The organism is Paenisporosarcina indica, from assembly GCF_001939075.1.
GTDB lineage: Bacteria > Bacillota > Bacilli > Bacillales_A > Planococcaceae > Paenisporosarcina > Paenisporosarcina indica.
On record NZ_MPTA01000002.1, the window covers coordinates 692,060 to 749,730 of the forward strand.

The 57,671-nt window shown below is 37.3% G+C and carries 44 protein-coding genes and 1 pseudogene (2 of these 45 running past the window's edge); 10 read left to right on the plus strand and 35 right to left on the minus strand.

Annotation, left to right across the window (positions count from 1 at the left end):
• Both GY23_RS08880 and GY23_RS08885 read right to left on the minus strand, forming a co-directional pair.
• Nucleotides 1-166 carry the beginning of a DoxX family protein gene (locus GY23_RS08880; RefSeq protein WP_075618836.1) on the minus strand. Its footprint begins 230 nt before the window's first position, so only the first 166 of its 396 coding nucleotides appear in the window; it begins with the start codon at nt 164-166; its stop codon lies beyond the left edge, outside the window.
• Between the two features lie 477 nt (nt 167-643).
• Nucleotides 644-1,165 carry a GNAT family N-acetyltransferase gene (locus GY23_RS08885; protein ID WP_075618837.1) on the minus strand — a complete coding sequence of 174 codons (522 nt, stop codon included), beginning with the start codon at nt 1,163-1,165 and terminating at the stop codon, nt 644-646.
• Nucleotides 1,166-1,892: 727 nt separating this feature from the next.
• Here GY23_RS08885 and GY23_RS08890 point away from each other — a divergent pair.
• Together GY23_RS08890 and GY23_RS08895 are read left to right on the plus strand one after the other, a co-directional pair.
• Nucleotides 1,893-3,281: an MFS transporter gene (locus GY23_RS08890; RefSeq protein ID WP_075618838.1), complete on the plus strand. Its 1,389-nt coding sequence runs from the start codon at nt 1,893-1,895 to the stop codon at nt 3,279-3,281.
• Nucleotides 3,282-3,295: 14 nt separating this feature from the next.
• Complete coding sequence (locus GY23_RS08895) at nt 3,296-4,477, plus strand: amidohydrolase (RefSeq protein ID WP_075618839.1); 1,182 nt, start codon at nt 3,296-3,298, stop codon at nt 4,475-4,477.
• A 104-nt stretch (nt 4,478-4,581) separates the two neighbouring features.
• On the opposite strand, the gene GY23_RS08900 is transcribed toward GY23_RS08895, so the two are convergent.
• A complete protein-coding gene (locus tag GY23_RS08900; RefSeq protein ID WP_075618840.1) occupies nt 4,582-4,911 on the minus strand; it encodes a low molecular weight protein tyrosine phosphatase family protein in 330 nt (109 codons plus the stop codon).
• Nucleotides 4,912-5,359: 448 nt separating this feature from the next.
• On the opposite strand from GY23_RS08900, the gene GY23_RS08905 reads away from it, so the two are divergent.
• Entirely contained in the window at nt 5,360-6,538 is a 1,179-nt protein-coding gene (locus GY23_RS08905) for a M20 metallopeptidase family protein (protein WP_084544075.1), read from the plus strand.
• A 236-nt stretch (nt 6,539-6,774) separates the two neighbouring features.
• Here the strand turns inward: GY23_RS08905 and GY23_RS08910 are convergent, their stop codons facing one another.
• Entirely contained in the window at nt 6,775-7,152 is a 378-nt protein-coding gene (locus GY23_RS08910) for a PH domain-containing protein (protein ID WP_075618967.1), read from the minus strand.
• Between the two features lie 183 nt (nt 7,153-7,335).
• Nucleotides 7,336-7,764, minus strand: coding sequence for a MarR family winged helix-turn-helix transcriptional regulator (locus GY23_RS08915; RefSeq protein ID WP_075618841.1), 429 nt, complete (start codon nt 7,762-7,764; stop codon nt 7,336-7,338).
• A gap of 145 nt (nt 7,765-7,909) precedes the next feature.
• On the opposite strand from GY23_RS08915, the gene GY23_RS08920 reads away from it, so the two are divergent.
• Nucleotides 7,910-8,461 (plus strand): CarD family transcriptional regulator, encoded by a 552-nt coding sequence (locus GY23_RS08920; protein ID WP_075618842.1) that lies wholly within the window; start codon nt 7,910-7,912, stop codon nt 8,459-8,461.
• Nucleotides 8,462-8,751: 290 nt separating this feature from the next.
• On the opposite strand, the gene GY23_RS08925 is transcribed toward GY23_RS08920, so the two are convergent.
• The 7 genes from GY23_RS08925 to GY23_RS08955 form a co-directional block, all read right to left on the minus strand.
• Entirely contained in the window at nt 8,752-9,945 is a 1,194-nt protein-coding gene (locus tag GY23_RS08925; protein ID WP_211270656.1) for a thiolase family protein, read from the minus strand.
• A gap of 4 nt (nt 9,946-9,949) precedes the next feature.
• A complete protein-coding gene (locus GY23_RS08930) occupies nt 9,950-11,068 on the minus strand; it encodes a muconate cycloisomerase family protein (protein WP_075618844.1) in 1,119 nt (372 codons plus the stop codon).
• A 20-nt stretch (nt 11,069-11,088) separates the two neighbouring features.
• Nucleotides 11,089-11,727, minus strand: a complete 639-nt coding sequence (locus GY23_RS08935) for a 3-oxoacid CoA-transferase subunit B (protein ID WP_075618845.1) — start codon at nt 11,725-11,727, stop codon at nt 11,089-11,091.
• A complete protein-coding gene (locus tag GY23_RS08940; RefSeq protein ID WP_075618846.1) occupies nt 11,724-12,410 on the minus strand; it encodes a CoA transferase subunit A in 687 nt (228 codons plus the stop codon). Before GY23_RS08940 ends, GY23_RS08935 begins: the two co-directional genes overlap by 4 nt.
• A 12-nt stretch (nt 12,411-12,422) precedes the next feature.
• The gene (locus GY23_RS08945; RefSeq protein ID WP_075618847.1) at nt 12,423-13,145 is read right to left on the minus strand and encodes a carboxymuconolactone decarboxylase family protein; all 723 of its coding nucleotides are present in this window, start codon (nt 13,143-13,145) and stop codon (nt 12,423-12,425) included.
• A complete protein-coding gene (locus GY23_RS08950; protein WP_075618848.1) occupies nt 13,146-13,982 on the minus strand; it encodes an alpha/beta fold hydrolase in 837 nt (278 codons plus the stop codon).
• Between the two features lie 250 nt (nt 13,983-14,232).
• Nucleotides 14,233-15,060, minus strand: coding sequence for a dioxygenase family protein (locus GY23_RS08955; protein WP_245827617.1), 828 nt, complete (start codon nt 15,058-15,060; stop codon nt 14,233-14,235).
• Between the two features lie 143 nt (nt 15,061-15,203).
• Here GY23_RS08955 and GY23_RS08960 point away from each other — a divergent pair, with 143 nt between their 5' ends.
• Nucleotides 15,204-15,998 (plus strand): IclR family transcriptional regulator domain-containing protein, encoded by a 795-nt coding sequence (locus GY23_RS08960; protein WP_084544076.1) that lies wholly within the window; start codon nt 15,204-15,206, stop codon nt 15,996-15,998.
• Between the two features lie 420 nt (nt 15,999-16,418).
• A complete protein-coding gene (locus tag GY23_RS08970) occupies nt 16,419-17,033 on the plus strand; it encodes a PH domain-containing protein (protein ID WP_075618850.1) in 615 nt (204 codons plus the stop codon).
• 678 nt (nt 17,034-17,711) lie between these two features.
• Here the strand turns inward: GY23_RS08970 and GY23_RS08975 are convergent.
• The 18 genes and pseudogenes from GY23_RS08975 to GY23_RS09065 form a co-directional block, all read right to left on the minus strand.
• Entirely contained in the window at nt 17,712-18,677 is a 966-nt protein-coding gene (locus GY23_RS08975; RefSeq protein ID WP_075618851.1) for a 2-hydroxyacid dehydrogenase, read from the minus strand.
• Between the two features lie 13 nt (nt 18,678-18,690).
• Complete coding sequence (locus GY23_RS08980; RefSeq protein WP_075618852.1) at nt 18,691-19,836, minus strand: glycerate kinase; 1,146 nt, start codon at nt 19,834-19,836, stop codon at nt 18,691-18,693.
• Between the two features lie 36 nt (nt 19,837-19,872).
• Nucleotides 19,873-21,165, minus strand: a complete 1,293-nt coding sequence (locus GY23_RS08985) for a TRAP transporter large permease (protein WP_075618853.1) — start codon at nt 21,163-21,165, stop codon at nt 19,873-19,875.
• The gene (locus GY23_RS08990; RefSeq protein ID WP_075618854.1) at nt 21,146-21,658 is read right to left on the minus strand and encodes a TRAP transporter small permease; all 513 of its coding nucleotides are present in this window, start codon (nt 21,656-21,658) and stop codon (nt 21,146-21,148) included. The genes GY23_RS08985 and GY23_RS08990 overlap by 20 nt, the downstream gene beginning before the upstream one ends.
• Before the next feature lie 134 nt (nt 21,659-21,792).
• Entirely contained in the window at nt 21,793-22,815 is a 1,023-nt protein-coding gene (locus GY23_RS08995) for a TRAP transporter substrate-binding protein (protein WP_075618855.1), read from the minus strand.
• Between the two features lie 143 nt (nt 22,816-22,958).
• Nucleotides 22,959-24,458, minus strand: a complete 1,500-nt coding sequence (locus GY23_RS09000) for an aldehyde dehydrogenase family protein (protein WP_245827618.1) — start codon at nt 24,456-24,458, stop codon at nt 22,959-22,961.
• Nucleotides 24,459-24,491: 33 nt separating this feature from the next.
• Nucleotides 24,492-25,679 (minus strand): iron-containing alcohol dehydrogenase, encoded by a 1,188-nt coding sequence (locus GY23_RS09005; protein ID WP_075618856.1) that lies wholly within the window; start codon nt 25,677-25,679, stop codon nt 24,492-24,494.
• Nucleotides 25,676-26,770: an Ldh family oxidoreductase gene (locus GY23_RS09010; RefSeq protein WP_075618857.1), complete on the minus strand. Its 1,095-nt coding sequence runs from the start codon at nt 26,768-26,770 to the stop codon at nt 25,676-25,678. Before GY23_RS09010 ends, GY23_RS09005 begins: the two co-directional genes overlap by 4 nt.
• Nucleotides 26,767-27,444: an RraA family protein gene (locus GY23_RS09015; RefSeq protein ID WP_075618858.1), complete on the minus strand. Its 678-nt coding sequence runs from the start codon at nt 27,442-27,444 to the stop codon at nt 26,767-26,769. The genes GY23_RS09010 and GY23_RS09015 overlap by 4 nt, the downstream gene beginning before the upstream one ends.
• Nucleotides 27,441-28,481, minus strand: coding sequence for a LacI family DNA-binding transcriptional regulator (locus GY23_RS09020; protein WP_075618859.1), 1,041 nt, complete (start codon nt 28,479-28,481; stop codon nt 27,441-27,443). Before GY23_RS09020 ends, GY23_RS09015 begins: the two co-directional genes overlap by 4 nt.
• Before the next feature lie 165 nt (nt 28,482-28,646).
• Nucleotides 28,647-30,152 carry a xylulokinase gene (locus GY23_RS09025; RefSeq protein ID WP_075618860.1) on the minus strand — a complete coding sequence of 502 codons (1,506 nt, stop codon included), beginning with the start codon at nt 30,150-30,152 and terminating at the stop codon, nt 28,647-28,649.
• Nucleotides 30,153-30,166: 14 nt separating this feature from the next.
• Entirely contained in the window at nt 30,167-31,216 is a 1,050-nt protein-coding gene (locus GY23_RS09030; RefSeq protein WP_084544078.1) for an alcohol dehydrogenase catalytic domain-containing protein, read from the minus strand.
• A 3-nt stretch (nt 31,217-31,219) separates the two neighbouring features.
• Nucleotides 31,220-31,843: a class II aldolase/adducin family protein gene (locus tag GY23_RS09035; protein ID WP_075618861.1), complete on the minus strand. Its 624-nt coding sequence runs from the start codon at nt 31,841-31,843 to the stop codon at nt 31,220-31,222.
• Nucleotides 31,840-32,625 carry a DeoR/GlpR family DNA-binding transcription regulator gene (locus tag GY23_RS09040; protein WP_075618862.1) on the minus strand — a complete coding sequence of 262 codons (786 nt, stop codon included), beginning with the start codon at nt 32,623-32,625 and terminating at the stop codon, nt 31,840-31,842. The genes GY23_RS09035 and GY23_RS09040 overlap by 4 nt, the downstream gene beginning before the upstream one ends.
• 606 nt (nt 32,626-33,231) lie before the next feature.
• Nucleotides 33,232-33,566 (minus strand): annotated as a pseudogene (locus GY23_RS09045) (YnfA family protein).
• A gap of 80 nt (nt 33,567-33,646) precedes the next feature.
• On the minus strand, nt 33,647-34,066 hold the full coding sequence (locus GY23_RS09050; protein ID WP_075618863.1) for a RidA family protein: 420 nt from the start codon (nt 34,064-34,066) through the stop codon (nt 33,647-33,649).
• 136 nt (nt 34,067-34,202) lie between these two features.
• A complete protein-coding gene (locus GY23_RS09055; protein WP_075618864.1) occupies nt 34,203-34,769 on the minus strand; it encodes a GNAT family N-acetyltransferase in 567 nt (188 codons plus the stop codon).
• Between the two features lie 862 nt (nt 34,770-35,631).
• Nucleotides 35,632-35,901: a hypothetical protein gene (locus GY23_RS09065; protein WP_075618866.1), complete on the minus strand. Its 270-nt coding sequence runs from the start codon at nt 35,899-35,901 to the stop codon at nt 35,632-35,634.
• A gap of 774 nt (nt 35,902-36,675) precedes the next feature.
• Here GY23_RS09065 and GY23_RS09070 point away from each other — a divergent pair.
• On the plus strand, nt 36,676-41,670 hold the full coding sequence (locus tag GY23_RS09070; RefSeq protein WP_075618867.1) for an AAA domain-containing protein: 4,995 nt from the start codon (nt 36,676-36,678) through the stop codon (nt 41,668-41,670).
• A 261-nt stretch (nt 41,671-41,931) separates the two neighbouring features.
• On the opposite strand, the gene GY23_RS09075 is transcribed toward GY23_RS09070, so the two are convergent.
• Nucleotides 41,932-43,797, minus strand: coding sequence for a DUF2075 domain-containing protein (locus GY23_RS09075; RefSeq protein ID WP_075618868.1), 1,866 nt, complete (start codon nt 43,795-43,797; stop codon nt 41,932-41,934).
• Nucleotides 43,798-43,936: 139 nt separating this feature from the next.
• Between GY23_RS09075 and GY23_RS09080 the strand changes: the two genes are divergently transcribed.
• From GY23_RS09080 to GY23_RS09090, 3 genes are all read left to right on the plus strand, one after another.
• Nucleotides 43,937-44,263, plus strand: a complete 327-nt coding sequence (locus tag GY23_RS09080; RefSeq protein ID WP_075618869.1) for a nucleoside triphosphate pyrophosphohydrolase — start codon at nt 43,937-43,939, stop codon at nt 44,261-44,263.
• Entirely contained in the window at nt 44,256-46,688 is a 2,433-nt protein-coding gene (locus GY23_RS09085; RefSeq protein ID WP_075618870.1) for a DEAD/DEAH box helicase family protein, read from the plus strand. Before GY23_RS09080 ends, GY23_RS09085 begins: the two co-directional genes overlap by 8 nt.
• Nucleotides 46,689-47,016: 328 nt before the next feature.
• On the plus strand, nt 47,017-50,175 hold the full coding sequence (locus tag GY23_RS09090; RefSeq protein ID WP_075618871.1) for a DUF3427 domain-containing protein: 3,159 nt from the start codon (nt 47,017-47,019) through the stop codon (nt 50,173-50,175).
• Here GY23_RS09090 and GY23_RS09095 read toward each other — a convergent pair.
• The 4 genes from GY23_RS09095 to dptG all read right to left on the minus strand — a co-directional run.
• Nucleotides 50,152-50,547 carry a (deoxy)nucleoside triphosphate pyrophosphohydrolase gene (locus GY23_RS09095; protein WP_075618872.1) on the minus strand — a complete coding sequence of 132 codons (396 nt, stop codon included), beginning with the start codon at nt 50,545-50,547 and terminating at the stop codon, nt 50,152-50,154. The two genes, GY23_RS09090 and GY23_RS09095, sit on opposite strands and share 24 nt — an antisense overlap.
• Nucleotides 50,548-50,591: 44 nt before the next feature.
• The gene (locus tag GY23_RS09100; RefSeq protein ID WP_075618873.1) at nt 50,592-51,029 is read right to left on the minus strand and encodes a hypothetical protein; all 438 of its coding nucleotides are present in this window, start codon (nt 51,027-51,029) and stop codon (nt 50,592-50,594) included.
• A gap of 192 nt (nt 51,030-51,221) precedes the next feature.
• Nucleotides 51,222-56,489 (minus strand): DNA phosphorothioation-dependent restriction protein DptH, encoded by a 5,268-nt coding sequence (gene dptH, locus GY23_RS09105; protein WP_075618874.1) that lies wholly within the window; start codon nt 56,487-56,489, stop codon nt 51,222-51,224.
• Nucleotides 56,470-57,671: the 3' portion of a DNA phosphorothioation-dependent restriction protein DptG gene (dptG, locus tag GY23_RS09110; protein ID WP_075618875.1), read on the minus strand. 184 nt of this gene lie beyond the right edge of the window; 1,202 of the gene's 1,386 nt are visible here — the last part of the coding sequence; its start codon lies off the right edge, out of view; its stop codon occupies nt 56,470-56,472. The genes dptH and dptG overlap by 20 nt, the downstream gene beginning before the upstream one ends.

Consider the following 57,671-nt stretch of genomic DNA (forward strand, 5'->3'; position numbering starts at 1 on the left):
ATTCAACAATTGCAACTACAAAAGCAAATCCTCCAATTAATCCAAGTGATTCAAAGTAACCAGCTGTATTGCTAATTCCTCCTTGAAATTTCACTAGCCCATGCATAAAGAACATGAAACCGAATACGACGCGTACAAGTAATGTCATATATTGTTGTTTCGTCATTGTCTATTCCTCCTTTAGTTATGTTTAGAAAGTAAATTACTAATAGTAAGCTAAATGCAAAAAAAAAAGAACTCCATAAACAAAGAGTTTCACTGTTTTCACAATTCCACAGATTACATTTAGTAACTTAGTTTATCTAAGTAACTAAATATATCTTTGAAACTATTAATTGTCCACTTATTTATACTAAACTTAAGATATTTTTTTACAAATTGATGACTTTTTCTAATTTCCCTCATCACAATCAATAGCAGTGGATCATCTTGAAATGATCCACTGCTATTGATCAGAGAAATAATAAGAAGTCTTGATTGATAGAAAAATAGACGAAGCTTGTACATTGAAAGCTATTTGCTCTATTCGCTTACCGCCAGGAATGACAGAATCAACATCCTCTTGTACTAAAAGAAAAGCTAACGCTAAAAGAAAGTGGGCCGTATAAAATAAATGAAATAATAGGAATGAAATTTATCGTTTTCATAAATACTTCTCCATTCGAATATCAGTCCACATTTTATCTTGCCAAAATGTGAAACTGTCGATACTACCGATTTCCTTATATCCCATCTTTTGATAAAGCTTCTGTGCCTGTTCGTTAAATTCAAACACGCCTAGTTCAATACGTTTAAGCCCCTGCTTCTTAATCTGTTCTTCCAAATATTGAATTGCTACATAACCAATACCTCTTCCCCGTCCTATAGATTCACCAATTGTGATTCCTATCCAGGCGGTCCCAGGCTCTTTTTTGTAGAGATGGCTCGGATCGATCATATAATTCATTTCACCTATCAACTGGTCATTCAGATATATTAGGTAGATGTGATGGTTTTCCAGACGTTTTATTAAACCATCCAGGGTCACTTTATAACGACTTTCCAATTCTGATTTATTTCGGTTAGGGCGAGTCAACGGAATTAAAGTTGGGTCGTTTTCCCAACGATTAATCACCTTTATAAGGCTTGAGGTGGGTTCAGTTAATTTTATAAAATGAGTAGTCATTGCGCTCTCCTCTCCAATACATAACATTAAAGTCTCGATTAGTTGGATTCCCCTTTATTTGAACACGGAAATAACAACAAAATCATTCTATTGAAATTTCTGCGAATTTAGGTTGTGCATTGTATTCCTTCTAAACTGCTTTTGTTTGATATATATTTTATAGTACCTTAAATCGGAAAAATTCGAAAACTTTCATTTACTATCATCCGTAAACCCTTCTTGAATCTACGCACTTCTTTATAGCTCTTGCCCCCTGGTTTTAGAACACTGAGTTACAATTTTGATACTTATGAAGGCGTACCCTCCTATGTTTCTTGATCTAATTAACTCCATGTACAATTTGTTTAATTGATGGTCACCTTCCGAGCATATGGTCAAATTTATTATTAGACAAAAAAGCGTGAAAACCCTTTAATATCAAGGTTTCACACGCTTTTTTTGTTGCGGAAACAGTCACTTTTCATAAACTGGGTATTGAACAAGCCTTCCCAAATACATTTATCTCGAAAATGTAATAAAGTAAACATTAACTGGTTCAATACCTTTCCTCGAAGCCATGAGTTAACCTGCCCTCGATGATACTGACCATTCCCTTAATTCCTATTTGGTTACTGATTCTATTAAACGATAGAACTTTGACGCTTACCAAGAAAATTAGCTCAAGTGTATTTATGCATAGAATGAGTAGTTCTGTAAAGAATGAAGGAATAAAAAGAAGGGAGAGCAAATTATGACAACTGCCTATAAAGGTACAAATAAAATGATTACAGGAATTGTATTTGGGGTATTAACATTTTGGCTCTTTACTCAAGCAATCGTCAACGTAGTTCCCGTAGTTCAAAAGGATTTGGGAGTTTCATCCGGGACATTAAACATTGCAATTAGTTTATCAGCACTATTCTCCGGTATTTTCATCGTAGCAGCTGGTGGACTTGCTGATAAAATTGGACGAAAGAAAATGACGAATATCGGACTCATTTTAAGTATCATTGGTTCACTTTGTTTAGTTTTAGCAAATGGTTCAATATTACTCATCATTGGGCGGATCATTCAAGGTTTATCGGCTGCTTGTATTATGCCTGCAACGATTGGCTTGATGAAAGCCTATTTTGAAGGGGCTGATCGACAACGCGCACTTAGCTTCTGGTCAATTGGTTCTTGGGGTGGTTCAGGTGTTTGTTCGTTATTCGGCGGAGCAATTGCTACATATATGGGGTGGAGATGGATTTTCATCTTCTCAATTATCATCGCAATTCTTGCATTGTGGTTATTAAAAGATACGCCTGAAAGTAAAGCAAGACAAACCGACAATTCTAAATTTGATGTTGGTGGTCTGATTATTTTCATTATAACCATGTTAGCATTGAATATTTTCATCACACAAGGTGCTGAAATTGGTTGGACAAACTGGATTACGATTGTACTGTTAGCTGTCGCAGTAATTGGTGCAATCATCTTTATAAAATTTGAAAATGGTAAATCAAATGCGCTAATCGATTTTGGGTTATTTAAAAACTTGCCATACACGGGTGCAACCATTTCAAACTTCTTGCTCAATGCTGTTGCCGGAACGCTTGTTGTTGCGAATACGTATGTACAAGAAGGAAGAGGATTTACTTCTTTCCAATCGGGTATGCTTTCCATCGGTTATCTAATTGCCGTACTTGGTATGATCCGTGTTGGAGAAAAGATTCTTCAAAAAATCGGGGCAAAAAAACCGATGCTTTGGGGTACAATTTTGACGCTTATCGGTGTTGGTATAATGGGCTTAACATTCTTACCAGATGTTGCTTACACAGTAGTTGTATTTATCGGATTTGCTTTGTTTGGATTAGGTTTAGGGCTCTATGCAACACCATCAACAGACACTGCCGTATCGAACGCACCTGATGATAAAATTGGGGCTGCTTCGGGTATATATAAAATGGCGAGCTCCCTTGGTTCTGCTTTCGGGGTTGCGATTTCAGCAACAGTTTATGCAATGATTGCAGCCAATAGTGGTGTAGATGCAGCGGCAACTGGAGGTATTATTGCCAATGTGATTTTCACAGTCATCGCTTTGTTATCAATTATTTTCTTGGTTCCAAATCATGCTGGTAAAAGTGAAGTAAAATAAGGAGTGTTTTAGTTATGAAAGAAAAATTAATGGACATGTTGGATGAACGTAAAGATGAAATGATTCAAATCCGCCGTTTTTTACATGAACATCCTGAATTATCATTTAAAGAAGAAAAAACAGCTCAATACATTGCGGACTTTTATAAAGGAAAAAACGTCGATATACAAACAAATGTCGGAAATGGTTACGGAATTATTGTAACAATAGTAGGCGAAAAACCTGGAAAAACAATTGGATTACGCGCAGATTTTGACGCGCTTCCAATTGTCGAAGAAACACCCGTACCTTTCAAATCGAAAAATGAGGGCGTCATGCATGCATGCGGACATGATGGTCATACAGCTTACTTGTTAGTTCTTGCAGATTGTTTAATTCAACTGAAATCAGAACTATCCGGAACCATTAAAATCATTCATCAGCATGCTGAAGAGGCTCCACCAGGTGGAGCAAAAAGTATTGTAGAATCTGGACTGTTGGATGATTTAGATGAAGTGTATGGAATTCACTTATTACCAATTGCCCCTGCTGGAATGGTCGGTTACAATAAAGGCTTTGCTTTCAATGGACGGGCCTACATGAAATTGAAAATACAAGGCCGAGGTGGGCATGGATCATCACCTCACTTAGCAAATGATGCAATTGTTGCGGGTGCTCATTTTGTAACCGCAGTACAAACCATTATAAGTCGCCGATTAAGCCCATTTGACATAGGAGTAATTACAATTGGATCGTTTGATGGAGCAGGTACCTTTAATGTGATAAAAGATAGCGTAGAGCTTGAAGGTGATATCCGTTACATGACTGTTGAAACGAAAGAAACGATTGAACGAGAAGTAAAACGTCTTGTCAAAGGACTTGAGGAAGAGTTCGATGTAACTTGTGATCTTACGTATACACCAGACTATCCGCCATTGTACAATAATCCTGAACTTACAGAAAAAGTGGCAGAAGCACTTAAAAATGCGAATATAAAAGAAATCACAGAAGTAAAAGAAGTCCCTGCAATGGCACCTTCGGAAGACTTTGCTTACTATGCAGAAAAGTTCCCTGCTTGTTTCTTTTATATTGGATGCACACCAAAAGGCGTAGAAAAACCATATTTCAACCACCATCCACAATTTGATATCGACGAAGATTCACTCCTAGTTGCAGCAAAAGCCGTTGGACAAGTTGTTTGTAGTTTGCAGGAATAAAACTTAGAGTCGTTCAAAGTATACTTCTTTGAACGACTTCTTCGTGGTTTCAGCTTTCATGATTATTTCCCCTGTGCGGGAAATAATCATGAATATATGAGGTTTCACTCTGGAACTTCTATATATTCTCCAACTCTAACTTTTAGTATTTCAATTAATTCTTCGTTCATATAACCGTAATCATCTGGAATGTCTAAATTCAACATCTTCTTATTATCAAGCATTGATCCGAACTTGCCTTTTAGCCGTCTTATATGCTTTTTTTCCATTACAAAAATATAGTCAGCCCAACCTATGTGCCCGTTAGTAACCTTAACCTTTGCACCAACCTCTGTTCCTGCTGATCTTACATCATAGCCGTTAAAATTATGAAATACCTTTTCCGCAGTCGGGCTTCGCCATTTGTTCTTACTACATATAAACAGAATCTTAATTTTACTTCACCCCATACAATAAATTTTTTAGTTAGTTTTATTTTTAAGTCATCCATAATATTCGCTAGTCTAGAGTTATCCTATCTTTTGTTTTTCGCTTTAAACCTCGAACGTTTTATTGCACATATTTTCTCCTATCGATGTGGATCATCCACGAAATCAATATTCCTCTTCCAGTTCTTGAGTTATCCAGAACCGTGACATAATAATAATAATAATACAATGAAAGTATTAGTCCCACCAATGTCGAGAATGTTGCTACGAGCATTAATCCTCAATATCGATACCGCCTCTCTCCCCTACGAAAGGGAGCGAGCAATTCTATGACTCACCATTTATTCTCAAACAAAAAGCTAGCGAATAAATAATTCAGTATAATGATTAGACAGTGCTGAAAATAATTAGTCACCAATTAGGGATTTCCCTAATAAATACAGGAGGTTTTAATATGTTAAAGGACACAATATTTACTAGTATTTCTGAAAATATGACTGAAATGAGGAAAATAAGACGGCATTTACATATGCACCCTGAACTCTCTCATCAAGAAGTAAATACGCCCGAATACATTGCAACCTACTTGGAAGAACTCGGCATTGAAGTGAAGAGAGGCGTTGGTGGCAGAGGGGTTGTTGGGACAATTCGTGGTGGAAAGCCTGGGAAAACCATCGCTTTTAGAGCTGATTTTGATGCTTTACCGATTCAGGACGCTAAAAATGTGCCCTATAAATCCACTGTTCCAGGTGTGATGCATGCTTGCGGGCACGACGGCCATACCGCTTCACTTCTCGGCTTTGCAAAAGTGATGAATGCTGTAAAAGCTGAACTCAAGGGTAATATTGTATTAATTCATCAATTTGGCGAGGAGTTATCACCAGGCGGAGCCAGAGCGATGATTGAGGATGGATGCCTTGATGGTGTGAATTTCGTTTACGGTGCCCATCTTCAATCGAAGCTGAATGCAGGTTACATTTATGGTAGAGACGGTTATTTACAGGCAGCGGAAGACGCGATTAAAATTATCGTAAATGGATCGGGAACGCATGGTGCAGAACCTCACACCGGTGTTGATCCGATTTTAGGTGCCAGTCATATAATGGTTGCTTTACAGTCCATCGTTAGCCGTAACGCTGATCCTTTGAAAGAGCTTGTCGTGTCAATTGGTAAATTCCATGCCGGAGATGCGGATAATGTGATACCTGAAAAGGCAGTATTGGAGGGTACGATTCGAGTATTTGATAAGGACTTGCGACAACTTGCAAGTCGACGCGTAAAAGAGATTGCTGAATCTGTCGGTGGTGCTTTAGGCTGTGTTGTTGAAGTCCAAGTTGAAAAAGGGTATGACTCTGTATGGAATCACCCAGAGCAGATGGACGTTGTGCGTCGTGCCACAACCAACACATTTGGTCCAGAATCGTACGTTGATATTGATCCCGTTATGCCGGTGGAAGATTTCTCATATTACTTACAAAAAGTACCCGGGGCGTTTTTCTTTGTGGGTGCAAAGATGGATGATGAAAGTGTCGTATTCCCTCATCATCATGAGAAGTTCGATTTCCATGAACCTGCGATGGAAACGACAGCTAAAACTTTTGCTGCTATTTATCTGGAAGCTCAAAATAGCTGACAAGTCCCTATGGACAGAGAAACTGTCGCCCAAATTCTATATAAAAAAGGAGCCAAGTGACGTGATCACTTAGCTCCTCTATGTGTACTTACTTCAAGATTCCTTACTTCACCATGTTTTCTTGTTTTAGCTTCTATTTTCGCAGACTTTATTGACGGCAAATCCAGTGTCTTCTGATGATAAGCTTGAGTTTGGGCAAATCGTTGCTCAGGTACCTGTCACTCCTCTTCGATCTATTACTTCATGACGTACGCTGCTAACACACTTTGAACCTTGTATATATTTAAGGATTTATTGAACTTTTTCAGGATGGGTGCAGCACTTCCCGATAGCCAAATTTTTAATTCTGCATCCAGATCAAAAGTGCCCGCCGTTTCAATCGAGAAATGCACTACACTTTTATATGGAATCGAATGATATTCTACCTTTTTCCCCGTCATACCTTGTTTATCAATAAGTAATAATCGTTTATCCGTAAAAACAATTAGATCCCGAATAAGCTTATACGCATGCTCCACCTTTTCAGTAGGAGCTAGCAAATCCTTCAGTTCACTCTCTACTTTGTCATTTTCTATCTCCGATGCATTACCCATTAAACCATCTAAAATCCCCATCCAAATTCCTCCTGAAATCCATTTTGGTACTAATTCGAGAAGTGTGTTCTGAACTCCTGCTAGTTGTGCGAGAAAATAGGGAAGTTCATTGTCTTGAATAAACATTAACAAGCCACTCCCCTAACTTTTGGCATGAGAGAGTGAATAATCCGATTTGTTTACCTTTGGACGCGAGGTTTTAGGTTATAAACCCCAATCTAGTTTCAAAATATCGTTAAGAACTTGAAACTTTTCATATCCAATTTTATCAATGACTTTTTTTTCGAGATTTGCCTTTAAGGATTTGTTTTCCTCATAACATTCTTCACCTAGTTTAGTTAACTGTATACACCTATCCTTTTTGTTATTTTCTAAGCTGCTAATTATAACTAATCCCTTTGATTCAAGACTTTTAATGAATTTATGCGTTGCTTGCCGAGAAATGTCAACATGTTTGGTAACGTATGAAATCGTTGGCCGCTTTTTATAAACTCTTGCCATAATATACCATTCTGAAATCGATATATATATATCGCTAGTATCATTCCACAATTTCTCAATAATGCTTCGAAGTTGAACATGTCGCTCGCTTATTAAGTCAATAAAATCTAATTCTTGTAATTCACAATTCAAACCTCTCACCCCGACCTTTTCTTTGCTTATTACTATATGAAAATCTTTCTAAATTGTCAACAAAGTTGACAATTATTGAAAAATACAATAAAATAAAGTATATTGTAAACTAAGTTGACGATTTTAAAGATAGGTGGTAATTATTATGTTTAACATTGGAGATGTAATTATCTATTCAATACATGGCTTGTGCCAAATTGATAATATATGTGAAAAAACTTTTTCTGATGGAACCAGAACCTATTATGATTTGCATCCTGTTGGACAGTCAAATTTAACAATTAGTATCCCTGTCGATAATGATAAAGTGGTTATGCTTAAGTTGTTGAATCGTGAAGAGGCTGAAGAAATTTTACAATCCTTTAGACTTCCAGGTACGAGTTGGATAGAAGACTTAAGACTGCGTAATAAGAAATATCGCATTACGGTAAAAACAGGAAACCGAACAGAGATTGCTCTAGTAATTAATACGTTGATGCGGAAAAAACTTGAACTTAGCATGCAAAATATGAAACTTCCTGATCAAGATCTTACACTTTTAAATACCATACAAACTTTATTGTTTACAGAGATAGCCCATGCTTTGGATTGCTCGATCGAAGAAATAATCAAAAAGGTTAATAACATGGTAAGTGAGAATTCTACATCTCCCGATGATACCTATGCCGCGGTGTCCAACACAATCCTGAAAGTATAAACAATCACGTTGGTTTTAATTAATGTGATTGTTTTTGACACAAGGGAGAAACACTAATTTTAATCAGGTTTCTGTAGTATGTTCGTGCGTAATCTCTGTTACTATAACCTTAAAAAAACTTACCGATGACCATTCCTTGGCATGAATAAATATAAATAAGCCACTTTTATCAGCTTTAGCATGATGGAAGTGGCTTTTAATGATATTCATTTGTAGTGGATAGATTTTATGCATTTAAGCACAGGTATCTGTCAAAAAAGGAGGAAGCAAGAGAACCGTCCCCTTGCTTCCTAAGCTTGCATATTTTCCACAATTGTTGCGATCCCTAATCCACCTGCGATACATAAGGTCACCGCGCCATATTTCTTACCAGTACGCTCTAGTTCATGTATCAATTTCGTCAGTAAAATGGCACCTGTTGCACCAATTGGATGACCCATTGCAATGGCTCCTCCATTCGGATTTACTTTTCCAACATCTATTCCTAACTCATTTACGCATGCAACAGCTTGTGCTGCGAAAGCTTCGTTAAGCTCTACAACATCTAAATCGGCCATTGTTAAATTCGTTTGTTTCAATGCTTTCAACATTGAATAGACAGGGCCCATCCCCATCAATTCTGGTGAGCAACCAACAGAAGCTTGAGCTAGAATACGCGCTTTTGGCTTATATCCACGTTTCAATGCTTCGTCTTCAGACATTACTAACAATGCAGCTGCTCCATCGTTTCGGCCACTCGCATTTCCGGCAGTTACTGTACCACCTTCTTTAAAAACAGGCTTCAATCCTGCCAACTTCTCCAATGTTGTTTCGCGTGGATGCTCATCCACTTTAAACTCAATAATTCCTTTACGTGTTTTCACAGGATAAGGAGCAATTTCTTTCTCAAAATACCCTTTTTCTATCGCATTTTTCGCTTTTTCTTGACTAATCAATGCGAATTCATCCTGAGCTCCACGAGATATCCCATACTTCTCTGCAACATTTTCTGCAGTAATCCCCATATTCAAATCCCCGTAAACTTCTCTTGGTTGTGATCCAGGTTGACTTGCAGTATTCGGATCTTTCAACGAGACATCTCCAGACTTTGTGCCGAATCGAACCCCATTCACATAATAGGGTGCTGTACTCATCGACTCTGCCCCGCCTGCAATAATAATGTCACTTAGCCCTGTTTGAATTTGTTGGGCTGCTGAATTCACGGCTTGTACACCAGATCCACACTGACGATGAACCGTGTAGCCAGGCACTTCTACTGGAATTCCAGCACGAAGCATCGCAACCCTTGCTAAGTTTGATGCATCTGCACTTTGTTTGGCTTGTCCTAAAATAACTTCTTCAACTGCACTTTTATCCAACTCTGTACGGCGTACCAACTCTGAAATGACATGAGACCCAAGGAAATCCACTGTTTCATTTCCTATGCTGCCTCCAAGCTTCCCAATAGCTGTACGCACCGCATCTACGATTACTACATTTTTCAAGATTTCATCCCTCGCTTCTCGCATAATGCATCACTTTTTCGCGGTCGATTTCCATACCAAAACCAGGTCCTGTTGGAATGATCACTTCAAAGTTTTCATATTGCATGTCATTCACCGTAATATTGTCCTTGAACAATAAAGGACCGAAAATCTCTGTGCCAAATTTCATTTCTGGAATAGTTGCGTATAACTGTGCACAAATAGCCGTACCTAAACTAGATTCGATCATCGTACCTCCATACAAACCAAGTCCGGCAGCTTCCGCAATGCCAGCTACTTTCTTCGTCTGAGTTAATCCACCTGCTTTACAAGGCTTAAGCGCGATACAATTTCCTGCACGGTGTTTCGCAATTTGGAATACATCCTGCACACTGTTTGCCGCTTCATCTGCCATAATAGGCACTTTAAATCTAGTAGTGAGTCTTGCCATGCCTTCATAATTCCACGTAGGAAGTGGCTGCTCAACCATTGAAACACCACCGTCTTCTAATGCAGCGATACAATAATTTGCCGTATCCTCATCCCAAGCTTGATTGACATCGACGGTAATTCGTGCCCGATCTCCAACAGCTGCCTTAATCTTTCGAACATGTTCCACATTTTTAAACGGATCGCCCTTACCTATTTTCAACTTAAAAATATTGTGGCGTTTTTGATTCAAGAATTCTTGTGCTTCTTCAATATCTGTTTCTGTTTTCCCACTTGCTAGCGTCCAAGCGATTGGCAATGAAGTATGGATTTGACCTCCAAATAATTCGAATGCTGGTACCCCTTTACTTCTCGCTGCTAAGTCGATAATAGCTGTTTCTACAACCGTTTTGGCAAAATTATTCCCTCGCACTAACTTCGAGACTTCAAACATAATCTTATCGAAGTGAACTGGATCTTTTCCAATCACTAAAGGAGCAATATACGTATCAATATTTGCTTTAATCGCTTCGGGTGTTGACTCCCCATAAGAAGCACCACCAATCGTCGCTACCTCTGACCATCCTTCTTGACCTTCCTCATCCGTCACACGCCCAACGACAATCGCTTGTGACACGATTGTATGCATCGCCAATTGATGTGGACGAATTGTCGGTAAATCCAGGATATATACATCGAACGAACGTATCTTCATCTTCAACCAACTCTCCTCATTTACTCAGCGAAATTAGCTTCTGTTTTCTCTCGTACTTCTTCTATTGTTACTCCTGGCATTAACTCTACTAGCTTCAATTGCTTATCCACCACTTCAAACACAGCTAATTCTGTGAAAATCATATCCACACTTCGGGTGGACGTAATCGGATATGTGCATTCTTTTAATAGTTTGCTACTCCCGTCCTTCGACGTATGACTCATCGTCACAAAGACTTTTTTCGCACCAACTAACAAATCCATCGCACCGCCGACGCCCATAATATTCTTGCCAGGAACAGCCCAATTGGCTATCACACCGGTTTGATCCACTTGCAGGGCACCTAAAATGGCGACATCCACATGTCCACCACGAATCATCGCAAACGAATCCGAACTATTGAAATACGATGCACCAATGGCTTCTCCAACTGGTAACTTTCCAGCGTTCACAAGATTAGGATCGATTTCCTCTGCTTCCACATCTGTGACTCCAAGTAATCCGTTTTCCGTATGTAGGTAAATATCCTCCGCATCCAAATACTCTGCAACTAAAGTGGGAATACCGATCCCCAAGTTAACAACGCAAGGACCTTCCAGCTCTTGAGCTACACGCTTTGCAATTACATGCTGCATATCTGTTTTACTCGTCTTAGTCATCTATTCACAACTCCTTCCTTCGTTAATACTTGTTGTGCTTCGATTATCACGTCCACATATAAAAATGGAGTAACAATTTCTTCTGGATTTAACTCACCAGGCTGAACAATTTCATCCACTTCTACAATTACTTTTTTTGCGGCCGTTGCCATCAATGGATTAAAATTACGAGCCGTTTTGTAGTAAACCAAATTCCCAAGTGTATCCGCTTTATGTGCACGTATTAAAGCTACATCTGCACGAATTGCTTTTTCGAAAATATACGTCACGCCATCTATTTCCCGTTCTTCTTTTCCTTTTCCAAGGTCGGTTCCAGCACCAGTAGTCGTATAATAGCCCCCGAGGCCTGCCCCACCTGCACGTAATGATTCCGCTAATGTACCTTGAGGAAGTAATTCCAACTCTATTTCCCCTTTCTGATACTTGTCACCCACATCACGATTACTTGTAAAATAAGAGCCTATACCTTTTTTAATCTTGTTTTGATTTAACAAAATACCTAAACCTTTACCTGATTCTCCGAGATTATTACTGACAATTGTTAAATCTTTTACATCCTTTTCCGTTAAACCCTCTATCAATGAAAGCGGTGCTCCTACTAATCCGAAACCACCAACTAATACCGTATTTCCAGATTCCACACAGGATAGAGCATCCTGAATACTATTTGTAATTTTAGACATACATGCCCCTCCTTATCTTTCAGTTATTTTTAATGAATCACTAAGCTCGAACCACGATGGAATGCCTGCTGTTAAAATACAAATATAGCCGACATCTGCTAAATCAGCTTCTGAAGCTCCTGCTTTCCGCGCTTTTTCCATCCACGCTGCCGCCTCTGCTCCGCGAAGTTGTGTCGTATAATTTCCAACCATGCTCAAATGCTTCAAACGAGTCGATACTTGCCCATTACTCATCAGCTTTTCTTCAATCTTCGTTTCGTCCCCACCTTGAATTACTGAAAGAGACTCTTTTAAGAAGGTTGTATCTTCGTTTCCTAACCACGTAATCATTGTGTCAAACAACTCTTCTACTGTTTTAGGATCCTTCGCTGGTTGCGCCACTTGAACACCTTTTAGCTCAAGTGCATATGCAAGTGCCTCCAGGGAAACCTTAAGAGCTTCGTTACCGCCATACAAATATGCAACTAAAAAGTATTCCACAATTTCAGGAATCGTCGAACCAAAATCGATCGCCCCTTTCGTATGGTAAAGCATACTTCTTGGATACAATCTTGCCGCATTCATAGTCGCGATTAGTACATCTTTCTCCTTACGAGTAAGCGACCCATCTTGCATGATTTCACCACGAATTGCTGTATAATGATCCAGCACAACTGGACTATAATCATGCATTTTTTGGACCCATCCTGGAACCTCATCGTATACTTGTTTAAAATACTCCAAGCCTTTACTCATCTAGTTCACCCCATTCAAGAATTTTTCAATATAGCCATTGATGTCCTCACGCTCTTCAAACACCATTGTGTAGTGATTGCAATCGGATATAACCGTTTCCAAACTAGTTGCATATTGCTGTGTTTCTTCATAATCTTCTAAGAAAAACAGTGGTCCCATCGAACCAATACTGCCCTTTGCATACACTAGAAGTACCGGACAGTCGATTTTCGGAAAATTCTCTTTCGGACTAAATGTATAGAAACTATCAAAATCTGCCACAATACGAGATTCTGTTGATTTGTTCTCCCAATGATCACCTGTATCTCCAACTTCATATTCCACCGTGTCTTGTAACGTATCATTCCAAGAAATACCTAGGTTTGCATAGATTTTTTTAATTTCTTCTGCATAATGAGCTTTGGAAGTAAACTCTCTACTGATTCTTCCTAAAGAAGGCTGAACAATTCCCCGCTGATGTTCCGTTGCTTTCGCAGCCCCATCCAATAAAACCAAAGCCTGCACTGACTCTAACTTGCTTGCAACGATCGAGGAGATAAAAGCACCCATCGAATATCCTAATAGAATTGGATTTTCTATCTCTAACTCAGCGATCAAGCCTAAAATATCATCTGCATGCTTGAAAATAGAAGTTTCTGCATCAGTCTCTGCACTATTTCCACGACCTCTTAAATCTACCGATATAAAACGGTAATCTCCTTTAAACTTCTCAGCATAGTAGTGCATGTTCTTATGAGTACCTGTAAGCCCATGAATGGCAATAATCGGTCCTTTTTCACCCGGATAATCCGCTACTTGTATGTCATTCCCGTTCACATTCACTTTATATAACTCCATAATGCCCCTCCATTTCTACCTTTTGTATGTAAAACAATCCCATTCCTATTAAGAAATGCGCAAAGCGCCACTCTAGCCCGACGCCGGCGCTGGAAGGGTCGATTCGAAAGCTTGCTTTCGCATGAGAGCCTGAAGCTTAGGTGCGGGCTGGCGCTTGGAGCTAGACATAATATCACCGGAAACTATTTACTTTCTTGTCTATTATCAAAAATAGCTGTCAAGATTGCTCGACAGCTATGGAATGCACGAATTATTCAGTTCGCATGATGAAGTTCAACGAAGCTTCTTTATAGTCACCTTTGTCAACTAGTTTTGTAGTAAGGGATGAGCGAACACCACTTGCAACATCTGTTTCTAACCATTTATCTCCTTCAAAGAAAACTTGCGTGATCAAAGTTTCATGACCTTCGTGATCGAATTTGATATGGATATGAGCTGGACGATAAGCATGGTAGCCAGCTGCAAAAGTGAATTCACCAGTAGGACCAGTCGTTGGAATTTGATAAGGAATAGGTACAATAGACTCTACTTCAAAATCTCCATTTTCATCCGTAAAGAATTGACCTCTTAAATTGAATTCCGGTGCAGTTGAATCATAGTTTGAATACAATCCATCTGCATCATCTTGCCACCACTCAACTTTTGTTTTTCCAATAGGACCATTTACTGAACTGACATTACCGGAGAATTTTAATTTATCTCCTGGCTCATCTGCTCTTTGTGGAATAACAACTTTAGAGCCCTCTAGTAAAGGTGAATTCTCTTCGTAGTAAGGTCCTAATAATGAAGGCTCAGTACCTGGAGAGTTTTTATATTTTGCTTCTAATACGTATGTTTCAACGAACACATCTAGGAACAACGGAATCTCTCCACTTCTACCCAATCGATCCGCCCATTTTACAAAGTTCGTATACTCTTCATGATTGAATTGTTGCTCATCCAAGAAAGCTTTCATATGTTTTACAAAACCTTCGTATGCCTCTAATACACGTGCGTTCTTTACAGCTGTTTCCATCATCATCATTTCCCCCTTGATTTTGTTTGTTTTCTCGTCCCCAAGTTGTATCAATTCACCCATGTAAACGCATTCATATTTCCGCAAAAAAATTTTAATCTTTACTTATTGAAATAGTACTTGAAAAGTAACTATTAATAATGTACGGTATACGTACATCACTTCTTTATTCGTACAAGTTCATTTTAACATAGGGGGCTATATCTTTGTCAACAGAACAATTAGATAATTTTAAAGAATCAGGTGACTTCATCCAATCATTAGATCGAGGACTACAGGTAATTCAAGCGTTTTCCCAAAATAACAAAGCTTTAAAGATTAGCGATGTTTCTAAAATTACAGGCCTTAGTAGACCCACTGCTCGCAGAATCTTACTGACACTGGAGCATCTCGGCTTTGCAGAATCAAGTAATGGAGTATTCTCCCTTACTGCTCGCACACTTTCACTCGGCTATACCTATTTATCATCTAATAACAAATGGAACATCGCCCACTCGTTCATGCGTGATTTTGTCAATAAAACCGGAGAATCCTGTTCTATTTCTATATTAGATGGAACAGATATTATCTACGTCGCACGTGTCTCTACTAAGCGCATTATGTCCATCAACTTAGACGTCGGATCTAAGTTACCAGCATACGCAACATCCATGGGCCATGTATTACTGGCAAACTTACCTAAAGAAGAGCTAGAAAAATACCTAACCAGTTTAAACCTCGAAAAATTTACTGATAAAACGATACTCGATAAAGACCAATTGCGTATCACATTGGAAGACGTTCTTGAAAAAAACTGGGGAGGCGTCGACCAACAGTTTGAAGAAGGACTACGGTCCATCGCAGTTCCACTACGAGATGCGAATGGGAAAGTAATCGCGGCCATCAACTGCTCCGTCCATGCAGGCAGAATCTCTAAAGAAGTAATTACAAATGAGTTCCTACCACTTCTCCAAGAATATGCTGAAAGAATTAGTGAAGCGATGGCAATCACAAATAGATAAGAAGCAGAGGGACGGTTCTCTTGCTTCTTTTTGGCAGTGAAACTCGTATTTTTATTCCTTTTTTTGGATGGATGGGCAAGATAGAATCTAGGTTACCAGGTTTTATCTTAAATGATTCATTGTGCTTCTGATAGCTAAGTATGGGAATGGGAAGGTTAGACGATCGAGATATAGATTGAGGGACTATTTGGGGACTTGTGTTCATTTCCATTGTTTCTTCACCCATAAATTCGTCTAATAACGAAAATTTCAATGTTTGGTCATTTTCACCTTTATCAGCACAGTTCATTTCAGTCTTGATCAGGATGGATTACACCTTACTTATAGGAAAAGGAAGAATGAAGCAAGAGAACCGTCCCTTGCTTCTAAATGCGTTATCCTGTTACAATATTTAACATAAAAAGAAAGGTTGGGAAAAGAATGTTTAAAAAAATTGCAGCAGACGCTTTAGGTTTATCTGATATTGGGAAAATTATCGACCCCGTAGATTATGACAAAACAGACGCAGATGACTATGTCTTTACTGAAGACGATGAAAAAATCTATTTTTTAATCAAAACCAAGGCTGATGAATATTGCTTTACCAATCTTGCGCTTATTCACGTTGATGGGAAAAGCGCTACATCTTCAAAGCGAACTTTGAAGCGTTATTTGTACTCTGAAAATAAAATTGAAGACGTGGAACTTGAGACTGCAGGCAAGATTGACCTCGATATTGAAATCAAGTTCCGTCTTGGGAATGAACATTACAGCATCGATGTGCAAAAAGACCAAATCGAAAAGCTAAAAGATTTATATAAAGCGCTTCTTCGTATATCAGAAGACATGCGTGAAAATCGTATATTAGTTGAGTTAGCAGATCAAAGCCTAGAAAAAGCGGTTACGATTCTTCAAAACACACGCCCTATAGATACGAATCTCGAAAAACAATACAATGAATTGACGAACTTTGGGTACACTTGGCTCACCTCGGTCCGTCAACAATATCGCGTCAAAGACTTCGGTAAAGTGTTCGAGAAGTATATCAATAACTAAATAACAAAAAAAAAGCAGGGGACGGTTCTCTTGCTTCTTTTGTTGGTGAAATTCGTATTACTGTTCCCTTTTGTAAGGGTAGACAAAATAGAAATTTGGATACCTGAATCTAACTTGAACGTAACTTTTGATAGCTAGGTGCGGAAATGGGAAGAGGTCTTATGTTCACGAAATAAATTAAGAGGCTTTTTGGGGCTAGTGTAAATATCTATTGTTTCTTCACCCAGTTGGATTGTCTAAATTAGATAGGCTGACACAGTGTCCAAAGAAGCTCCTTTTAAAGTGAGTGGGTAATTGGAAGTTCTGTGATTGGCACTTTTTCTTTACCCAAAAAACGATGGTTTTTCACTTTGCCAACTATCCATTTTATATATTAGGGCAAACACTAAATTTTATACATTTTATGGATTCTACGCAACGCTTGTGGGTACCTGTATTTGTTATTTGTTCATTAGTTTCATTGGTCATTTGGATAATATTATCTATTGTTTTAGGCATCTTTAGGGCAAGAATTAGCGATCCATATTATTAATAATTTTTATTAAAGAGTAGCGTTTAAAATGAATGCTACTCTTTTTGTTTAATTTCGTCCCAGGGGAAAGATTTAAACAGACTAATCGGTCCCTTTCATGACGATATGAAATTTTTAGCTTCTTGAACAGATCTGTTTAAAAATTATTAGCTATTAACTAAATGTTTCGGTATTCTACCTAAAATTCCTTCAATCAAGTTAGATGCCGCAAGACTAGCCATTTTTATTCTAGTGTTAATACCAGCACTTCCTATATGAGGTAAAGCTACCACATTCGGTAGTTTTAACAATGGATGGTCTGATGGGACAGGTTCTACTTCAAAGACATCTAATCCTGCCGCCCAAATCTCGTTGTTTATTAAAGCTTTGTAGAGGGCATCTTCATTTACTACGCCTCCACGAGCTGTATTTATTAAAACAGAGGATGGTTTCATTAAAGCTAACTCGTTTTGATCAATTGTATTTTTCGTTTCCGGTGTAAAGGGAACTAAAACACATACAAAATCAGACTCTTTTAGTAAGGTTTCCTTGTCCACGTAATGAATGCCTAATTGTTCTTCTGCTACAAATTTTCTTGACCGATTGTAATAAAGAACATTCATGTCAAAACCTTTTGCCCTTTTCGCCAATGCCTCTCCAATTCTACCGAGGCCAATAATGCCAAGGGTTGCACCGTAGATGTCTTGTCCTGTAAGTTGCATAGGAGACCACGTTTCCCATTTTCCTTCATGCAAATAATCGGAGGCTTCTATCAACCGTCGTGCTGTTGCCATTAGGAGAGCAAATGTCAAATCAGCAGTAGTCTCAGTTAATACGCCAGGGGTATTTGTAACCATGATACCTTTTTCAGTTGCTGCCTCAATATCAATATTGTTGTATCCTACAGCCATATTACTAATTATTTTCAGTTGTGATGACTGACTAATAAGGGATTTATCAATATTATCTGTCAGCAAACAAAAGAGTCCATTTACTTGCTGCATTTCTTTCTCAAGAACCTCTCTCGGTACAGGCTCTTCTTCATTTTCCCACATACTCACTTCACAAACTTCACTAAGCTGTGCGATTATAGCGTCTGGTAACTTACGTGTAATATAAATTTTTGGTTTCATCGTAACTCTCCCATCACGTTAGTTTTTTTTGGAAACATGACATGATATTCATGACTTGAATGGTACGCTCTTCTATCCAAACCGGTGCATTTTCAAGAGCCATTTTCAGAGTACAAGGTCCTGGCACAACTGAAAAACCGGCCTGTAATCCCAGTTGTTTTAACTGTGAGTCATTCAATTCCACCCCTCCACACAACGCAATAGTCGGAATTCCATACTTCCTTGTTATTTTTGTGACACCTGCGATGACTTTCCCCGAAAGTGTTTGGGCATCTAGTTTCCCTTCACCGGTTATGACTAAATTCGCATCCAAAATTTGTTTCTCAAATTCTAGAGCTTCCATAATAACATCTATACCCGGTAGGAATTTTGCATGTAAGAAGGTCATAAGAGCTGCACCTACACCACCAGCGGCACCACCACCCACTTTACTTCGCATATCTGTGTTCTTTTGTTTCATTACTATCTCACTAAAATGATGCAAAGCTTCATCTAATTGCTTCACCATTCCAGGAGTAGCACCTTTTTGGGGACCAAATATATAAGATGCGCCATTAATACCGCATAACGTATTTTCGACATCACTTGCAATCGTAAATGTACACTCAGACAATTCAGGAAGTAAGCTACTTTCATCAATGTGGTGCAGATTAATTAAATCTGCACCACCGTCTTTTAATTCTTCATCTTCTACATTGTAAAATCTCATTCCTAACGCTTTTAGAACGCCAACTCCGCCATCATTAGTTGCGCTTCCTCCTAAACCAATAATGAACTTTCGGTATCCTTTTTCAACTGCATCTTTAATTAGTTCTCCAGTGCCGTAACTAGTTGTTTTGAGTGGAAGTTTTTCATGTTCTTTTACTAACGGTAACCCAGAAGCCTGAGCCATTTCCACGATAACTGTCTCACCGTCACCCAATATTCCATATGAAGCTTTGATTTTTCTACCAAGAGGGTCGTGTACATCAATTGTTTTGATTGTTCCAATAGAAGAATAAACTAAGTTTTCCATTGTCCCTTCACCACCATCTGCTAACGGAACCTCAATGACCTCAGCTTCAGGGAAAACTTTCACTATTCCTCTTTTTATGATCCTGCACATCTCAGATGCTGATACCGATCCTTTAAAAGAATCAGGCGCAATGATGACCTTCACTTGAATCCCTCCTACTGAAAGACTCTATTAAATTTTTTATTTTAAAACATTTGGTAGCCATAAAGAGATTTCCGGTATATACGAAATTAATAAAATATCGATTAATAATACAACGTAAAATGGTATAAGCGGCTTTAGGAGATGTTCAATCCTAAGTCCCGCTATCGAACTTGCTACAAACAGATTGACACCAACCGGTGGTGTCAGCATTCCGACCGCTAAATTGACAATCATAATAATTCCAAAATGAATAGGGTCGATGCCAAAAGACATGGCAACTGGTGTTAATATTGGAGCTAAAATGACAATTGCTGCACCTGTTTCTAAAAACATCCCTACAAGTAATAGCAATACATTTACTAATATTAGATAGACGATTGGGCTATCGGAAATTCCTAAGAAGAACTCTGCTACTTTATCTGGAATTTTTTCAGCAGTTAACACCCAACCAAACAATCCTGCATTGCCTATGATAATCATAATAATCGAAGTAGAAAGTGCAGAACTTTTCAATGCACTCATAATATTTGTTAGATTTAAGGATTTGTAAATGAACGATCCGACAATAAATGCATAAGCAACAGCTACAGCAGCTGCTTCAGTTGGAGTAAAGATACCTCCATAAATTCCTCCAAGTATTAAAAAAGGCATGAGCAATGGTAAAATTGCCTTTCTAAACGAGACTAATCTTCCTTCTTGAATTACTAAATCGTCATTAACTCCTGTATTTAACCCGTATCCTTTCTTTTTAGAGATAAAGAATATTAATAGCATTAGGGAACTTGCAACTAAGACACCAGGAATGACTCCAGCCATAAATAAATCTCCAATGGAAATTGAAACTCCAGCTGAAAGAGCGAAAATAATCATAGGGATGGACGGCGGGATAATAACTCCTAATTCACCTGAAGCTGCTTGTACTGAAGTAGCAAAGTTTTTAGGGAAGCCCCGTTTAACCATTGCAGGTATTAAAATCCCACCTACTGCTGCTACAGTAGCTGCACTTGATCCGGAAATTGATGCAAAAAACATAGCTGTCATCACGGAGACAATCGCTAATCCACCTGTCAATTTACCCACTAATGCGTTTGCAAAGTTAATTAACCTTTGAGAAATCCCACTATGTTCCATTAAATTACCCGCCAATATAAAGAATGGAATGGCCATTAATGGAAATGAATTGAGCGATGCTACAATTCGTTGAACAGCTACTTGAGCAGGAATATCTGCACTCGTCATGGCAAAAATTGATGAAAAGCCCATGGAAAAGGCAACAGGAAAACCGATAGCAAAGAGGATGAAAAGTAAGCTAAATAAGAGCGCTACCATCTATTTTATCCTCCTCTTTTTCTTTTTTAGTTAATATTTCAACTAATACAAGCAAAGCATTCAGGATTCCTAAAATTCCAGCAACAGGAATTGCGTAATAAATAACAGAAACCGGTAGATCTAGTGCGCCAATTTTTTGCCCATTTGTAAGTTCTAAAAGAATAAATCCATATCTTATAAGGATAAATAAGAAGATTACATTTAATAAAACAATGAGAACTTCCATCATTTTTTTTATCTTACGGGGAACGATATGTAGAACAATTTCAACCGAGACTAATAAACCTTTACGTAATGCTACTGATGTTCCAAGTAGGACAATCCATATCATCGAATATCTTACTACTTCTTCTGACCAAACCAGGGGACTGTGTAGAATAAAGCGAGCAAAAACCTGGTAAATAGTCAATAATGTTACTAATCCAAATAATATTGCAATCGTATTAAAAACCCAATGATTCAAACGATCTGCTAAACCTATAATTGCCTTCATAATGTAACCTCACTTCTGTTACTATATTTTTCTTTCCTCAAGCCATACGTACACATTTTCTTAAAAGTAATTAATAAATATGGCTCACTAAAAGAATTTATGGGGGGGAAGACCCCCCATACGTACAAAACTAATTATTTCGTAGAAAGGATTTTTTCATAGATATCGCTAATTTCAGGGAATTCCTTGTCAACAAAACCATCCAATTTGTCCTGGAATGCTTTTAAATCCGGTTCAACTACAGTCATCCCTCCTGCTTTTAGATCTTCTAAAAATTGCTCATCACCTTTTTGAACTTCTTCGGCTGTAAACGATTTACTTTCACCATTTGCTGCTGCGATTAGTGCTTCTTGCAAGTCTGGACTAAGTTTATCGTATGTTGCCCCACCGATAACTACTGCAATAGGTTCACGTACATGCTCTGTTTTTACTAGGAAGTCAACCACTTCATTAAATTTAGAATTATAAATTAATGATAATGGGTTTTCTTGCCCATCAATTACACCTTGTTGTAAAGATGTAAAAACTTCAGCAAATTCCATTGGTGTTGGAGATGCACCTAAAGTTTTGAATGACTTAACAAATACAGGGCTATCTGGAACTCGAATTTTCAATCCTGCAAGATCATCCGGAGTTTTCACTTCAGTTTTAGTTGTCAACCAACGTGCACCACGTGTCCAATATGAAAGTACTTTATATTGGGATTCCTCTAAGATCTTATCTGAAATTTCTTGACCTACTTCACCATTGTAAATTTTCTCAAAATGGGCTTGATCATCAAACATGAATGGCACAGTGAAAATTTTTGCTGTATCAGAAGCACCAGAAAGCACCCCTGCTCCTCCAAGCCAAATATCAGCTGTTCCAACTTTTAAACCCTCTAACAGATCTTTATCTTTTCCTAAAGTTCCATCAGCGAAGATCTCAATTTTCAATTGACCATCAGTGGCTTTTTCGACTTCAGCAGCGAATTTCTCAGCCGCTTGTGCGTGAATTTCAGAACTTGGCAATACATGCCCTAATTTTAAAACGATTGGTTCAACAGATGTTGTTCCTTCAGCGTCCACATCATTTCCATCAGCCGTATTAGATGAGCACCCTGCAGCAATGATTAAAACCAGCAATAAAATAAATGCGTTTTTCAACTGCTTTCTCATTTCTCCATCTCCCTTTGTTTGTTAATATTTATATCAAAGTTATTCTATTGTAGTCGGTGACAATATTCTGTAGATACCGTTTAAACTCTTTCTCCCCTTTAGTTCTTACGGTGTTGAATATTGTCTCGGCTTTTTATTTTTCTTTAATACTGGAAATAAACAGCTTTCACTTCTGTAAAGAAGTCAACATTTGTGCTCCCAATTGAGAATGCACCAAAGCCTGAATTCTTTGTTCCACCAAACGGTAGGTGTGCAGCACTTGCAGTTCCATGATTAATATGAACCATTCCAGATTCAACTTGATCGGCAAATTGATATGCTGCACGTAAATCCTTTGTAAATACGGCTGCTGCAAGTCCGTATTCAACATCATTCGCCAGTTCAAATGCTTCCTCTATACTGTCAACAGCAAGCACCGACAAGACAGGCCCGAAAATCTCTTCTTTTGCTATTCTCATATTTGGAGTTACATCTGTAAAAATGGCTGGGTTCATATAAGCACCTTTTCCAAAATCCCCATTTGTAAGGACCTCTCCCCCATATAGAAGTGTTGCTCCTTCTGTTTTTCCGATTTCAATGTATTTCTGAACAGCATCCAATTGTGATTGATTGACTAAAGGACCCATTGTTGCGCCTTCATCCCATGAAGGTCCCACTTTAATCTTCTGAAGTTCAGCTAACAAAGCACCGATTAATTCTTCCTGTTTTTCTCTCAATACGATGACTCTACTGATGGCTGTACAACGTTGGCCGCTACAAGCAAAAGCAGCACTCGATATTTGCTTCGCCACGTATTCAACATCGTCATAATCTAGTACCACGGCTGGATTTTTCCCACCTAATTCAAGCTGTGTCTTCGCTAATCTTGCAGCCGCTTGTTTGTTTATTTCAAGACCCATTTTTGTGGATCCTGTAAAACTGATTCCTTTTACCAATGGATGATTTACAAGCGCATTTCCGACTTGAGAACCACTACCAACGACAAGATTGACAACACCAGACGGTACACCCGCTTCTGATAATAGCTCCATTAAACGTGCAGATGTCCACGGTGTAACTGAAGATGGTTTATAAACAACCGTACAGCCATTTGCGAGTGCAGGAACAATCTTACGAACAGGTGTTACAACCGGGAAGTTCCAAGGGGCAATCGCAGCAATTACACCGATTGGTTTACGAATAGTGGAATTCCAAACATTTGGACGTTCCCCTGGAAGTGTCTGCCCTGCTCCGCGAGATGCTTCTCCTGCCGTAAATCTTGTTTCTTTTGCAGCACGTATCACTTCGCCTTTTGATTCAGCTAATACTTTTCCTTGTTCCGCAGACAACATAAAGGCAAGCTCATCAATATGTTTTTCCAGGAGATCAGCAAATTTGAACAGAATGGAAGCACGGTCTGGACCCGGTACTTTCGACCAAGTTTTGAAAGCTTCATTTGCCGCATTTACTGCTATATCAACATCGCTTACAGTGGAAGCTTGGAAACTTGCAAGTAACTGTTGTTGATTGGAAGAGTTAAAGATTGAAAATACCTTTCCCCCTTTACTTGGTGTCCATTCACCATTTATAAAGTTTCCATACGTTTTCGCGTTTGCTTTTTCAAGCCAATTCAACATGCTGTTCGTAGACGTGATTGTTGTCAAATGAAACACTCCTTTATCTGAATAACTGTTTAACTATGCGAATACTGCTTCTTTTTTACTTACCACCATCACTGCACGACAAATATTTTTAAAGTCTTCTAACGTTGGTTTTACTGGATTTACGGGAACGTTACCCGAAAGCATCGCTTCTTCTACAATGAAATCTAGATGTCCTTCTTCAACACCATAATCTGAGAGTGTTTGTGTAATCCCAATATCTTTGTTAAGTTGTCTAACTGCTTTTACTGCACTTTCAGCAGCTTCCCGGTCGGATAAACCATCTACGTTTTCACCGAAAATCTTGGCAATTTCTTTGTACTTTTCCATATTGCCTATTAAATTGAACTTCATGACTTCCGGTAAGAGAATGGCATTTACTACACCATGTGGAATTTTGAAATGAGCCCCTAGTGGCATAGCTAATGCATGGGCTAAGCCTAATCGAGTTGTATTAAAGGCCATTGCGGCAATAGAACTTGCTAGTAGCATGTCAGATCGTGCATCTAAGTTTTCTCCTTGTACAACTGCTAATCTAAGACTTTTAGCAATCAATTTCATTGATTGCAATGATAATGTTTCCGAAATTGGCTGTGTGGCTTTGTTCACATACGATTCCATTGCATGTGTCAATGCATCCATTCCAGTAGCAGCTGTTAAATGGGCTGGTAAAGTAAGTGTTAGCTCTGGATCACATAATGCAAGAACTGGACAAACGTACATACTGCCTACACTTAGTTTCGCCTGTGCTTTTTTATCTGATAAAACCGCAAATCTTGTAAGTTCACTACCTGTACCTGCAGTTGTTGGAACAGCAATCACTGGAACCCCAGGTCCAGGGACAAGATCTATCCCGATGTAATCTCGAATAGTACCTGGATGTTTCAACATAATCCCAATGGATTTGGCCGTATCAAGTGCACTCCCTCCACCAACACCAACCACTAAGTTACAGTTTTCTCTTCTCGCAAAATCCACACCTAAATCAACTGATTCAATTGTCGCTTCCATTCCAACCTCTGTAAAAATGACGAAGGGAATACCAGCTAACTTCAGTGGAGCTTCTAGTTTTGAGATAATACCTGCTTGTAGTACCCCTGGGTCACCAACTATCAGTACCTTTGTTCCGTTTAATTGTTTTACATGGTTTGCTAATGTATTAATGTAACCGCTTCCAAATTCGATGGCTGTCGGCACTTCATATCGGAAATTTTTCAGTGTCATAAAATTGTCTCCTTCACATTATTGTTTTCATGTATTGCAGCGTCCATCAATTCTAATTGATAGCGTTTTCCAATTTGATGAAGCTCTTTAACTACTTTAAATGGCAACTCAATCCCTGTTTCTTTCTGTTCTTCTACACGTCTAAATTCAATTTCTCCAGGGATGAATATCTCATTGACACCTTCACCTTTTGGTTCAGCTTTAATTTCTTTAATATAAAGATCCATACGTTTTTTGAACATGTCGATAGGCATAAAGCGATTAATATCAATTGCTAAGAAAAAGTGACCGACATTTTGAGTTTCATCCCAATTTTCATACATATTATTCACATATTTTCCGAAACCGGCACCCGTTAAGACACCTGACAAGATATCAATAAACATGGAAATGGCATAACCTTTTGGTCCTCCAATAGGCAGTACCGATCCTTCAAGTGCTTCGTGAGCATTAGTTGTGGGATTCCCGTTTTTATCCATAGCCCAACCCTCCGGTATTGGGTTATCTTTTTGTGCCGCAACGATGATTTTTCCTCTTGCCACAACACTTGTCGCCATATCGAGTATGAAAGGCAATTCTTCACCAGCTGGAACCCCTACAGCCAGTGGATTAGTTCCAATAAACGGGCGAATCCCGCCTGTTGGAGGCATTGTTTGGGAAGCATTGGACATGACGAGCAAAATCATATCCTGTTGAATAGCTTTAAGTGCATAAAAAGCACCTGTTCCAAAATGGTTAGATTCTTTCACACCAACAATTCCTGCACCTTTTTCTTTCGCTTTCTGTATGGCTACATCTAAAGCAAAAGAACCTACGACAGATCCAAAATTATTATTTCCATTTACAAGGGCAGTAGCATCACTTTCCGATTCAACTTTGATGTCACTCTTGGAATCAATCATATTTTTTTCAATTCGCTCTAAATAAATGGATGTTCTTACAACCCCGTGAGATTCAACTCCCCTTAAATCAGCTTGAATTAAAGAATCAGCAACAATTTTTGCACTTTCTTGGCTGACACCTGCTTTAACAAACACATCAAAACAGAATTTTTCAAGTTTTTTCCAATCGAACTTTGTTGGTAGAGTCATTGATATTTGCACCCTTTCCGGGAGAGAGTCTCATCTACCCAACTTCTGTCAATAGTCCCCTCAGCGATAGCTTTCATTATGTTTTGCTCATTTACTTCTTGCTGTTTTACTTTTTCAAGAATCACTCCTGCTTGCTCACTTGGAATGATGACCAACCCGTCTTCATCTCCTAGAACAATATCTCCTGGATAGACGATTGTTCCACCCAGTGAAATAGGGACATTTATTTCCCCGGGACCATCTTTATACGGTCCCCGATGCGTTACACCTTTTGCGTATACTGGAAAATCACCGTCTTGGAATGCCGCCAAATCTCGAATCGCGCCATTTATAACAAAACCTTTAATCCCTTTCTTTTGAGATAGTCTCAGCATGATTTCACCGACAATTGCGTTTGTCGTATCCCCGCCTGCATCGACTACTAGGATATCTCCTGGTTCTGCCATATCTATTGCCTTATGAACCATTAAATTGTCTCCAGGTCTGGTTTTCACAGTCAAAGCGCTTCCTAGCAATCTCCCTTTTTTATGATAGGGACGTAATGTATCGTCTGCTGCAAACATTCTGTTTAAGTTATCACTAACATGCGGAGTTACAACATGTTCAAACTGTTTGATCAATTTTTCATCGACCTTTTTTGTTCTTGGAAAAATTCCAAAACCGAAATTTGTCAATTAATATTCACTCCTTCTTTAAAGCCACAAGACTCTCTAATTATTAAATTAGGTTCTAATGAAATCGTTTTCATTTCTTCATCTACTGAATCATTCGATTCTATTAAACTAATTAGTCGTTCTGCTGCCAGTTGTCCCATCTCATATGATGGTTGATTAACTGTTGTTAATGGAGGATTTAAGTGCTTTGACCAAACCGTTTCATCGTAGCCGATAAGTGAAATATCATCCGGTACTGTTAATCCTAAATCCTTTATCCCTTCAAGAATCTCAAGTGTCATCATATTATTTGTAGATAGTATGGCATCCGGTCGTTTCTGACTTAACAATAGCTGTTTTACTTTTTCACGAATACTTCCTGGTGTTTCTTTCGCAATTACAATTAACTCTGGATCACTATCAATTCCGTAATCCTTTAAGGCTTCTTTGTACCCCGCAAGTCTTTCTATTCGAGGGCTAATGCCTTCTGTTGGATAAAGGAAAATGGCGATTTTCTTATTTCCTAATTTAATTAAATGGGTAACTGCCAACTTTCCACCCGAAACATTGTCAACGACAACGGTGTCAAATTCAAGCCCATAAATTTTTCGGTTGATTGAAATAAAAGGCAGACGATCTTTTTTCAATTGATCATAAAGATTTAAATTCTTTATGGTTGGATTAATAATAATTCCATCCACTTGTCTCATTTGAAATTGTTTAATATGTTCTTCTTCTATATCCGCTTCTTCATTGGAGTTACAAATCATCAAGCTGTATCCCTTGCTTCGACACGTATCTTCAACACCTTCTAACACTTTAATCCAAAATGGATTTTGAAGGTTTGATAAAATGATTCCAATTACATTTGTTTTCATGCCTTTTAAACCTTTAGCAAGGGCATTTGGTCGATAATCCATATCATCAATCACTTTTAAAACTTTATGAACCGTTTTTTCTGTGTTTTGACCGTAATTTCCGTTTAATATTCGGGAAACTGTAGACTTGGAAACACCTGCTTCTTTTGCGACATCTGTCATTGTGACTTTTGAACTCATTGTAAAACCCTCAATTCTAATAAATCTTGGAAATCGGTTTAGGAAATCGGTTTCCTAAAGTACCTAAGATAAATCTAGCAGATGCAATTTTTTAAATCAAGTGAATTTTCAAAATTTATTTTTTATTATTTTTTGGTATACTAATCAACCATTTTTATATTCAAATCATTGTCGTATATTCCGAATTACATCATATAAATTTTTATTTTTTTCATAAATAGAAATGTACATATTCAAATACTCTTGATAGATTTCATGATTCTTACAGTTAGGTTTATATAGTTTTTTAAAGGAAACGATCTGATTTATACCATCTGCATCATCTGCATATAAACCAATTGAAATCCCAGCTAAAATAGCCACTCCTAACGTTTCACTGTCAGAATTATGTGGTACTTTTATTGAAACCCCTAGAATATCTGACAAAGTTTGTAACCAAATATCACTCTTTGCCCCACCTCCACTTGCATGTAAGCATTGGAACTCCACACCTAATTCTTCCTTCATTATTTTGTAATTGTGCGCTAGAGAATATCCGACACCTTCAAGAACTGCCCGAATAAAGTCTTCTTTTTTATGCTCGGTAGTCATGCCAAAGAATGAACCTGTTGCTTTTGGATTCCATATAGGTGAACGTTCTCCGGAAATGTAAGGGTGATAAATTAAACCTCTCGCACCAATCGATGATTTACTAGCCATGTCATCCATTTGTTGATAGATTTTGGATTGTTTGCACGTAGATTCATCGAATAAAAGTTCTTTTATCCATTTGTAGGAGATTCCAGTACTATTTGTTGGCGTCATAGAAAACATACTAGATTGTACTGAATTGGTTACATTCATAAACCTGTTATCTGTTTCAAGCGAATTAAAACAGATTCTACCAACACTCCCAAGAATCAAAGAAGCTGTTGATTGCGTAGATCCCAACCCAATATGACCAGCCAATGAATCCATACATCCAGCAATGACAGGAGTTCCTACTTCTAATCCCGTTAACTTTGCGGCATCTTTAGTAACCGAACCAATGATATCAACCGGTTTTTGAATAGGTGGAAGAAGATTCTTTTCTATACCGAAATAAGTACATAACTTAGGGTCCCACGACTTACTATCGACATCATATAACATTGTGGTTGATGCTCGACTATGGTCTATGGAATAAGAATTCGTTAATTTAAAATTGATAAAACTATGTGGTGTCATAAATCTTGAAACACGGTTCAAATCATTTTCATGATTTAGTTTTAACCATAAAATGGTTGGACCCCAGAAAGCACCAGACGCAATTCTATTTTTAGTTTTTTCCAGTACATAATCTTCTCCTATATCGCGTTTAATATCATCTACTAAACTCGATGCACGCTGATCTAACTGCATGATTGCAGGCATGACTGGATGACCACTTTCGTTTAAAAGAACTAACGCATTTGTACTACTTACACCAATCGCCTTTATATCACAGGAAGAAACCGTTCCTCTCCTGAAAATATCTCGAAAAGACTGACAAACCGCATCCCACCAAACAAACGGATTGAGCTCCACCCAATATTGCTGAGGTTTGGAAAGAGCATATTCGGAATATCCACTGTCCATTATGTTTCCAGTTTCATCATAGATTGTCACTTTTGTGCCAGTTGTACCCACATCTATTCCTGCCAAATAACGCATGTTATCTAATCCCTTTATGCCCATGGATCAATAATGACCTTTATTTTTTGAAAACTGTTTTTCATCTCCAATGCACGTTCCCATTCATCTAAACCGACAACCTCTGAAATGAGAAGAGTAACGTCAACTTGACCACTTTCAACAAGATCTAACACTTCTTGGTGGAGTTCAGGTGTAGCAGCAGATGAACCAGTCAAGTTGATTTCTTTATAGTGAATTAAATTGGGATCAAGTGAAATCTTAGAACCATGCGGGGCACCTGCAAAGATCACATACGTTCCACCTTTTTTGACATATTCGATTGACTCTTCAATTATTTTCGGAATACCAACATCAATAATAACTACATCGGCACCTTCTCCGTCTGTAAGTTCTTTTAGTCGAATTTCCGGATTTTCATCAAAAGGATTTATGGTATGTGTAGCTCCAAGCTTTAATGCGATTTCGCGTTTTGCGTGATCTGGTTCGATGACAACTAGAATTCCTGGTTCTTTCAATTTTGCCAATTGAACATGGAATAGACCAATAGGGCCAGCACCAATGATAACTACGCAATCGCCTTGTTGAATATTTGCACGTTTAATTCCATTTAAAGCTGCTGCAATCGGCTCAGTAATTGCTACCACTTTCTGATCTAGATTTGATGATACTTTAAATACATTACCCATATTTATCGCTATTTTAGGTATTTTTATGTACTGTGCGAAGCCTCCATCAATTTCATAGCCGATGGTTTTTCGATTGACGCAAATGTTCTTTCGACCAGTTTTACACGTATAGCAATCCCCACATGAAATCATAGGATAAACGGTTACATGATCACCCACTGAGAAACTTTGTACGTTTGTTCCTACTTTTTCTATTACACCAGAAAACTCATGTCCAATTATTCTAGGTCCTTCTATTATTTTTGTTCCTTGATAAATCCTGTTATCTGTTCCGCAAACACCTGCGTATGATACTCTAACTAATAATTCATCTTCATTAATTACGGGAATGGGAACTTCCACTACCTTTAAGTCTTTTGGTGCATAAAAAGTAAGTGCTCTCATTGTCTTTACCATTTTTTAACCTCCATATGTTTCGATAATTTCTTTTACCAACTGATTCGGTATTCTGCGTGCTGTATGATTGGATAAAAACTCTATTTTTAAATTGTCTTCAATCTCATAAGCGCCGATGCCCGCTTTACTTAATGTTTTTCCTGCCGATATGACACCATGATTTTCCAGCAGTAACCCGTTGTATTGTCGAATTTCTTTTCCAACAAGCTCTCCAAGATCCTTGGAACCAGGCAAAACAAAGGGAATCAATTTCACGTTGCCAACTTTTGCTGCAATACTTGGAATGTAAATCGGAATTAACGAATCCACAGTGGCTGTACAAGAATATGTGACTGCGTATATTGAATGCGTATGAACTACTGCATTAATATCGGGTCTCGCATGATAAATGGCTAAATGCATCGGTAATTCCTTTGTAGGTTTTGGACCATATAGAGTGATCCCCTCTAAATTCGTAATGGATAAACTAGCAGACTTCAATTCTCCCAATGACCAACCACTGGGTGTGGATATGACAACATTCTCCATCCGAACAGAAAGATTTCCACCTGTACCGTTAACTAATCCTTTATCAGTTAACTCCTTTCCCAACTTGACAATTTCTTCGGATATTTGTGAAATGTTCATAGACAATCCTCCTGATTCTCATTTGCCACCATAACTTCTATACCTAGTTCTTCAAATTGTTTCTGTTCTTCAAAGTTAGTATCTGTAACAAGACTTGTAATCTCATTCAGTGAACAGATCTTTGAGATGGATCGTTTTCCAATTTTTGAAGAGTCCGCTAGCAGAATGGTTGTTTGACTAGATTCCATCATTTGCTTCCGGAGTGCCATTGAATTCATATTCGAAACCGTTACACCACCTTCTATAGAAACACCGCTACATGATAAAAAAACTTTATCCGCATACATAGATTGGAGTGATAAAATTGTGCTGTTTCCAACAATTGCTCCTGTCCGTTTACGCAATTGCCCGCCAAGAACGATTACATCAATATGTTCACTTGCCATCAAATTATAGGCAATGGGAATCGAGTTTGTGATAATTGTTAAGTCTTTTTTAGCTTGCAAATAATTAACAATCAACGAGCTAGTCGTTCCGTTATCCAGAATAATGACATCCCCATCATTAATTAAACTAGCAGCTGATTTGGCAATGTGATTTTTTTGGACATTATTCGTTACTGACCGGTCTGAGAATAAAGGTTCTGATTTTAACGAATAGTTATCGTGAAGTACTGCTCCTCCATATGTCTTCATGACAATTTGCTGGTTTTCTAAAAAATCCAAATCTCTTCGAATCGTTGTTTCTGAAACATTAAGTTCCTTACTTAACTCGGCTACTAATACTTCACCTATTTCTTCAATTTGATTTTTTATCAATTCCCGTCTTTGAATGACTAGCATGAATACACCCCTTTAACGCTCATTTGTGTTTTTTTTCGCTTGTTGATGCTTATTATATGTATATTAATTTGAATAATCAATAATTTATGACTATTTTTGCATCTTTTCGCCTATTTCTTTTGTAAAGTATTTTTGCAAAAAAATAGGTGTCTTCTCTTTCATTGCCATCCCATAAGATTCAGCAAAAACTTACTAGCTTTCATACTGAAGAAACCTCCAATCAGCCCATCTGATTGGAGGTTTCTTCTGTTTCGGATTAGTGAAGTCCCCCTGTGTGGGGAACAATCATAAATATATGAACAATCACGTTAGTTCAAACTAACACGATTGTTTTTGACACAGAGGACAAAAAGTACAAGTTTTTCAGAAAAATTAATTCTATTAAAAGTTTATCAATATGTAAATTATCCGGCTGAGAAAAATGAAGAATTGTAGTAAAGTGACAGAATTGTTCTATTGAATGGAATTCTAAAATTTATATCATTATAATTATTTGCATTTTTATACAAAAAAAGAATCAAACAGTATCTTTATTGTTAGATTCTTGAAATTCCACATTAAATTGTAGTTAATACTCTGAGTTGTTTTCGCACAGGCACCCATTAATTAATGGTGGGGTGCTAATAACATCACTGATACACCAACTAAACATATGCCTGCACCTATCCAATCATACAAATCAAGCGTTTTTTTATCTACACCCCACCCCCATAATACGGATAGTATGATAAATCCCCCTCCATAAGCTGCATAGACTCTTCCGAAAGAGGAAATGATTGAAAAGTAGCAATAATGCCATATAAAACTAATGCATTTCCTCCAAAAAGCCCCAAATATGCTGACTTTCCTTCCCTTAACCACAACCATATAAGGTATCCACCACCTATTTCAGCTAATCCAGCCAATAAAAAAGAAAGATCATTATAACCAAAATACCTCATTCTTCCCGTGCTTTTGATTTTGGGAAAGAATCAACAATCTATTGAAGATGCCATATTTGCCGCATGTTCCTTCTATTTGGTTATTGTTCTTCCGTTTGGTCTTCTACGGCTGCTACGGCTTCGATTTCCACCAATTGATCGGGGTAACCTAGTACTGTGACTCCAGATAAAGTACTCGGGACATCATGATCACCGAATTCTTTTCGGATTGCTTCCCATGCCGTGACCAAATCCGACCGATTTTGAGTCGCTACGAGCACTCTCGTATATACCATGTCTTCCACTGTGGCACCGCACTCCTTCAAGGCGACTTTCAAATTATCCACACAGGTTTTTGCCTGAAAAGCATAATCACCAATACCAGTTACTTTTCCATCCTTATCAAGTGGACATGCTCCCGCGAAATAGAGCATATTCATACCTGAAGGCACTCTACTAGCGTAAGCATAATCAACGGCAGCTAACTTTGAAGAATGAATGAACGATATTTTCTTTTTCATTTTGATGCTCCTTCGAATATATTATTGGCATGCTAAACGTAATCTTTGAGATTGTGCAATCTTCTTAAATAAGAACTGTCAGAACAAAAATGACGAAATCAGCAAAATTCCATCTACACCTATGAATAAAGACTTACTAGTTTGCATTTATAAAGTAGATCAGATTATCTGTCCACTCACCGAATTCAAATATGAACCCTTCTCTTTTACACTCAAACTTCATGCCCACAGCCTCTGCTAATTTCATAGATGGTTCATTATCAATATTGATATGAGCTTCAATGCGATGGAAACCCAAGTCTCGAAAAGCAATTTGAAGAGCTTCTCTCACTGCTTCTTTAGCATACCCTTGTTGCCAATATTGATTGTGTATAGTGTAACCAATTCTCGCCCACTGAAAGTCATCTCTCGCTAAGGTAGAAAAGTCCACCGTTCCTAAATGTACACCATCTTGCTTTCGGAAAATGTCAAATACATGTGCTATATCATTCTTTGCTAATCGTTGATACTTATCAACTAAGTTAGCAAACCACTCCTGCGTGCATTCTTGCATATCAATTTTACCTTCATCGTGCCGATGGTGTGAAGCAAACCGATTATTAAATCCATTGAGCCATTTCTCATAATCGGATTTCTTTAAAGGTCTTACTATTAATCTTTCGGTTTCTGAAAAGAATGTAAATTTTTCTACTTTCGATATCAATCTGACATCTCCTTTGACTAAAGTTTACTGATATGCCCCTGTTTGAGAAACAATCATAATATATGAACAATCACGTTAGCTAAAACTAACGTGATTGTTTTTGACACAGGGGCCCCACTCACTAATAAAAATAACCAAGAGAGAATCTCCCTTGGTTATTTTCTTGGAATTATATAGTGCTTTTTCTCTTTCCCGCTTAAATAATATAAAAGCTTGAAGAATAGAGAAGGAAGATATTAATGCAGAGACAACGACACTATTTCAAAACATAAACGGAAGAGGATCACTCTGGCTTGAAGAAATATTTAAGTAAGTCCAAGTCATGTTTCCCAATAAGAATAAAGGAATAAAGAGTAGGATATATTTTCTCATATTACTCTTCCAATACAATATACTTTTAGAAACCAATTACCAAGCCGTAAGTGCCACCACTCCAGCTACCGTAAGCAATAATATTTTGTGCTTTTCGTAAATATTCTTGAGCATTTCTACTTAGACTAGCTCTGTAATAAGTAGCATAGCCAGCGGATGTGAAAGAATACAACATTACCTGCCGCAGCAAAAGCAGCAAGCCATCCAGCCGATCCAGTACCTAATCCAATAGTAATAACAACTAGACTTGCAACTGCAACAACCCACGAAGATACTTCAGGGAAATTTGGTGATTCCATATAATCCAAAATGCTCGATTCGTAACCATCGATATTATTCTTAAAAGATAGATATAATGAGCTGTTAGATGGGTTATTTCTCGTTGTACCTGTTCTTTTTAATATAGATTTTTCGAAGAATATCCTAAAGCTTGAAATGTGTAATTACCTGTTACACTAGCTGTGTTTATTTTTAACCATTACTATTCCCCTTAAGTAAATAGGGTTCTCATATCCTGAATCAATTTCTGCACATCTTGAGCTGACCGTGCACTAATGGTATAGTTATTCACCAATTGAATGGCCGCAGCATCGTCACGCACTTCTTTATCCTTAATCTCTTGCATCTGCTTTTCAGCATCAGGTGTATTGTTATGACGCCCCACATTTTCAACAAAGGTCTGCCCACCAGGATAATGCTTTACACGTTGTACCCAATACCAATTGTCTGAATACGACACTTTATAATCTACATAGACCATAGATAATCCTCCTCAACTAGATGTGTATAATACAAGTACTACAAGTAATGACTACTATACTAACAATTGTCGCCTTTTAATGGAAGTAGATGTTCTTGATTTTTTGAAAGAATGCTTTTGAATTAATTGTTTAATAAACTCTGGAGAATAATCAACAACTTAAAGAAAACCCATACTATAGTACTTGCTAGGAGAAATTTCCACAGAAGACCTTAAGCATCTTTTTCTCCCATCCATTTATATACAATTGTAGTCAATGATCTGAGTTGTTTTTCGCACAGGTACCTATCATTAATTAGCAATGAATCGGCATTTGTATCAGATGATATGAAGTTAGGATTCAATTTAAAATACAGATGTTCTCCAGTTTTAAAAACCTCCTTTTTTCTTTCTCCTTATACTTTTCTTGGTCCTCTTATTCTGCAAGAAAAATGTACGGAACTACTAATTCCCCACACATTCTTTCCGATACTTTTGGAGTCGGTTTCCATCATTGCATATTTTATTGTCTTTCTCGATTTTCACATGTTTTGTAACAGTTCTACCATAACGATTCAATTTATCCCTCATAAAATCTGTAATTTTTTCAGGACGATATTCATATAGTACTTTGTTTACAAACCAATTACTGGAATCCTACATTTATCGGGTAGTTACCGTTACCTAACCATACTTTCCCATACACCAAGTCTCCAGTTTTTGTTAGTAGTATGTTAAAATATTGATAATGTTTTCATGTTTTCCAAGATAAATAATAGATCGAAGGTGGACTCAATGTCTTCAATACCCTTGAATGAAAAAGTCGTTAGATTAATTCAATATATAAATGAGCTTTCGCAACTTAAGCAAAAGCCCGTTTCAAGTTATAAAAAATATGATGAAGTTTTATGGGTTTCAATTTTACCTGATGAACCGGAATGTATAGATGCATTTCGTAACAATACGGATGAATGGCTATATGTCAAAAAGCCCGTTTATCCGATTATTACTCCTGTCCCACAAAACCTACAAGAATGGTTAGCAATTGACATCAGAAAATACTCATTTAAAATCCATAAAAGTATAACCAAAAGAGTGCTTGAAGATGAAACATTCGTTGAAATAGAAGAGTTATTAGAAGATAACCCTGACATTATAGAACAGATAAATCAATACAAAACGAATCGATGGGATCCATTTGTCATAGAGGCAAAACGTGTTGATGAGATTCAGTCTCTTTACGATAAACTGTTTAAAATGCATCAGAACTTACAGCTTTACTCTGAGTCAATGGAACTTGTTGTAAGTACAGGACTTCTTCAGTGGAAGTTCAACCAAAAGGATTCAGTGGAACGCCATTTACTTACTTCAGAGGTAGAATTGCAATTTAATCGAGAGAAAGCCGAATTCACTATTGTCCCTACTTCAAAAGGTAAAACATTTGAATATGAAGAGGATATGCTATTAGTTGAACATCGACTTTCAGGTGAGGTTAGTAAAGAAATACATAGTCTTTTATTAGACCTAGACGAAGACTTATATTCAAATACAGCTTCCCTATTGCAAACCATCGTCCATGCTTTAGATTCAAAAGGAACCTATATTGAAACACTTGATACTCCGAATATTATGCCGAATGAAGCAATAGTCTCTTTAAGTCCAGCATTTGTTTTACGAAAAAAAACTCAAAAAAGTTTTCAAAAAGCATGTCAAACAGCCGTAGAACAATTACTTACCATAACGGATGAATCACAATTACCAAGCAACTTATCAAACATGTTCCAATCATCTTCCCATGAGGATAGTAATGAAGGAACTAATGAGGATACTTCTTTTAAAGAAGCTCAAGAATTTTATTTCCCGCTACCTTCAAATGAAGAGCAAAATAGAATTATTTCTACATTAAACAGTAGAAGCAGTGTACTTGTACAAGGGCCACCCGGAACAGGAAAAACGCATACGATTGCCAATCTAACTTCCCATTTACTTGCTACTGGGCAACGTGTATTAATAACAAGTCAAACAGCAAAAGCACTAGGTGTATTAAAAAGCAAGTTACCAACTGAGCTCCAAGATCTTTCTGTAAGTCTCCTAGGTGGTGACTCTACTTCCATGAAGGACTTAGAGAAAGTTGTAAATACCATATCGACCAATAAAGAACTTTTCGACCTAGCCAGCATGGCTTCAACAGTAACCAAGAAAGAGTTGGAATTAAAAAAACTTAAAACCAATTTGAACAAAACGAAAAAAGAGTTAATGGAAATACGGGAAGCAGAAACATATAAACTTCATTTCACTACTCTTTATAAGGGAACTGCACAACAAATTGCAGAGAGTGTAAACCAACAAGCAGGAACTCACAATTGGTATTCGACTCCCGTAACCTTTGATACACCGGATTCATTCTGGGAGAAAGAAAAAAATCTTGCATCTGATTTCATACGCATTAAAAATATTAATCTAGAAACTCCAGATGGCTATAATCAATTTGAATACCCTACCCTAGTCTCAGATTTGAATATTAATGTACTAGATGAAGCGATAAGAGAAGAAGCTGAACTAATATCCTTTTTTGAATCAATTAAAGAAAATGAAAAAAATGAATTGCAACAAAACCTTTCAAATCTATCCGATAGCGAACGTACCAATTTAAAAACTGCTCTAAATGAATACAAAGACTTAAAAAGGCCATTACTCTTCAATAGTTATCCATCTCTTATGAAAGTGATTGATGACATTTTCTTAAATCGTGGATTCGTATGGGAAGAAATTATAAACAATGTATCTCTTCATCTCAAAACTGTTACAGAAAATAGTGGAAAATTCGATGATCAATTGATATCTTCTGAAAATATTACGACAGTTGAATTAAAGAAAATGAGTGAAGACTTACATGCTCACGTATCAAATGGAGGTAATTTAGGTAATTTCATCTACAAGCCTAAAGTAGTCCGTCAGTATAGTTCTCAATTACAAAAAATTAAATATAACGGTGCCGCTATAACATCAACTGATCAAATTGAAATGCTACATGCGTATGCTCAAACAAAGTATGCAAAAGAGCAAATTGAGAATTTATTAGTTCCGACTTTCGTAACAAGAGATTCAATTAATCCACTGACTGCTTATCGGGAGTATGAAAATGCATATTCGCAACTAACCAAAGTGCTTAACATTCAACAATGGCGAAACAATGTATTAGGAGACCATTCTTTTTTAACAATGGACAGTTTTAATGAAGAAATGGCCGATTCATTATTCCAAAACATTGAAATCATGGAAGTCAAAAATAATATAAAATCTAAATCCACTTATTTTGACGGAAGTATTCAACTTATTAAGTCAGTCATCACAGAACAATCACATCCACTTTATAACGAAGTAATCGCAGCTATTGAAACAAGGGATACTATTAAATACAGTTCTATGTACGAACAATACAAGCACTTCCAAGAAGTCATGAAACGCGATAATACACTTAATAAAATTTTCACTGAGTTAAATAATGAATCCAGTGAACTTGCTAAGTCTCTTGTTGAAACTTATACCTCCCCCGTTTGGGAGCAAAGATTAAATTATTGGCAACGTACTTTTGAATGGAAACAAACACAAAATTGGATTCATGAATTCTCAAAGAAAAGTGAAAGTACACTATCCATGCAATATGACCAAATTGAAAAAGATATTAAGAATAGAACAATTGAAATCGGAACAGCGAAAGCATGGATTAGTATGCTTAGTACAATGACAGACAGCCAAAGTAAGCATTTAAAAGCTTGGTCAAGAGCAGTCAAAAGTATTGGCAAAGGAACTGGGAAAAATGCAGCTAGATATAGAGCAGATGCCCAAATGCATATGGAGAAATGTATTGAGGCGATTCCTGCTTGGATCATGCCGATCAATCAAGTTTATGATAACTTTGAAATTCGCCCAAACTTATTTGACGTTGTAATTATTGATGAAGCTAGCCAATCGTGGCATGACGCTATTCTGTTAAAATATTTAGCAAAAAAACTGATTATTGTTGGGGATGATAAACAAATTAGCCCTACTATTATCGGTATCACTGATGAAGATATCTTAAAACTGCAAACTAAATTTTTTAAAGATATTGACTTCCCGTTTGGACGAGATCTTAACTTGAAAACATCATTTTTCGATGTTTCATATATCATGTTCAAAGATACGATAACACTACAAGAACACTTTAGATGTATGCCTGAGATTATCGGGTTCTCTAATCGAATTTCCTATCAAAATAAACCGTTGATCCCGTTGCGGCAATATCCAGCAAACCGCTTGGAGCCAATTAAGTCTGTCTATCTTCCTCATGGTGTACGTGAAGGTTCTTCGCAAAATGCTTACAATGAAGTGGAAGCAGAAGCAATTGTTCAACAAATTAAAAACTGTATTAAAGATTCAAAATACGATGGAAAAACTTTCGGAGTCATTTCCCTATTAGGTGCCAACCAAGCAACCTTGATCCAAAATATGCTTCTAAAAGAACTAGGTGCAGAATTAATGGAGGAAAGAAATATCATTTGTGGAGATGCTTATGCCTTCCAAGGAGATGAACGGGATATAATTTTCTTATCTATGGTTGTTGCAAATGGTAACACTCGTATTGTTGCAGCAGCAGACGATAAAACACGACAAAGATACAATGTAGCTGTCAGCAGAGCAAAAGACCAACTCTGGGTTATGCACTCCATCTCTGTAAATGACATTAGTAACCGAGATTGTTTACGCTATCAACTACTCACCTATATTGCAGATCCTTTAAAAGAAGAAACGGAATCTAATCGTGAGAAATGTGAGAGTAAATTTGAACTGAATGTGTTTGATGCAATTGTAGCAAAAGGCTATCGAGTCATCCCTCAGTATAATGTAGCAAATTATCGAATCGACCTGGTCATTCAAGGTGAAAGATCAAAACTTGCTGTAGAATGCGACGGGGATCACTGGCATACGTCAGTCGAAGATCGAGAACGTGATTTCCTTCGTGAACGTGTATTACAAAGAGCTGGATGGACATTCTGGCGTGTCCTTGGTAGCACATACTACAACAATCCCGAAAACTCCTTAGAAAGCTTATGGAAGAAAGTTGAGGAAATGGGCATACACCCATACACGGAGTGGGCAAACATGGACTCTAGTTCTTCTGAAGATAACATCTCTAATCCAGAAAAGATAATTAATGAATATCTAAATTCGGTTCATATAGAAAAAGAATCAATAACAGAAGAAGCAGCAGAGGATTTATTCGTAGATCAAACGGAGTTAGTAGATGTTGAATTGGAAAAATTGTCTTCAAATGCTCGAGCTGGATTTAACAGCCCAACAGTTGAAGCAATGAAAGATACTGAAGATATTTTAGACTACAATGCATCTGCTCCACAGATGAAAATGGAGTTAGAGATCCCTTCTACCCCTTCCATATATAACGAAGTAAAAAGAGGTAGCAAGGAATTTTCAACAATGATTAAACAGGTAGATAAAGTATCGAAAGATAAGACTGCAAAAGAAGTTAATTTATTGCAACCTACTGCAAAGAAAGAAACCATGACAAATGAAAATGATCTTATATCAACACTTATTAAAGAGATGTTGGTCCTTGGATACATTGTGATCGATTATCGTGAAAAATCTAAAACAATCTACGTTGTCGGTGGCAAGAATTTAGAAACTAAACTTAGTTCCTATAAACCCCAACATTTAGTGTTCAAATTCATGGAAAAAGGAAATAAAACAACTAAATTCAGACCGGCTTGGTATGCAAAAACGAAGTAAGAAAAAGAGCAGCGATATGCTGCTCTTTTTTTATGTGGATTTGGAATTCATACTGCACAATACATTTTCACCTAGGTTAAGATAATTTCCTAGCAGTAAATAGAAAGTTCTCAATATATAGATTGTCACATTAAAAAGTGTTTCCCACAGTCTCTTCGAATTTAAATCTAAGAGCCGCTATTTAAAGGCAGCCTATAATTTAACAAAGTCTAATTAGTTAAAGAACACCATAGCAATTTTTTACTTACAAAGGCAATTTAATTAACACTGAGCACCCATCTTCTCTCTAATAAACAATCCAAGTTTCTCATCACAACAGTAAATATAACAACCCTTCATTCCACGAGTCATTAATGTCTTGTACGTATTTCTAACGAGCTGATCAAGTGGGTCAATCTCGTATTTTTTCTTTGGTTTGGCAGGTTTTGCACCTTTATCTTTGAAGTATTCTCGCTTCACTTCAATTGAATTGGTCTCGGGGTTGAAGCTCAAGTCCCGTCCTACGATTACTCCTACATATTCCATTTCCAGTCCTTGTACTGTATGGATACAGCCAATTTGGTGGGAACATTCGGGTTGGATTGCCCAGTCAATACGATTCGGGTCATTCCAAGGCATTGCGAAGTCCTGTTCTTCAATGACTACATCGTTTGATAATTTTCCATCCACGGGTGTCTTGATCCAGTCCCAGGCGTAACCTGCGAGAAGTCTGCCCTTCTTTTCTTGTACAATTTTTTCTACCAACTCATGTGGTGAATCCACTACTTGAAAGTCAAAGTCTCCATCCAACTGAACATCTTTATGCTCTTCATAAAGATGGTTATTTAACCATTCAAGATAGTTTCCTGAACCAGCACATCGAAATTGTGAATCCAGCTCTACCACATGGACCTTCGAATTCTGATTTTCAGCTTCTTCCTTTAATAATTCGAAACGACCGATGTCTTTATTGGAAATGACTTGTTCATCATCGATAAAGAACACACTCAATCTACTTGATCTGATAATTTGAGTTGCTTGATTTTCTCCGTCGATTTTCTTTTTCATATGTCCCTGGTTCTTAAGACGATGTGCTTCATCGCATACAAGAACATCAAAATAGTTACGGGGTGTCTCTACATAAGAAGCAGATCCTTTAAATAGATTTCGTATTTCAACGAACCCACTGGAGCCAATCAATTTTTTCCTAAGTATTTCGCGGAAGGACTGATTAGGAGTTATATATTCAATAGTCGCTTCTTCCCCTAAAAGAAAATTCATTAAATTTAAGCCGATGACTGATTTACCGGTACCAGGTCCGCCTTTTATAAGAATTGTATGTTTTTCGTCATTTGCTAAATCCAAGTTTCTGTATATCGATAACACCTTTTCATAGGCCACTTTTTGCTCATCCAACAAAATGAATTCTTCATTACCTTCAAATAAAGAATTTACTGCTTCCACCAATTTTTTTGAAGGTTTAATTTTACCTTCTTCAATTTTCTTTGCAATTTCCGTTCCTTTCCCCTCAGAGACCGCTTCTTTGATCATTTTCATTAATATTTGGTCGTCAAACTGAAAGTAGATTGGAGATTGTTCTACGTAAGTTGCATAACGTGCATTGAGTAACGGTTCTTCTGCCCGGTTACGGACAGGGATATAGTTATGTAGATATGCACATGAACTCAAGTTAATCGACGAGTCATGATAAAATGCTTCATTAAAGTTTTCCAGATAACGCTTGTAAGAAAGGGATTGATAGGATGGATGGACTGTTTCACGAACTCTTTTACCTAAAAAAGTTTCAACAATTCCATCACCTTCAGCAACGTTTGCTTTACTCCATTGTTTCAGCTCTACAATTACTGCATTTTGTTTCCCAACACTATCTTCACCTGTTATGAAAAAATCAATACGTTTTTCCGTCGAAGGCAATTTATACTCCAAGAGCACATGCGTATCTTCTTTCAGGTCCGCATCTCTCAGGATTTTCGCCATTTGTGGGAGAGAGTTTGTCCAGGAAAGAATTTCGCTAGGAGAAACCGATTTATTCATTTTTTCTAGAACTTTTTCAGACAATACAGTTCCAATATTTCGCTCAAGTACATGATCGATGAATTTTGAAGATGTTTCATTGTAAATAATCATTTGTTTCCACTCCTACTCATGGTGTGATGCTTTATTATCGGCTATATCTCATATGGTAATTATTTCAATAGTATCATTCATAACGGAAAATTGAATGATATAATTCATAATTATCTATGAATTTTCAGGAGGTCATTTCATGCCAATCTACAACAAACTAGTTCGTGACGGAATTCCCGCGATTATCGAAGCAGACAACAAAAAGTATACAATGAATATTTTGGAACCATCTCAACACGAAGAGGAGATTAAAAATAAACTAGGTGAGGAATTGAAAGAATATCAACAAGCATCAACTAATGAAGAAGCGGTAGAGGAATTAGCAGATTTACTAGAATTGATTTACGCCGTTTTACCACTCCATGACTCTAGTAAGGAAGAGCTGGAGAAAGTCCGTCTTGCTAAGCGTGAAAAACGTGGAGGTTTTGATAAGGGGTACTTCCTTATCGAGGTTGAAGATGACTGAGACTCGGCTTATTACACATCGGTTAGTTGATGATTTGAAGACTTTTAGTGAATCCTCTTCCAGCATGTATTGGATGACGGCATTTGCTATGACCTCAGGCGTGAAACTGGTGTTGCCACAATTGAAGGCTGCCGCTGCACGTGGGTGTGAGATCAAGATGCTCGTCGGTGATTATTTGTACATAACTCAACCAGATGCATTGGAACTTCTTCATAATGAACTTCCTGAAATTGAATTACGTCTTTTCCAGAGTTCAGGACAATCATTCCATCCTAAAGCCTATTTGTTCCGTGGAAACAATAAAAACCACGTGATCGTTGGCTCGTCTAATTTATCTAAATCTGCTTTGACAAGTGGTATTGAGTGGAGCTTGCATGTCCTGACACCAATGGATGACGTTCTATTTTCGGTAGCTTCGGAAGAATTTATGAAACAGTTTTATGAAGAACGCACCATCCCAATGAACAAAGAAACGTTAGCCCTTTATCGTGAACAATTTGTTCTACATAATATGCAAAGACCTTTTAGTCAGGCATGGTCTGAACAAGAGGAACAGGAAGTCATGTACGGAACACCTACGGATCAATCCATAGTAGCTGAGACAAATGAAACCTATGTTACTCAACAAGAACTTACACCGCGTCCAGCTCAAGTCTTGGCATTGCAAGCACTTCAAGATTCCATGCAAGATGACTACAATAAAGCATTGGCAGTGATGGCTACCGGGCTTGGAAAAACATATTTGGCTGCATTTTTCGCCAAGAAGTTTGAACGAGCACTTTTCATTGCCCATCGAGAAGAAATTTTAATTCAGGCCCAACATTCCTTCACCCATGTACATCCGGAAAAAAGTACTGGATTCTACAATGCCAAAGAACAAACGATAAATGCGGATTTTCTCTTTGCTTCTGTTCAGACTTTGACACAGAAACATCATCTTTCTCGCTTCGAACCAGATACCTTTGATCTGATTGTCGTGGATGAGTTCCATCATGCCAGTGCACCAAGCTACATGCGTATCTTTGATCACTTCAAGCCGAAGTTCCTACTTGGTATTACCGCAACACCTTATCGTCTAGATAATAAAGATGTGTTTGGGCTTTGTGACGGAAATGTCGCGATATCCATTCATTTTCTCGATGCTATTAAACACCAATGGCTTTCCCCTTTCCATTACTATGGAATTTATGATGACACCGATTACTCACAGTTACGTTGGCTCGGGACTCACTATGACGAAGAAGAATTGGCACGCGTCCAATTGCGTTCGGAAATGGCAGAGAAAATTTTGCAAGAATGGAACATACATAAGCAATCACGTACGATAGCATTCTGTTCCTCCATCCGCCAGGCAAATTTCCTGAACAACCAGTTTCAGAAAGCTGGATATCGTTCTATTTCTTTGAATGGAAACACGCCAAATGAAGAACGGCTTGCCGCGCGAGAACGCTTGAATAGCGGCAAATTAGATATTATCTTTACCGTTGATTTATTCAATGAAGGTGTGGACATTCCTCAAGTCGACACATTACTGTTTGTTCGACCTACTGAATCACTTGCAGTTTTCACACAACAAATCGGACGCGGCCTTCGGATTGTGGAGGGCAAGAATCACTGTGTCATTATCGATTTAATAGGGAACTACCGTAATGCCGATGTTAAATGGGGCGTCTTCAACCCAACGTATGTCGGGATACCTGAATCTCGAGTAATTGAACAAACATTGCCGGAGGGCTGTGAATTCAACATCGATACGGAAGTCATCAATTTGATTTCTCATATGACCAAGAAGTTGGCACGTGGGAAAGAACTGTTGATAATGCACGGTCATGAACTTCGCAAAGATCTTGGTCATCGTCCAACCTATCTTGAATACCATTTGCAGGCAGGCGTGGACTCGTCCATGATCAAGCGTGAATTTGGAACCTATTTCAACATGTTGAAGGCTTCTGGCGATTTAAATGTTAAGGAGTTACAGATTCTGGAGGATTATGAAGAATGGTTTCTGGAAGTTGAGCGTACAGGAATGACGAAAAGTTATAAACTGGTATTACTCAGATGCATGCTGACACGAGGTGAGGATGAGTGGTTTTTGCCCATTCAAGCAGTGGATGCAGCAATGTCCTTCCATCATTACCTAACGGACAAATCATACCGTAAAAATATTGATTTCAGTGATAAGCAGGGAAAAGAAATGGAAGAGTATAATGAACGCAAAGTGGCTTCGCTCATTCAACGGATGCCAATGACCATGTGGGGTGGCTCTGCTAATAAGTTGGTTACCTATGAGGAGAAAGTTTTCAAGGTGAATTTCGATATTGCACCTGAAGACCGCTCAATTGTCTATGAATGGACTCGTCAGATTTGTGAATACCGTTTACACACATACTTTGAGAAAAAAGCTGCTACCATCCAAATTAACTAAAAAGAGGCTACCTTAATGTCTATTTGATTTAGACTTAAGGTTCAGCCTCTTTCTCTTGTGGAAAAAAAGATCTACCATTTATATTAACGATATGTGAAAATAATTCCCTAAAAGAGAAAACTAAGCTTTAAAACTTACGTCTTCCTACACTGTTAGATACGTAGAAACCTTACTATCCTTAATAAATATAATGGTATAATTTAGAAATAGTATTATTCTCCAACTTCAATTACATTTTGTGGTTTTTATAATAACGTATCCATATAAGCACTATTAAATCGGAAATATAAAAATAATGAAGACCTAAATAACTAAATTGGAGGAAACCATGAGCAAATATTCTAAGGGAATTATGGAAGAGCTATATATGGAAAATAAAGTCTACCCAGAAACTAAATTAATTCAAAAATTAGGTCTAGATGAATATGTAGAAACGCTTTCCATGCATGCAGCGAATGTCATCGGCGATAAAATAAGATCTCTCGCAGACGAAAACAACTTCACTGACATATACAAACTTCTTAACAAAGTTCATCAAATTACAGATGGTGATGTCAATTCAGATTTTCATTTGCCGCTATCCATGATCACTTATTCTGATACATTAGAAGAATTGCCTTTAAAAGAAGATCTATTTTTATCTAGAGTTGATGTACTTTATAATGATGCACATAAAATTAAGAATTTCTTTAAAACACTTTCTTATGAAATGAAAACGGCAGATGAAGTGTTCTTTCTAGTTAGTTTTATTAGAATGTCAGGTGCTCAACTTTTAACTAGAGAACTGATCGATTTAGAGAAGCGAAATATACCTGTGAAAATATTAACTACTACATATTTAAATGTTACTGAAGCTAAAGCAATTCGCCACTTACAACAATTTAAAAACGTTGAATTAAAAATTCTTCCATTAAAAAATGAATCGTTTCATACTAAAGCCTATCTTTTTAAAAGGAAATCGGAATTAAATACGGTGATAATCGGTTCATCCAATATTTCACATTCTGCGTTAATCAATGGTCATGAATTAAATGTAAAGATTCCTCATTCAGAGCATTTACCTGCTTTTGATCAAACCAAGTTATTTTTCAATAAAATGTGGGCTTTACCAAATGCAGTTGCTGCAGATGAGAATTTCTTAAGACAATATGAAAAATATCAAAATCAACAAAAGAATTCAGAGATGTCTTCATTTACTTTTGAAAGAACAGAAGAATACATGGTTGAACCTAGAATAGAACCTAACGAAATGCAAAAAGAGGCACTAAAAAATCTTTCCTTCACTAGAAACCAAGGGCAATCAAAAGGCGTTATTATTGCCGCGACAGGTACAGGAAAAACTTATTTATCCGCCTTTGATGTGCAACGATTCCAACCAAATCGACTATTATTCATTGCCCATCGTGAAGAGTTATTAAATGGAGCCATAAAAACGTTTACTTCATTATTCAATGATGAAGATCTTTGTGGAAAGATCACAGGAACGTCGAAACAATATGATAAACGTTTTATATTTAGTACAATACAATCTTTATCCAAGGACAAAACCCTAGAAATGTTTGATAAGCATGCCTTTGACTACATTATTGTTGATGAGTTTCACCATGCAGAAGCAGCTACATATAAAAAAGTACTCTCTTATTTTGAACCACAGTTTCTTTTAGGTCTCACTGCAACCCCTGAACGAATGGATGGTAGGGACGTACTTTCATTATGTGATAATAACGTTGTGTATGAGATTCGATTAAGAGATGCATTAGAAGCTAAGCTATTAGCTCCCTTTCATTATTTTGGATTATCCGACCTTACTGTAGACTACGACAAAGTAAAAGTAACCAATGGCCATTACGAAGAACATTCACTTACAAAGGCTCTATCCACATATGAACGTGTCGAATCAATTATTGAAAAAATTTATCAATACGGTTTTGATGGAGATACCCTATATGGTCTTGGTTTCTGTGTAAATATTGATCATGCGAAATTTATGTCAAATGAATTTAATGAACGAGGATTTGAAACAATCTATCTAACTGGCGAAGATTCGGTTGAACATAGAAGTCGTATGATAAAACGACTTGAAGAACCTACCGATAATTTATCTATAATATTTACGGTCAATATTTTCAACGAAGGGATCGATATTCCGCGAGTTAATCTAATGCTTTTCTTACGCCCAACAGAATCTTCAACGATCTTCATACAACAATTAGGTCGTGGATTACGAAAAATAGACAATAAAGAATATGTCACAGTGTTGGATTTCATCGGTAATTACAGAAAATCTTTCATTATTCCATTAGCTTTATCAGGTCAATATAACAGCAAAGCGTTTGATGTTGATTCCTTAAGAGTTTCTGTGGCTCATGAATTTGCAGATACAGCGGCAGGTTCCTTTGCTCAACTTGATCCTATTGCACAAAGAGAGATTCTGGAAAGGTTAGAAACGATTAAATTAAATCCTACAGAAATACTAAAAGAAATGTACTATCAATTTAAACATGATCTTGGACGATCTCCTGAAATTATGGACTTCCTCTATTCTGAAGAAGCTCCAAGTCTCACTTTCTTTTTGTATAAACATAAATCCTGGGTGAAAACTAAAAAGTCTATGCGTGATTTATCTTCATTTGATGAACTATTATTATCTGATGAAATCAAGATGTCTCTAATTGAAAGAATTGAAGGTATGCTTCCACTTAAATGGCCATACGAATTTGCCGTATATAAACTTGGAATGTTGCAGTCGGATGTTTCTGTATTAGACGTTCGTTTATGGCTTTCCAAAAGATTTTCAATTCATATAGATCCAAATTCACATGACACTTTAATAGTGCGTGCAATGATCCGCTTGACAAATATGCGTCCAAAACAACAAGTTGCTCTCGGCACATACACTAACAATGTATTCACATTCTCACATGAGACCTTCCAGTTACTAAAAGAAGAAGGTTTTAGAGACTACTTAAATGAACGCCTTGACTACGGACTTATTGAATTTAGTAGAACGTTTAAAAGAGAAGATATGCTGCAAAATTCAAAACGCCTTGCTTTATATAACAACTATTCAAGAAATGAACTCATTTTCTTGTTCGAAGCTAAGGTTGCAGAAAACACGTGGCGCGAAGGGATAAGTAGAGTAGACAATCACTATCTACTATTCATCAATTTGAATAAATCTGAAGATATTGCAGAAAGTATACGATACAAAGATAGCTTCAGAGATCCTTCTACATTTATGTGGCAAAGTGAAAATCGTGCTTCTCACTCTTCAGGACGTGGACAAGATTATGTACATCATAAAGAAAAAGGTTTCCATATTCACTTATTTGTTCGTAAATTTACTCAACTACACAACATGACTTTGCCATTTACGTATTTAGGTGAAGTCGATTATGTTAGCAGCCACGGTGATAAACCAATGAATATTATTTGGAAACTTCATAACCCGGTCCCAGAGGACTTATACCACGATCTGATTAGATAATAGCTTATTAACCGCTGGAATATCTGCAGGTGCCCATTCTAAAGTTAATAATTCTTGGATGGGTACCCATTTTAATTCAGCATGTTCTGAAGCAAATGGCGTACCATTTATTACTTTTGATATGTATGTTATTAGGTTTATGGTAAATGTTTCATATTCATATACTGTGTCTTCTACAAATTGATGTACTTCAATTTCACAAGATAACTCTTCTCTAATTTCCCTAATTAGAGCTTTTTCATGAGACTCTCCATGTTCTATTTTCCCTCCTGGAAACTCCCACAAATTTGGTAGAGCCATTTTTTCAGATCTCAATGCACAAAGAATTTCTTTTTTATCATTTATTATTATTGCACCAACAACATTAATCAATTTCTTCTCTCCTTTTAAACATCATTGTCATGTATTTGATTGAATTATTTCTTGCTAAAGAATTTCACAAGCTGACTTTTAGTAGGAAAAGGGATTTGAATTGGATACATAAGTTTACTATCTGCCATATTCACTATATAAGGATTAGCAGATTCTTTTATCTTAAACTTCCAATGTGGTGGCAGCTTATTTGTATTAGGTTGAGTGCCATCTAGCATCATTTTCTTTTTAAATGCATTTAATTTCGCCATGATAAACCGATCTTTAAATCTGACAAGTAAATATCCTTCGTGTTGATCGGAATTATATAAATCCATAATACTCTCTCCAATGTCAAACCAATTACTATCATTTTGGACAGATGGAGAGACAACAAATATTTTCCCTTTACGAAAGACTTTTGTATTTCTTTCCTGTCTAAGACCAAGTTCTTTTACTAAAAAGTCTAGATTCACTTTTGTTGATTCATGAGCAATCGACATGTATTAATATAACACTCCTTATATTCATAGTCTGATAATTTCAGTATATCTGATCTACCCCTAAATTTCTTTATTTCAAAAAGATTCATCAAAATAGTTTACTTTATTAAACTAGTGCATATATATGAACTCCACGAAGTAAAAAAGCTAATCTCGCTGGATATAATCCACGCAAGATTAGCTTTTTCCTTTTTACTCTGATTTAATCTCCGGCACCTGAACAATATGATGTTCAGGGTTAGACATAGATCCATTCGACTTCATAAACTGCCCCAATACCATGCACTGACCTTTTCTCAATCTGCGTAAGTCCTCGATGTCGGCATTTCCGATTCTGTTCGCAATGACTTTCAGTTCGCTTTCTGCTGGGTTAAAGTAAACCTTTGTTCCAGCATTGTCTAAAATGGCAAGTTCATTTTTTTCGAAGTTGCTGAATGTTTGCGTTGCAAACATCGCAGCCCAACCGAATTTACGGCCTTCCCTTAACACTTTGGCAGTTGGTGAGCCATCCGAGAAATCAAGGTTTTGTGCTTCGTCCAATACAACTGGAATCGGTTTTTCTTTCGTACCTCGCTGTGTGTAATACCATAAATCCCACAAGATAAATTCGGTCATGATACGTTTAATCTCATCCTGGTCGTAGCCAGCCAGCTGGATTACCGTGATTTGCCCTGGGGTATTGAAGTAATTATCCCACTGCGCTTCGCCGTCATAGTCAAACGGATCAATATCGACGAATTGAACCAGTCGACTTGAAATGGACTGTAATACTGTGCTTGAGTATCCTTCAAGTTCTTCTATCCGTTCAAGCAGATGCTCCATTTTCATTTTGTCCCCATACATGTCTATGCCCGCTTTTGTTGCCTCATAGATTGCATTTTTTTGTTGGGATCCAAATGATTTATAGACAGCTGCGAATACATCCTGGACTCTTCTTGCTGTTTCGGAAGTCTTCTCTATTGACACTCTACCTGCTACTTCTTTTTCACGTCTGACAAATGGATTAATTGGGAACTTGTCATGATAAACGATTCGTTCATGCAATTTGTCCCCCACACTTGCCAAAAAGGCCGGATCTAGTTGGGTTGTCGTAAAACTACTTGAGTAATCGATGACCAATGCTGGTTGACCTGATTTAGAAAAGTCTTTCAGAAGAGACTGGATAAAGTACGTTTTCCCTTGACCTGAACGCCCACCAATCAATAGATGTCTGTTTGAAAGTTGCGAGTGATTGAATTCCCAGTGGATGGGTTCCTGTCTTTCCAATCCCATTAGTGGTCTAATTCCTGTTTGAGTTACAGTTGGCTCTACTGAATCATCAGACTTTGACTCCTCCGGAACGTATGGTGCAGAACCATCAGCTACTTTTTCCACATCTTCATTAGGAGGTAACGGATAAATCAACTCTTCTTCCGAATCAACCGATTTTTCTTCCGGCACTTCTACCTCTACTTCTGGTGTTTCTTCAGGTATTTCTGGTTTTACCGGTGGATATACAGGATTAGGTTTCACCACTACTTCCTCTTCTACCACCTCCACCACTTCCGGTAATTCCACAATCTCTATCTCACTGAAGTCATCATTCTTCAATTTTTCCATGGATACGGCTAAAGTTGCGTATCCTGCTTGTTCTGGAATCTCATAGACGATGACGCCATTTTTTCTTTCTTGTCTACTCTCGGTTATGCCTTTTTTAAATGACATGACCATTCCTTGGCCAAACTCTGCTCTTAGTGAACTTGTGATTTCAAAGTCATCATTAAGCAGTTTGTCGATCATAGTAGAGCTGACGGTGTAATTCTTTTCAGGCCATATATTATTTACTTTCATTTTGTTGGCATTATTGATTAACACGCGAGCAAAGAAGTTTCTCAGGAACTTGGAGTCGAAATTATTTTCTTTTAATAACTGCTCATCTAGTCTTTCTTTCAGAGCGATTACTTGAGAAATTCCTTTTTCGATTACAGACGATTGATTGTTCCCAATTTTAACTTCAACCGGGTACATATGAACCAATACTTTTTCATCCTCGGTTAGCTCTAGTCCCATCATCAATAAATCATCGCTGCAGTTTCCTTTTTTACCGATAGTTTTTCCGGAGAAGATGCCTTCTTTTTTGCTCAATTTAATATTGCCTGTTACTCGCACGATTTCTTCCATTGATATTGGAACCCATACAATATTTTCAGTTTCAAAGAATAGTAAAGAGCGTTTAATCGCAGAAACGATACTCATTTTTTCTCGTTTATCGTGTGACTTGCCTTGAACTGCTCGTAGCAACCATTCTCCATTAAACGTATTAAAGGCTTTGATTACCTCTTCAATTCTCTCGTCTTCTACCGCTATTTGTTGCGACAACAAGAATTCTTTAATCACTTTAAAATATTGATTGGACTTGTCCGTAACGGTAATGGCATCGAAATGGCTAGTTGAAGATAATTGGTCGCTATAGTGAACAATGACTAGATTGCTTGATGATTCCTGGAAATACTTCAAATCAACTGCAGGGTCAATGAACGTTAACCAATGGCTATTTTTATATAGTTCTGCAAGATACTTTTCGTCTTCATTATTTATATGAAGTGCGAAAGCAATGTTTTTCATATATGGGTCATGCCCGCCATTTGTACGGTTTGCACTTAGTTCATTAATCTTGGTTGCGTATTTTGTTAACAATGTTTGATTTTGTGCAGCATCTCCTACACCAAACCCAACTCTGTATCCCCCATCCTCTGTTCGATGAGAAGATACTGTCGTATAAATACCACCTAAGTTAATGCTACTAGGAGCTTGATCCACTTTTTGTTTGGCGATATGTTCTTTATTCTTCATTTTGTAGAACGTCACATGACTGTATTCCAGTTGTTCATTGATGTCTCTTTTTGCATACTGTAAGGACGATTGAATGGCTCTTAATATGTCCTCGGCATAAAAGTCTTTTATGTTGATATCAATTCCAAGCTCATCTTTCAGAATTGATGGTTCTTCAATCTCATTCATCAAATCAAAAGCGCTTTTTATATTCGAGCTCACATTGTAAGAAGTCACCACAATGTCTCTTAAATTACTCAGTGAATTATTTTTCGTGATTTCTACTTTAAACCAGTTAATGATTCCCTTGAGTATTTCACGGTCATTATTAATATTCACGATATTTAAAAGCAGTGCGGATTTACTGTCGATTTCAAACAAGTAATCATAATGATCCATGAACTGATTGATTTTTTCCTGTACAACCTGCGCCAAGTAGTTATTCGTTTCGCCGATTGACACTTCTTCTCTCGGTTTGAACAAATGCCACTCCGGAATACGGTTTGTAGAATCCGGTTTAAATAAGTGACCATCTGTTCCGATTAAGAACGGAATAGTATAAGCAGCTTTTAGTCTCTTCAATATATTACTGTCTATGCTTTCACCAGCAGTTTCCTTCGTCAATTGAAGCTGGTACGCCACGTTCAACGGAGAAAATGGTGTCATATAGATTTCATTCTCGTCAAAAAGTGCCCCTAGATATAAAAGATCTCTTTCATCATTCTTCATTAACTCGCCATCACTGATATTGTCGATCGCTTCGACATACTCTTCAATATATTTTTCCGCATACTCAACAAGTTCATCTGAATAATAGGTAAAGGACGGAATGGTGTTTGTCTCTTTCAATAAGTTCAGGAAGTTGTGATAGGCTCCTTCCAACTTGGCAGGCATGAATAATGGCTCTTCCACCATTTCATTTATTGCCAGCTTCGCTCTTTTAGGCATCATGCTTAGCCATTGTTTTTCGAACATGAAATATTTCCGGTCTTGCTCATGTGTCACGAATGGCAGTTGGTCGATTTCCACTCTCGAGAAATCTTCATTGCCCAAGTAAGTGTTTTGGCTATTGATTTTTTTCTCCCAAATACGCATCGGCTCAATCGGAACAACTCTTAACACAATATCTTTGATCTCAATCGGGATGACAAAATCATTCGAATTCAACATGAACTTGAAGCTCGTTTCCATTTCATCCAGCAGTCCTAGTTCGAAGTGTATTTCCACACCTTCATTGAAACTAACTTCCGATTCTACTGATTGAACTAAAGTAGTTTCCCCACCTGTACCAATGACTAGTTTTTGGTCTTTCAGTTCCAATTGAAGAGCTTGATTAGCCATTGAACTAGCATTTACAAAGTACGAAGATTTATGGGAATCCAATAAGTCTTCATTGCATTTGATTACCAGAATATTAAAGTTATAAGTGCTTGCAGTACTGTCTTCATGTTTATATGTCACACGTTTAAACGTACGACCCGAATGCTCTAGTTTAATACTCGCTATTAATGAATGACCTTTGCTTTTAGTGAATTTCAAACTATTCTGCACTAAAAATTTGTCAGATGTATTTCGATCAAAAGGAACTTTAATTTCAATATGTTCACCCTCTACATAATCCGGGTGAAAAACAATTAAACTCCAAGTTCTTCTACCCGTTACCGAATCCGATTTTGGTCTTAACCAGGTAGTCAGTTCCTTATTAGACTGCTCGCTTACTAAAACAGATTTGACTTTATCGTTGTTAAAGGAAATTACTTTTCTTTCATTAACTTTGATCATCCATTCCGTTAACTCCTGAAAATCTGTCGATGCCCAATCATCTTTTCTCAATTTCGAGGCACCTTTATCGAACTGTTCCTCCAACTTTTCTTTCTCATTCCCCAGTTGTCTAGTACGTTCCACATCTTCAAATAGCGACGTATTATCTTCCAATCTGGACGCAATATTTTTATCTTCCTTTTTCCACTTACTACTTTCGTATTCATATGAATCTCGGACTTCCACAAGTTTTACTAAGCTAGAGTCAGGGAAATAATTTAATGCTGCAAAATCACCTTGATCTAGCCGTGCTTTTTTTAACAGTGAAAGTATATCTTCAAAGTCCAAGAAAGAAGAATTTTCGATTCTGTGTTCAGCTTCTCTTTTATTCAAGTAATGTCTTAATACCACTTTTTCACTGTCAATTAGTTCACTCTTGAATAAAAGTTCTTCCAAGTTCCCAACAATCTGGCTGACGTGTAGAGGAAGCCCTTCTGAAGTTAAATCCCTGCTACCGCCTCTAATCGAATCGTTTATCGTATTACAGATCATGATTAGTGCTGTATTTTTCCATTGTCCTTTTTGTTCACTCATTTCGTTACGCAGAGTGACAAGGAAATCAATGCTGGTATTGTCATTTGTGGAAGCAATGACGAATTTCGTTTCGTTGAAATTCAATGAGATTGTTTCATATTTTGACAAACCTGATTCATGTTGATAAACAAATTTTTCCGCATGGCTATCCGTTTTCAAAACTTGTATCAGTTCGTCTACCAGATTTTCTTCAGGCAGATACAAGTAATAGCGGTCTATTCGATTCTCTTCGGATTCTTTTTTAAAGAAGGTAACTAATTGTCCGCCTATATAATCATAAAATGGATTTAACATATTGAGCATCCCCACTATCACTTTTCTTATCAAGATAATTCAATTTATCCAAAGTGTTTATCACTTCTTCCTTGGAATGGTGATCTAGCCAGACACCTCGTTTTTCGAATTCATCCCATAGTTGTTTTAATTCGATTCGATTCGAAGATTCTCCAACCGAAACGGCCACCAACATCAATAATTGATCGAGTTTCAATGAAAGAATCGTTCCTAAAGAACCACCGTTTTTACGGTAGAATTTTGAAATAAAAGCTTCAAATGCTTTTTCATATCGTGAATTAACTGCATTATCTAGTCTCTGCTTAATAACGGACACTAAGTCTTTAAAAGCCTCGTCCAGGGATTTATTATCATCGTTTTCAGGCAGACCTACATTGATTCCATTCTGCTCTTTATAAAAACTGTGAATCCACTCATAGATTGATTTAACAAACATTTTTTCTTCTTCTGGTCCTACGTTTTTCAGTTCTCTTTCAATGTCATGATAAAACTGATTCGGTTTATCAGAAAATGTGTTCAGACCCACAATATTTAAAGCATGTTCGTGTGCAAAGAAGCCCTCAAACTGCTCCAATAACATTTTGTAGCCTGTTTTATAGCCATTTCTCCATTTTGACGCCTTTTCCCAATTCATTAAAAAATAGATTGGAGACAACTCCAACTCATTGAAATTCGTTAATTTATTCGTTTGAATAATTAATTGAGCCATCGCGATAAAGGCATAATGAACAAACAGTGAGGAAATGTTTTCAATTAAGAAGTTCGTGTTTGTAGACAAAGTTTTTATGTCTGCAAGAAATTGTTTTTGCAGTTCAGGAAATGTATTTCTATATTTTCCTGCTTGGTTTACAGTTTTTTCACCATCACTAGACAAATCCAAAATGGAAGAAATCAAATCCTGCTCCGATAGATTTTTAAACAAGCTCTGAAGTTCTTCCTTATTGTTGGTAATGAAAAAGTCATAGAAAAACGTAAAGAAATCAATTTCTCCTTTTCGTTCATTTTCATTTTCCGTAAAAGGGATATATTCCAGTTGGTTAAATTTAGTGACATTTGAATTTTCAATTTCATTGATTTGATTTTCAACAAAATGTTTGAAAATCTCTTTTGATTCATCATCATTGAATTTGCCCATATTGGTGATATGTTCAATAAAGTTCTGATCCGACTCTTTTAGGATAT

Coding starts and splice junctions, on each gene's coding strand:
- dptH (WP_075618874.1), bottom strand. CDS start 56,489: ATGTTAAATCCATTTTATGATTATATAGGCGGACAATTAGTTACCTTC.
- GY23_RS08935 (WP_075618845.1), bottom strand. CDS start 11,727: ATGACTAAGACGAGTAAAACAGATATGCAGCATGTAATTGCAAAGCGT.
- GY23_RS08905 (WP_084544075.1), top strand. CDS start 5,360: ATGTTAAAGGACACAATATTTACTAGTATTTCTGAAAATATGACTGAA.
- GY23_RS08895 (WP_075618839.1), top strand. CDS start 3,296: ATGAAAGAAAAATTAATGGACATGTTGGATGAACGTAAAGATGAAATG.
- GY23_RS08950 (WP_075618848.1), bottom strand. CDS start 13,982: ATGGAGTTATATAAAGTGAATGTGAACGGGAATGACATACAAGTAGCG.
- GY23_RS08910 (WP_075618967.1), bottom strand. CDS start 7,152: ATGGGGATTTTAGATGGTTTAATGGGTAATGCATCGGAGATAGAAAAT.
- GY23_RS08930 (WP_075618844.1), bottom strand. CDS start 11,068: ATGAAGATACGTTCGTTCGATGTATATATCCTGGATTTACCGACAATT.
- GY23_RS08945 (WP_075618847.1), bottom strand. CDS start 13,145: ATGAGTAAAGGCTTGGAGTATTTTAAACAAGTATACGATGAGGTTCCA.
- GY23_RS08975 (WP_075618851.1), bottom strand. CDS start 18,677: ATGAAACCAAAAATTTATATTACACGTAAGTTACCAGACGCTATAATC.
- GY23_RS09075 (WP_075618868.1), bottom strand. CDS start 43,797: ATGATTATTTACAATGAAACATCTTCAAAATTCATCGATCATGTACTT.
- GY23_RS08885 (WP_075618837.1), bottom strand. CDS start 1,165: ATGACTACTCATTTTATAAAATTAACTGAACCCACCTCAAGCCTTATA.
- GY23_RS09050 (WP_075618863.1), bottom strand. CDS start 34,066: ATGAAAAAGAAAATATCGTTCATTCATTCTTCAAAGTTAGCTGCCGTT.
- GY23_RS08920 (WP_075618842.1), top strand. CDS start 7,910: ATGTTTAACATTGGAGATGTAATTATCTATTCAATACATGGCTTGTGC.
- GY23_RS09040 (WP_075618862.1), bottom strand. CDS start 32,625: ATGCTAGTCATTCAAAGACGGGAATTGATAAAAAATCAAATTGAAGAA.
- GY23_RS08970 (WP_075618850.1), top strand. CDS start 16,419: ATGTTTAAAAAAATTGCAGCAGACGCTTTAGGTTTATCTGATATTGGG.
- GY23_RS09005 (WP_075618856.1), bottom strand. CDS start 25,679: ATGACACTGAAAAATTTCCGATATGAAGTGCCGACAGCCATCGAATTT.
- GY23_RS08990 (WP_075618854.1), bottom strand. CDS start 21,658: ATGAAGGCAATTATAGGTTTAGCAGATCGTTTGAATCATTGGGTTTTT.
- GY23_RS09020 (WP_075618859.1), bottom strand. CDS start 28,481: ATGAGTTCAAAAGTCACAATGACAGATGTCGCAAAAGAAGCAGGTGTT.
- GY23_RS08940 (WP_075618846.1), bottom strand. CDS start 12,410: ATGTCTAAAATTACAAATAGTATTCAGGATGCTCTATCCTGTGTGGAA.
- GY23_RS09080 (WP_075618869.1), top strand. CDS start 43,937: ATGCCAATCTACAACAAACTAGTTCGTGACGGAATTCCCGCGATTATC.
- GY23_RS09100 (WP_075618873.1), bottom strand. CDS start 51,029: ATGTCGATTGCTCATGAATCAACAAAAGTGAATCTAGACTTTTTAGTA.
- GY23_RS09010 (WP_075618857.1), bottom strand. CDS start 26,770: ATGACTCTACCAACAAAGTTCGATTGGAAAAAACTTGAAAAATTCTGT.
- GY23_RS09090 (WP_075618871.1), top strand. CDS start 47,017: ATGAGCAAATATTCTAAGGGAATTATGGAAGAGCTATATATGGAAAAT.
- GY23_RS08985 (WP_075618853.1), bottom strand. CDS start 21,165: ATGGTAGCGCTCTTATTTAGCTTACTTTTCATCCTCTTTGCTATCGGT.
- GY23_RS09070 (WP_075618867.1), top strand. CDS start 36,676: ATGTCTTCAATACCCTTGAATGAAAAAGTCGTTAGATTAATTCAATAT.
- GY23_RS08995 (WP_075618855.1), bottom strand. CDS start 22,815: ATGAGAAAGCAGTTGAAAAACGCATTTATTTTATTGCTGGTTTTAATC.
- GY23_RS09035 (WP_075618861.1), bottom strand. CDS start 31,843: ATGAACATTTCACAAATATCCGAAGAAATTGTCAAGTTGGGAAAGGAG.
- GY23_RS09065 (WP_075618866.1), bottom strand. CDS start 35,901: ATGGTCTATGTAGATTATAAAGTGTCGTATTCAGACAATTGGTATTGG.
- GY23_RS09085 (WP_075618870.1), top strand. CDS start 44,256: ATGACTGAGACTCGGCTTATTACACATCGGTTAGTTGATGATTTGAAG.
- GY23_RS08955 (WP_245827617.1), bottom strand. CDS start 15,060: ATGGGTGAATTGATACAACTTGGGGACGAGAAAACAAACAAAATCAAG.
- GY23_RS09025 (WP_075618860.1), bottom strand. CDS start 30,152: ATGCGTTATTTGGCAGGAATAGATGTGGGTACAACTGGCACAAAAGTG.
- GY23_RS09030 (WP_084544078.1), bottom strand. CDS start 31,216: ATGGTAAAGACAATGAGAGCACTTACTTTTTATGCACCAAAAGACTTA.